We start from the raw sequence: 56600 nt of genomic DNA, 5'->3' as shown, positions 1-56600 counted from the left end.
TCTCGACCGACGGCCGCACCCCGGATTCGCGCCACAAGTATCACGCCACGCCTTCCGAGTACGCTCGTGGCGAAGGCAACTACCTGGCCGATCTGCCTGCCTGGACCAAGACCGTGCCGATGGTGGTGCTGGTCAACGTCGGTTCGGCTTCGGCCTCCGAGATCGTGGCCGGCGCGCTGCAGGATCACAAGCGCGCCAAGGTCATGGGCAACCGCACGTTCGGCAAGGGCTCGGTGCAGGTGATTCTGCCGCTGTCCGAAACCACCGCGGTCAAGCTCACCACCTCGCGCTATTTCACGCCGAGCGGCCGTTCGATCCAGGCAACCGGCATCGAGCCCGACTACGTCGTGGCCGACACCGCCGACGGCGATCTGTTCCGCCTGCCGCGCGAAGCCGATCTGCAGCGTCACCTGTCGAACAAGCAAGACCCGGCCTCCGAGGTCAAGTCCGACCCCAACGCGGCCGAGCCGCCGCTGGGCAAGATCTTCGAATTCGGCGGCAAAGACGACTTCCAGCTCCAGCAGGCGCTCAACCTGCTGGCCGGCAAGCCGGTGCAGAAGGGTTCGGCGCGTGCGCAGGCCAAGGCCGATATCAAGCCCAACGCCAGCGGCACGGCCACCCAGCGCATGACGATCACGCCGTCCGGAGTCGAGCCCGCCAAGAGCAAATGAACGACCAGCAGTTATTGCGTTACGCCCGCCACATCCTGCTCGACGATCTCGGTATCGAAGGGCAGGAGCAACTCCTGGGGGCGCGTGTGTTGATCGTGGGGGCGGGCGGCCTGGGCTGTCCCGCCGCGCTCTACCTCGCCACGGCCGGCACCGGCCACATCACGCTGGCCGACGACGACGTCGTCGAGCTGAGCAACCTCCAGCGCCAGATCCTGCACACCACCGCCAGCGTCGGCCAGCCCAAGGCCGAGTCCGGGCGGGACATGCTCGCGCGCTTCAATCCCGAGGTTCAAGTCGTGCCGCTGGTCGCGCGGCTCGAAGGCGATGCGCTGCTCGAGGCCGTGCGCGCCGCCGATGTGGTGCTCGACTGCTGCGACAACTTCGCCACCCGTCACGCCATCAACCGCGCCTGTGTCGCCGCGCGCAAGCCGCTGGTTTCGGGCGCCGCGATCCGCTACGACGGGCAGATCGGCGTTTACGATCTGCGCCGCGACGACGCGCCCTGCTACCACTGCCTGTTTCCCGAGGCGGACGAAGCCGAAGAACTCAGCTGTGCCACCACGGGCGTGTTCGCGCCGCTGGTGGGCATCATCGGCGCCATGCAGGCGGCCGAAGCCATGAAACTCATCACCGGTCTGGGCCAGCCCCTGGTGGGCCGTCTGCTGCAGCTCGACGTCCGCACCATGCAGTGGCATAGCGTCAACGTCGGCCGCGACCCCGGCTGCGAGGTCTGCGGCCAGCGGCACTGAGATGCGCGTTCCTGTCGCCATCTCGCACGGCCAAAGTTATCAGATAACCTGAACAATGATGCTATGATCGCCGCATGCTGACCCATTCCCTCACGCTGACCGACCGCGTCGCCGGCCGCATCGCCGAGCAGATCGCCCACGGCACCTATGCCGTCGGCGCGAAGCTGCCCGCCGGGCGCGACCTGGCGCGCGAGTTCGGCGTGAGCGCCGCCGTGATACGCGAGGCCACCGAGCGCCTGCGGGCGCAGGGCCTGGTGCGCAGCCGTCAGGGCTCGGGCTGCGTGGTGCTGTCGCGCACCGGCAGCCAGGGCTTTCGGGTGCCGGCCGAGGCCGGCATGGATCGCACGCAACTGGCCGAGGTCATCGAGCTGCGCATGGAAGTAGAGGGTGGGGCGGCCGCGCTGGCCGCACGCCGCCGCACCGATGCCGACCTGGCCGCGCTGCGTGGCGCGCTGGCCGAATTGGGCCGGCACCTGGACGACCCCGAGCGCGGCGTCGAGCACGATCTGGCGTTTCATCGTGCGATCGGCCAGGCCACGCACAACCCGTCGTACCAGCAGCTGCTGCAATACCTCAATCTGCAGCTGCGGCAGGCGGTGCACACGGCGCGCAGCAACACGCAGCGTCAGCCCGGCCTGTCGGCGCTGGTGCACCAGGAGCACGAGGCCATTCTGGCCGCCATCGAGGCCGCCGACGAGGCCGGCGCACGGGAGGCGGTGCATCGCCATCTGCGCAACGCCGCGGCGCGGCTGCAGTTGCAAGAGGCCGGCGGCTGAGCGCCGCGGCCCGTTTTCGAATTCCACTTCACCGAACCTGATCATGAGCGACACCGACTTTTCCCTGCAGTTGCGCAACGCCCTCGGGCCCGACGTCGTGCTCACCGAGGCCGCCGCCATCGAACCCTGGCTGTCCGACTGGCGTGGCCTGTACCGCGGCCACGCCCAGGCCGTGCTGCGTCCGCGCACCACCGCCGAGGTGGCGCAGGCGCTCGCGCTGTGCCAGGCCGCCGGCGTGCCGGTGGTGCCGCGTGGCGGCAACACGGGGCTGTGTGGTGGCGCCACGCCCGACGGCGGCGCGGCCAACGTCGTGCTGAGTCTGGACCGCATGACGGCCGTGCGCTCGATCGACACCATCGCCAACACCATGGTGGCCGAGGCCGGCTGCATTCTGGGCAATCTGCGCCGCGCCGCGCAGGAGGCCGGACGGCTGCTGCCGCTCAGCCTCGCGGCCGAAGACTCGAGCCAGATCGGTGGCAACCTCGCCACCAATGCCGGCGGCGTCAACGTGGTCCGCTACGGCATGGCGCGGGAGCTCGTGCTGGGCATCGAGGCCGTGCTGCCGACCGGCGAAATCTTCAACGGCCTGCGCACGCTGCGCAAGGACAACACCGGCTACGACCTGAAGCAGCTGCTGATCGGCTCGGAAGGCACGCTGGGCGTGATCACGGCGGTGGCGCTGCGCCTGTATCCGCGCACCGACGTGCGCTCGGTCGTGCTCGCGGCCGTCGAGTCGCCCAAGCAGGCGCTCGAGCTGTACGAGCTGCTGTTCCAGCGCTGCGGCGCCCGCCTGCAGGCGTACGAGTTCTTCACCGGCGATTGCGTCGATCTGGTGCTGGCCCACGCGCAGGGCGTGCAGGAGCCGTTCGCGCAGCGCTATCCGGCCTACGTGCTGATGGAGCTTGCCGATACCAGCGACGAGGCCGCGCTCAACCAGCTGCTCGAAACGGTCGTGGGCGAGGCGCTCGAGCGCGAGCTCTGCCTCGACGCCGCGGTGTCGGCGTCGCTGGCGCAGCTGCAGGCGCTCTGGAAGCTGCGCGAGGAAATCTCCGAGGCGCAGCGCGCCGATGGGCCGCACCTCAAGCACGACGTGTCGCTGCCGATCGAACGCATCCCCGAATTCATGGTGACGGCCGAGGCGCGCCTGCGCGAGCTCGATCCCTCGGTGCGCCCGTTCATCTTCGGCCATTTCGGTGACGGCAACCTGCACTACAACCTGTCGCGCCCCGCCGGCGCGCCGCGCGAATGGGCCGCCGAGAAGGGCGCGGCCGTCACCGATATCGTGCTCGACGAAGTGCACCGCTACGGCGGCAGCATCAGCGCCGAGCACGGCATCGGCCAGCTCAAGCGCGAGCATTTCCTGCATACCAAAGACCCGCTCGAGCTGCGCCTGATGCGTGACATCAAGCGGGTGTTCGACCCCGCGGGGATCATGAATCCCGGAAAGTTGCTATAACAGCGGGCAAGCAAGGGAAGACCGCGGCCGCGCCCAGCGTGGCCAGCACATGCACCGCTCCACAGAAAGAGCGGAAGTGAACGTCAGTCCGCCGCGCGGATTTCCCGCGTGGCTCTTGCACATGGAATTGAGACAATGCACGCGAACTTTATCGGGGGCGCCTGGGTCGACGGCGTCGACGCTCGTCCCAACATCAACCCCTCCAACCTTGCCGATGTGATCGGTCAGTACGCCCAGGCCGACGCGGCCCAGGCGCAGCAAGCGATCGCGGCCGCCGTGTCGGCGTCGCACGAATGGGCGCATTCGACCGGCCAGCGCCGCTTCGACGTGCTCGACGCCGTCGGCACCGAGCTGCTGGCGCGCAAGGAAGAGCTCGGCCGCCTGCTGTCGCGCGAAGAGGGCAAGACGCTACCCGAGGGTATCGGCGAGGTGACCCGCGCCGGCTACATCTTCAAGTTCTTCGCTGGCGAGGCGCTGCGTATCCAGGGCGAAAAGCTGCCCATGACGCGTCCCAACATCGAAGCCGACATCACGCGCGAACCCGTCGGCGTGGTCGGCATCATCGCGCCCTGGAACTTCCCGATCGCGATTCCGGCCTGGAAGATCGCCCCGGCCCTGGCTTATGGCAACACCGTGGTGTTCAAGCCGGCCGATCTGGTGCCGGGCAGCGCCTGGGCGCTGTCCGAGATCCTGAGCCGCGCGGGCCTGCCGGCCGGTGCGTTCAATCTGGTGATGGGCCGTGGCACCGTCGTGGGCCAGGCCTTCCTGTCCGACAAGCGCGTCAACGCCATCAGCTTCACGGGTTCGGTCGGCACCGGCCGCCGCGTGCTCGAGGCCGCGATGGGCCGCATGGCCAAGGTGCAGCTCGAGATGGGCGGCAAGAATCCCCTGGTCGTGCTCGACGACGCCGACCTCAAGACGGCCGTCGAATGCGCGGTCAACGGCGCATTCTTCTCGACCGGTCAGCGTTGCACGGCGTCGAGCCGCCTGATCGTCCAGAAGGGCATCTATCCGAAGTTCCTCGAGGCCGTGCAGGCTCGCCTCGAAGGCCTGAAGATCGACGACGCGCTGCTGGCCGGCACCGACATCGGCCCCGTGGTCGACCAGAGCCAGCTCGAGCAGGACCTGAGCTATGTGGCGATCGGCCGCGACGAAGGCGCCCGCCTGGTCACCGGCGGCGAACAGGTCAAGCGCGCCACCGAAGGCTTCTACCTGACGCCCGCGCTGTTCGCCGATTGCGACAACAACATGCGCATCAGCCGCGAAGAAATCTTCGGGCCGGTGGCGTCCGTGATTCCGGTCGACAGCTACGAGCAGGCGCTGGAGCTCGCCAACGACACCGAGTTCGGTCTGTCGTCGGGGATCTGCACCACCTCGCTCAAGCATGCCACGCACTTCAAGCGCGAAGCGCAGGCCGGCATGGTGATGGTCAACTGCCCGACGGCGGGTGTCGACTATCACGTGCCGTTCGGCGGCCGCAAGGGCTCGAGCTACGGTCCGCGCGAGCAGGGCCGTCATGCCGCCGAGTTCTACACCACCGTCAAGACCTCGTACACCGCATCCTGATGCGGCAGGCACGATAAAAATCCCCGGCCATCGGCCGGGGATTTTTCGTTGCGCGCGCAACCGATGGGACGGATGGCGCGTCAGGTGCGGTGATACACCTCGGCGCCCTTCTTGACGAACTCGACCGCCTTCTCCTGCATGCCTTGCTGCAGCGCCTGCTGGTCCGACACGCCCTGCGACGCGGCATAGTCGCGCACGTCCTGGGTGATCTTCATGCTGCAGAAGTGCGGGCCGCACATCGAGCAGAAGTGGGCCACCTTCATCGAGTCTTTCGGCAGCGTCTCATCGTGGAACTCCTTGGCCGTGTCGGGGTCGAGTCCAAGGTTGAACTGGTCATCCCAGCGGAACTCGAAGCGGGCCTTAGAGAGCGCGTTGTCGCGGATGGCGGCGCCCGGATGGCCCTTGGCCAGATCGGCGGCGTGGGCCGCGATCTTGTACGTGATGATGCCGTCCTTCACGTCCTTCTTGTTGGGCAGGCCCAGGTGTTCCTTCGGCGTGACGTAGCACAGCATCGCGGTGCCGTACCAGCCGATCAGCGCGGCGCCGATGCCCGAGGTGATGTGGTCGTAGCCCGGCGCGATGTCGGTCGTCAGCGGTCCCAGCGTGTAGAACGGCGCTTCCTGGCAATGCTCGAGCTGCAGCTCCATGTTTTCTTTGATCATCTGCATCGGCACGTGGCCGGGGCCTTCGATCATGACCTGCACGTCGTGCTTCCAGGCCACCTGCGTGAGCTCGCCCAGCGTCTTCAGCTCGGCGAACTGCGCCTCGTCGTTGGCATCGTAGCCCGAGCCGGGACGCAGGCCGTCGCCGAGCGAGAAGCTCACGTCGTAGGCCTTCATGATCTCGCAGATGTCTTCGAAGCGTTCGTACAGGAAGCTCTCTTTGTGATGCGCCAGACACCACTTGGCCATGATCGAGCCGCCGCGCGACACGATGCCGGTCATGCGATCGGCGGTCATGGGAATGAAGGGCAGGCGCACGCCGGCATGGATGGTGAAGTAATCGACGCCCTGTTCGGCCTGTTCGATGAGCGTGTCGCGGAAGATCTCCCAGGTGAGGTCTTCGGCCTTGCCATCGACCTTCTCGAGCGCCTGGTAGATCGGCACCGTGCCGATGGGCACGGGCGAATTGCGGATGATCCATTCGCGCGTTTCGTGGATGTGCTTGCCGGTGGACAGGTCCATCACGGTGTCGCCGCCCCAGCGGATCGCCCAGGTCATCTTCTCGACTTCCTCCCCGATCCCGGAGCTCACGGCCGAGTTGCCGATGTTGGCGTTGATCTTCACCAGGAAGTTGCGGCCGATGATCATCGGTTCGATTTCGGGGTGATTGATGTTGGCCGGAATGATGGCGCGGCCGCGCGCGATTTCGTCGCGCACGAACTCGGGCGTGATCGCGCTGGGCAGCGCGGCGCCGAACGACTGGCCGGGATGCTGGCGCAGCAGGCGGCGCGCCAGCTTCTCGCCATCGGGCCCACTGGCACGCAAGGTCTCGATGTACTGCTCGCGGCGCAGGTTCTCGCGTATGGCCACGAATTCCATCTCGGGTGTCACGAGGCCGCGGCGCGCATAGTGCATCTGCGTGACATTGGCGCCGGCGCGGGCCCGGCGCGGCGGACGGCGCAGGTCGAAGCGCATGGCGGTCAGCTTGGGATCGGCGAGGCGCGCCTGGCCGTATTCGCTGGTCGGGCCGTCGAGCACCTCGACGTCGCCCCGCTCATCGATCCAGGCGCGGCGCAGTTCGGGCAGGCCGGCGCGGATGTCGATGCGTGCCGCCGGATCGGTGTAGGGCCCGCTGGTGTCGTACACCGTGAGCGGCGGGTTCTGCTCGCCGCCGAACATCGTGGGTGTATCGGCCTGGCTGATCTCGCGAAAGGGCACGCGCAGATCGGGGCGGCTGCCGGTCTGGTAGACCTTGCGCGATTGCGGCAAGGGGGCCACGGCCGCGGCGTCGACTTCGGCGGTGGCGGCCAGAAACTTGGGATTGGCGTTCATTGAAAAGCTCCAAGAGAAAATGTTGGAGCCGAATCGGGAGATTCCGCGTGCGCGCGCGAGCCGGCCTGAGCCGGTGGGCATTGCGGAAATCGCTCCCAGCATCGGCATTATCCGTACTGGTACGAAGGGACTCTCTCAACACGTGTGCCGTTGCCGGACACGAGTACCCCTGCGAGCCCGCAGTATAGGCGGTATTGGCTATTTACATCTGGAAGCAGTCGGCACTAACAGGTGGCGGATTGCCCCTGTACACTTTTTTCAATGCCAGGATGCGACCCGCCCTCCTGGCTCGTCATCACTGTCTGCAACCTAAGAAGGAAATCCATCATGCAACTGACTGTGCGTAAATTGGCACCCGCCGTGGCGCTCATGGCTCTGGTGCTGGCGGGTTGTACAACTCCCTCCAAGACGGGCGACAAGAGCGCCGCTACGCCCGCCACGACGCAGCCGGCACAGCCCGCGACCGCGTCCTCCGTCGAGTTCTACATCGCCCAGACGCAACCGGGCGCCGGCCTGGCCGAGGTCAAGGTGCCGGACGGCTCGCTGTACATGCAGCGCCAGCCGGTTCTGACGCGCGCCGATCTCACCGAAGCCGCCGCGCTGGTCGATCGCCAGGGCCAGAACTTCGTGGGCCTGCGTTTCACCGAAGCCGGTGCACGCAAGCTCAACGACGTGAGCTCGCAGAACGTCGGCAAGATGCTGGCGCTGGTGCTCGACCGTGAACTGGTCGCCGCCCCGAAGATCGCCGAGCCGCTGAACCGCGGCGTGCTGGCCTTCGGCGTGCCGTCCGAGCAGGCCGCCGCCGCCATCGCCGCCAAGATCCGTGGAGATGCGCCGGGAGCCGCTGCTCCGGGAGCCGCCGCTCCGGGAGCCGCTGCTCCGGGCGCCGCTGCTCCGAACGGTCGTACGCCGGCTCAACAGGCCGAGCCGTCGAACTCGCCCAACCAGCCCGCGCGCCCCTGATCGCGCAGGCCAAGGTGCAAACCCCCGGCTGCTTCGGCATCCGGGGGTTTTTTTATTGGGGTGTCATGTTCGGCGCGATGCGCACGCGATCCGCACGGGCGGGTCGCCAGGACACGAGCGCGCGCGACGAGGGTGCGCGTACCCGCGCGCGGCGGTACCGCCATCCATCAGGCGGGCGTTGGGGATACGCAGGAGGGATTCAGCGCCCGCGCCGGGGCGCGGGCGGTGCCGGGGAAGCGGGCAGACTCGCGGACTGAAACTCACGCAGCATCGTGCGCAACACCGAGTCGATCAGGCGCTGCTGTTCGGCGCTCAGGGCGTGATACTCGGCGGCGGTCATGCCACTGAACGGCCAGGGGTGGATGTCGGAGGCAACGTCGGACGAGGGCTCTCGCAGCGTCGTCGTGGTTTGCGGCACCACGGGCGTCATCGAGCCCGTCCCGGTGTCGAGCCAGACCGGATCGATCTTCAGGGCATGCGCGAGTTGTTGCGCCGAGCGACTGAATCGGCGCTGACCGCTTTCGTAGCTGGCGATGGCGCTTTGCGACACGCCGCTGACCCGCGAAAGCTGGTGCTGGGTGTAGCCGCGCACACGTCGTGCATGCTTCAGTCGGTCTGAGAAAGTGTTCACCCCGGAATTGAAGCTTGGTTCAGTATTACAGTGGTGATACCGACTATCACATTGTGATAATGTGCGACGCCCCGGGGTGTCGCGTTGGTTCATCCGGCAGTGGTCGTCTGCCCTGGCAAGGCAGCGGGTCTCCGGTCCTCGGCCCTTTGGTTGCGCGGTGTCCCCATGAACATATCCGAACCACTCCCGTCCGGCTCCGAACCTTTCTCATACGGCCAGCCGGCCCCGCTCCCCGGCACGACGCCGCTGTCTCCGGACATCGCGGCATCGGCGCAGGGCGGTGGCGTCATTCTGCACGTCCAGTGCCGGCCCCCCGGCTTCTTCCCGGACGCCCTCGAAGACAACCTGCGGCGTTCCGGGTGGCGCGTGCACGGGCTGCTCGCGCACGCGCTGACCGACGCGGCCGTGAGCGAGCAGGCGCCCGATGTGGTGCTGCTCAGTGGCGACGCGGAACACGCGGACAGCGTGATCGCATTGCTGCGCCATCTGCAGGCCCATCACTGGCCGGCCTTGCGCGTCGCGCTGTTGGGCGGCGCGTCGGCGTTTCTGCGGATTCAGGCCTTGCAGGCCGGCGCCGACCTCTGCTGCTCCCCCGAGGGTTCGGACGACTGGACGGCGGCCGAGCTGATCGCGATCTTCGAACGTTGGCGCAGCGCTTCAGCGGCGCGGGCGAGGCCGTCGCGCTGGCGGATCTGCGCATCGAGCCGTTATCTGTACGGGCCCGGCGCGGTGCGGGTGCCGCTCACGGCGGCCGAGGGGCTGTTCATGAGCCGGTTGCTGGCTGCGCCCAATCAACGCCTGGCGCGCACCGGCGGCGCCGAAGGGTCGCGAGGCGACGACGTCACCGTGGCGCGTCTGCGCAACAAGGCCCGGCAGCTCGGCGTCGATCTGCCGGTCTGCGCGGTGCGTAACTGGGGTTATCTGTTTCTCGACGAGGCATGAGGCGCGCGGCGATGCCGCGCGTCATGGTCGGATGTGTTTCGCGGGCCCGGGTCGCCCCTGATGCCCGCTGCCCCGCGATCAGGTGATCACGAGGTTGTCGCGGTGCACGAGCTCGGGGTCGGTCATGCTGCCCAGGATGAACGCGATCTGCGATGAGGGCTGGCGCATGATGCGGCGCGTGTCGGCCGCTGAGTAATTCACCAAGCCGCGCGCGCATTCGCGCCCCTGCGCATCGACGCAGGCGACCACATCGCCACGCTCGAACTCGCCCTCGACCGCCGTGACGCCGATCGGCAGCAGGCTCTTGCCCTCGTGCAGCAGGGCGCGCACGGCGCCTTCGTCGAGTTGCACCCGGCCGCGCAGGCGCAGGTGGTCGGCCAGCCATTGCTTGCGCGCCGACCACACCGGCAGCACGGCTTGCAGCTCGGTGCCGATGCACTCGCCTTCCGAGAGGCGGATCAGTACGTTGCGCTCGCGGCCCGAGGCGATCACGGTGTGCGCGCCGCTGTGAGCCGCGCGCTTGGCAGCCAGAATCTTGGTCAGCATGCCGCCGGTACCCACGCCGCTGCCGGCGCCGCCCGCCATGGCTTCGAGCGTGGCGTCGCCCGCCTGCGCGTGCTGCACGAATTTCGCATCGGGCTGCTTGCGCGGGTCGGCTTCGTAGAGGCCGCGTTGGTCCGTGAGGATGATGAGCGTGTCGGCTTCGATCAGATTGGTGACCAGCGCACCGAGCGTGTCGTTGTCGCCGAAGCGGATCTCGTCGGTCACGACGGTGTCGTTTTCGTTCACGATCGGCACCACGCCCATGCGCAGCAGCGCAAACAGCGTGGAGCGGGCGTTGAGATAGCGATGGCGATCGGCCAGATCCTCGTGCGTGAGCAGGATCTGCGCGGTGCGCAGGCCGAACTCCGCGAACGCCGCTTCGTAAGCCTGGCACAGGCCCATCTGACCCACGGCGGCGGCGGCCTGCAGCTCGTGCATGACCGACGGCCGCTTGCGCCATCCCAGACGCGCCATGCCTTCGGCGATGGCGCCACTGGATACCAGCACGACCTGCTTGCCCTGCTTGTGCAGGGCGGCGATCTGCGCGGCCCAGTGAGCGACCGCGGCGCGATCGAGGCCACGGCCTTCGTTGGTGACGAGCGAGGATCCGACCTTGGCGACCAGGCGCTGAGCCTGCGCGACGACGGAAACGGTTTCAGTGTGGGCAGTCATGGCGATGACCGGGCGAGACGTTGACGAAAGACCGCCCGGACGAACCGGGCGGCGCGGTGACGGACTGCGATTATGGCTTATTCGTCACCGTCACGCGGCTCGGTCTGCGCCGCGCCGGTCTGCACCGCGCCCGGCGCCGCACTGGCCTGCACTGAACCGCGCGTCGTATCGAAACGCGGGTCGTCGTGCACATACGTGCCTTCGGCCTGGTCCTGGGCGATCAGGTCTTTTTGCTTCTCGGCGTCGAGGTAGTCTTGCAGCGCCCAGATCAGATCCTGCGTGCCCTCGCCGCTGATGGCGGCGATCGCGAACACCGGGCCGTTCCATTCGAAGGCTTCGCAGAAGCGCTTGCGGGCGGATTCGGGGTCCTGGACCATGTCGAGCTTGTTGAGCACGAGCCAGCGCGGCTTGGCGGCGAGCTCGGGATCGTAGCGGCGCAGCTCTTCGACGATCGCGCGCGCACCGTCCACGGCGGCGTCGATGGGATCCGTGTCGGGATCCTGGCTCGAGACATCCACGAGATGCAGCAGCACGCGCGTGCGCGCCAGATGGCGCAGGAACAGATGGCCCAGGCCGGCGCCTTCGGAGGCGCCTTCGATGAGGCCGGGGATGTCGGCGACCACGAAGCTGCGTGCGGCGGAGGTGCGCACCACGCCCAGATTGGGATGCAGCGTGGTGAAGGGGTAATCGGCGATCTTGGGGCGCGCATTCGAAATACGGCTGATCAGCGTGGACTTGCCCGCGTTGGGCAGGCCCAGCAGGCCGACGTCGGCCAGCACCTTGAGCTCGAGGCGCAGGCGGCGTTGTTCGCCTTCTTTGCCCGGCGTCCATTGGCGCGGCGCGCGGTTGGTGCTGGACTTGAAATGCAGGTTGCCCAGGCCGCCCGAGCCGCCGGCGGCGAGCGTGACCTGTTCTTCGTGGCGGTCGAGGTCGAACAGCACTTCGCCGGTGTCGGCGTCGTGCACGACGGTGCCGACCGGCACGCGCAGCGTGATGTCGGGCGCGGCCGCGCCGTATTGGTCGGAGCCGCGGCCGTTTTCGCCGTTTTTGGCGCGGTGCAGGCGAGCGTAGCGGAAATCGATCAGCGTGTTGATGTTGCGATCGGCCACGGCATAGATGCTGCCGCCGCGACCGCCATCACCGCCATCAGGGCCACCCCTGGGGATGAATTTCTCGCGGCGAAAGCTCGCCACGCCATTGCCGCCTTTGCCGGCGATGACCTCGATGGTGGCTTCGTCTACGAATTTCATGTGCGTGTCTGGTCAGTGAGCGGGGCCGTGTCGCTCGCGCGCCCGAAGGCGCCGCGGTGGCGGCCGGTGATGCCGTGCGTGGCGTTGCGAGGTCGTATGCGAGGCCATGGCGGGCCGTGTTGCCCTGTGTCATGTGCCGCGTCGCTGATCGCGCATCTCGCCCGCGTGCTTGCCCGCAGGGGTATATGAAGTCCGGGATTCCTCGGCAGACGCGCTGCCGGGCAGGGATCCTGTGCCGGATATTTTGCCTTAAAACAAAAAGCCCCGCCGCGTGCGGCAGGGCTTTTTGCCGTGCGTGTGACGCGACCGATTACTCGGCGGCGACGACCGACACGATGGCCTTGTTCAGAGCACCCTTGGTGCCGAACTGGACCTTGCCGTCGGTCAGTGCGAACAGGGTGTGATCCTTGCCCACGCCGACGTTCACGCCCGGGTGAAAGCGGGTACCGCGCTGACGCACGATGATGCCGCCTGCCGAGATTTGTTGGCCGCCATAAACCTTGACGCCCAGTCGCTTCGATTCGGAATCGCGACCGTTACGCGTAGAGCCGCCGCCCTTTTTCTGTGCCATGTTTTAGCTCCTGAATACCGGGATCAAGCCGTGATGGCTTCGATGCGGATCTCGGTGTAGTTCTGACGGTGGCCCTGACGCTTCTGATAGTGCTTGCGACGGCGCATCTTGAAGATCTTGACCTTGTCGTGCCGGCCATGCGCAAGAACCGTAGCCTTGATCACGGCGCCAGCGACGAGGGGCGTACCAACTTTGAGTTGGTCGCCTTCGCCCACGGACAGCACTTGATCCAGGGTGATTTCTTGCCCGATGTCAGCAGGTATCTGTTCTACCTTGAGTTTTTCGCCAGCGGCAACGCGATACTGCTTGCCACCGGTTTTTACGACCGCGTACATGGGATATATCCTTGGAAAGATGTGGGGCTCGTGGTGCAGGGACGATCCGTGATCGGGTGGACGTTCAGGGCGCGGCTTCCGAAGAAGTGCGCCGGGGGTCTGTGCCTGATAGGTTCGATCCACCGGGGTGGAGTATCCGGACGTGAAGATCGTAGCGGTAACCGCGCGATGCTTCTTGCCGTGGATAGCCGGGGTCGTGGTCTCCAGATCCGTGGATTGGCTACTGCGGTTACTGCTGCAGGTTACTACTGCGGATCCGGCACGACGAGGCATTCCTGCGCCACGTGCTTTTTTCGGCCAATAAGCCGAATCGAGGATTCTAGCCGGGGGCTGTGGAAAAGTCAAAAAGGCGTTGCGCTAGAAGGGCTTAGCGTGTGGCGTGGGCGTCACGGTCGGCTGCCCCTGACATTCAGCCACCCTGACGTTCAGCCGCCCGGACGGTCGCCCACCGTCACCCGCGCCGCGATCTGGCGGGCGGCGTCCAGCAGCCCGGCGCGCACGGCGTCCGCATGGCGCGGGTCGAGGCGGTCCGCCGGCAGCGAGGTGCTGATCGCCACCCGGCGCCCCAGCGCCGTCTGGCCCACGTAGGCGGCATAGCAGCTCAGGCCGGCGCTCACTTCCTCGAGGTCCAGGGCCACGCCGGTGCGCCGCGCGGTGGCGAGCTCGGCGAGCAGTGCCGCGGGGTCGGTGACCGTGCGCTCGGTCAGGGCGGGCAGGGGCGAGGGCAGACGCGCGAGCACGTCGGCATCGCTGAAGCTGGCCAGCAGGGCCTTGCCCAGGGCGCAGGCATGAGCCGGCAGCCGCGAGCCCGGGTCGGTCACGAGCCGCACGGGGCGGCGTGCGTCTTCACGGGCGAGGTAGGCCACGTCGGTGCCGTCCAGCATGGCGAGCTGCATGACCTCGTTGTGACGCGCCACGAACGCGGCCGCCGCGTCGCGAAACGCGGGTTCGAGGCTGTCGTGACGTAGATAGGCGGACCCCAGCGAGAGCAGGGCCAGGCCGATCACATAGCCTTCGCCCGTCCGCTCGATCCAGCGCCGCGCCTCCAGCGTCTCGAGCAGCAGGTACAGCGAGCTGCGCGGCATGCCGCAGTCCCGCGCCAGGTCGGCTGGACGCACCGGCGACCCGCGTTCGGCGAGACGCCGCAGGATCTCGTCGGCCCGCGCGATGGCGGGGACTTCGTAGGACGCGACGCGCTCGCTCATGATCTGTCCAATATATTGGATAAGGCGCCATTATATTGGACGAGTGGCGCGCTCGCCTCCTAGACTGATTCCAGGCTTTCCCACCCCGATCGTCATTCAGAACGCCGCCGCGCGCGGCGCACGCCAGGAGACTCGCCATGACTTCCCCCGCTTCGGCCTACGCCGACTTCGCGCTCGACGCCGCCCACGACCTGCCCGAAGACCTGGACCAGGCGCTCCTGATCGGGCGCGTCTGGCTGGGCGCCCCGGCCAACGGGCCGGCCGTGGTGGTGGTGCGCCGCGGCGAGGTGTTCGACATCACGGCGGCCGTGCCGACCGTGTCGGATCTGCTGGAGCGGCCCGATCGTGTCGCGCTGGCGCGTCAGGCGGACGGCCCCTCGCTGGGCCCGGTCGCGGACCTGCTCGCGCGCTCGGGCCAGGCCGGCCAGCCGCGCCTGCTGGCGCCGTGCGATCTGCAGCCGGTCAAGGCCGCGGGCGTGACGTTCGCGGTAAGCCTGCTCGAGCGCCTGATCGAGGAGCAGGCGGGTGGCGACGCGAGCCAGGCCGAGACGATCCGCGCGCGGCTGCACGAACTGATCGGCACGGACCTGTCGCAACTGGTGCCCGGCTCGGAGCAGGCCATGCGCCTGAAGGCCGAGCTGCAGGCCCGCGGACAGTGGTCGCAATATCTCGAAGTGGGAATCGGGCCCGACGCGGAGGTGTTTTCCAAGACGCCGCCGATGGCGTCGGTGGGATCCGGGGCCTGGATCGGGCTGCATCCGGTGTCGGAGTGGAATAACCCGGAGCCCGAGATCGTGCTGGCCGTGACCTCGCGCGGCGAGATCGCCGGCGCGGCGTTGGGCAACGACGTGAACCTGCGCGACATCGAGGGCCGCAGCGCGCTGCTGCTGACCAAGGCCAAGGACAACAACGGCTCGTGCGCGATCGGCCCGTTCATCCGCCTGATCGACGAACACTACACGCTGGACGACGTGCGCCATGCCGACGTGTCGCTGCGCATCGACGGAACCGATGGCTTCGTGATCGACGGCGTGAGCCACATGGCCGAGATCAGCCGCGACCCCGCCGACCTGGTGCGCCAGACCTGCGGCACGCACCATCAGTATCCCGATGGCTTCATGCTGTTTCTCGGCACGATGTTCTCGCCGACCCAGGACCGCGCGGGTCCGGGCACCGGCTTTACTCATCGCGAGGGGGATGTGGTCAGGATCGGTTCGCCGCGCCTGGGCGCCCTGGTCAATCGCGTGGCCCGCTCCGACCAGATTGCGCCCTGGACCTTCGGTGTCCGCGCCCTTTACGCCAACTTGCGCGAACGCGGGCTGTAACAACCCGGCGTCCATCCGGAGGGGGCGGGGCGCAGCACGTATAATTCCGCCGACCCCGGCCTGGCGGCGCAGTCCGCCGGCCCCAAGCAACGAGCCGTGGGTCGGCTCGCATCATCTCCCCCGGAAACGCTTTGAATCTCTCCGAGCTGATCGCCCCCATTGCCGACGACATGAAGGCCGTCGACGCGGTTATCCGCGAGCGCCTGAACTCCGAGGTCGTGCTCATTCGAACCATCGGTGACTACATCATCGGCGCGGGCGGCAAGCGCATGCGGCCGGCCATGGTGCTGATGGTGGCGCGGGCGCTGGGCTATCAAGGCACGCATCATCAGCTGCTGGCCGCGGTGGTGGAATTCATCCACACCGCCACGCTGTTGCACGACGATGTGGTCGATGAGTCCGACAAGCGCCGTGGCCGCGACACCGCGAACGCGGTGTTCGGCAATGCCGCCAGCGTGCTGGTCGGCGACTACCTGTATTCGCGCTCGTTCGAGATGATGGTCGAGGCCGACTCGATGCGCATCATGCAGATCCTCTCGCAGGCCACCACGGTGATCGCCGAGGGTGAGGTGCTGCAATTGCTGAACGTGCATGATCCCGAGGTGTCGCAAGAGCGCTACCTCCAGGTCGTGCGCTACAAGACCGCCAAGCTGTTCGAAGCCGCGGCCCAGGTGGGCGCGGTGCTGGCCGGCGCCACTCCCGAACAGGAAGAAGCCGCCGCGGCCTATGGCCGCCACGTCGGCACGGCGTTCCAGTTGATCGACGACGTGCTGGACTACAGCGGCGACGCGCTCGCGCTGGGCAAGAACGTCGGCGACGATCTGCGCGAGGGCAAGCCCACGCTGCCGCTCATCCGCGTGATGGAAGTCGGCACGCCCGAGCAGCAGCAATTGATCCGTGACGCCATCACCACCGGTGACGCCGACTTCGCCGCGGTGGCCCAGGCCATCCAGCAGACCGACGCGCTCCAGCACGCCCGCGAGGCCGCCGAAGCCGAGGCACAACGGGCTCGCGATGCCCTCGCGAACTACCCCGTTTCCACTTTTAAAAATTCTCTGGTAGAATTCTGCGCTTTCGCGGTGAACAGAGATCGCTAACGTTTTTCGGCGGTTTTTGGTCAGGCTGAATGTGGCTGAAAAGCGAAAAGCGTGTGGCTGCAAAGCCAAAAGCAAGTGGCTGAAAAGCCAAAGCAGTTGTAGAGAATCGGGGCGTAGCTCAGTCTGGTAGAGTACTGCGTTCGGGACGCAGGAGTCGGAGGTTCGAATCCTCTCGCCCCGACCACTTACACTGTGGTTGAATTTTTGACGATGTTCCCGAAGCATCGTCAGTGGTGTTGAAAAACACCGTCGGCAAGAGCCGGTAGCGCGCAAGCACTGCCGGCTTTTTTGCGTCTGCCTTATCTGTGTAGTCAAGATGCGTCGCCCACGATGGCGCCAGGCAGTGATCGCGCGCTCGCGTCACGACTACGATCGGGTCGACGCTTCGATTGCCCTGCGGGCGCCCTTTGCCGTCATAAAGAGCTTCAGCGGGCTGACGTCCGGCAGTGAGACAAACCCATACTTGCGATAGAAGGCTGCCGCGCCCTCATCCTTGGCGTCGACCAGTGCAACCGTCACAGCAAGCGGGCCCGCGACGGCCATGCCCAGTGCCTCGGCTAACAGTAGTCCGCCCAAGCCCTGACCCTTGAACCGTTGGTCCACCGCGAGCCGACCGATAACGGCGGCGGGCAGTTGGGCGTACCGAGCTACTTGCTTCAGCAACGTTGGGGGCAAACGTGTCAATTCCACGGCGCCTGCCGAAAGAGTGAAGAAGCCCGCTACCGCATGGTTGCTCAAAAGCAGATACGCGCGAGTGGCATCTCTCCCTTCGTCCTGCCCCAACTGCTCGACAAAGTACTTATCGAGTTCCGGCGTGCCACAGCAAAAGTCCTTACGATCAATGGACTTCGAGAAAGACATCAATGTGAACGGCATTCCGCATCATTCCTTCTCTGGCTTGGTGCCGCGCAATATCCGGTCTCGAAGTGCAACCGCGCGTTTGAACGCGGCGGTGGGTTCGGCGGGCTCGGTTTCGAGGGCGGCGGCGAGCGTGTCCGAGTCGCGCCCGGACAGCTGCAAAATCACCTGCTGCTCGATTTCTTGCAGGGCGGCCTGGTGGGCCGCGTGTACCACGAAGTCGGATAAGGATCGTCCGGAAATATCGGCGGCGCGCTGAATGACAGCGCGCTCTTTTGCCGTCAATCTGGCATCCAGCCGCGCAGTGCGCGGTTCGTCGATGCGTTTGAGCTCTTGAGCGATGAGCTTGCGCAGTTGACCAACGATGTTGCTCGATGCGCGTTCGAGCTCGGTTGCGCGCGCTTGCCTGACTCGCGCTCGCGCCGGGGTGGCGGCTTGCAGGGGGCGGTCTTCAAGCAGGGCGGACCCCGGAGATTCGTTCACCAGCGAGCGATGCTTGCTTGCGTGAGACGGGTGTGCGGCCTGCCGTTGGCTGGCAGCGCCATAGCTCACATCAGGCTCGGCCAGCACCAAGCCCGTGGAAGAGCTCTTTGGATCGCGAGCCGGACGCTTGCGCTTCTCGACAGCTTTGGGCGGTGGCGTCGGATCGCTGCGGCGAGCTGCCATGGCAGTCACTCCTTGTACTGACAAATACGTACCCGATGATTGTACGGACTCGGCCGTACAGGGGCGACGATTCCTCTCGGCGTTTCGGACGGAGTCAATGGACTGACGGCAACAGGGGCCCGGCCAGCCGCGGGCAGCGCGGCAAGCGAGGTTGCCTTATCGTTTGCCGCCGTTGTTGTCGGCCGGCATGCGGGCGCAGTATTCCCTGAGGATGTCTTCGAGCGCCGCCTCGGCGGCCGGGGTGCGTTCGTCGCTGCGGACGCGGCGGATCAGGTTGATGGGGGGCAGGTTCCAGCCCCAGTCCCAGTCGATGCGGCCGATGCGGCCGCGGGCGGCGAGTTCCTGGGCGATCTCCTCGGGCACCACCGATATCAGCGTGTCGTCGTTGCCGAGCAGGCCTTCGATCACATCCGTGGAATACGCCTCCACGATCGGGGTGGGCGGCGGCAGGCCTTGTCGGATGAAGTGTTCGGCGATGAGGTGGCGGGTGGGCGTTTTCACTTCCGGCAAAACCCAGCACATGGCGGCGACCCCGGCCCAGTCGGGCGCGCGCGCCTGCAGGCGGCGCGCGAGTTGCGCATGGGCGATCAGGCAGGGGCGCTGGTGATACAGCACCTCGTGCGCGAGGCCGTCGAGTTCGGTGAAGGCGGAGACGCGCCCGATCATGCAGTCGAGCTCGTGCCGGCGCAGCATCGGCAGCAGGTGGTCGGTGGTGGCGCGGTGCAGGGTGAGGGTGACGCCGTGGCGCGCGTGCAGGGTGGCGATGGCCGCCGACAGCAGGGCGCTCGAGACGTAGGGCACCGCGCCCACATGCAGGTGCGCCGCGTGGCCCTGTTGCAAAGCCTGCACCTCACGCGCCCAGAGCGAGAGGTCGTTGTGCATGCGGCGCGCGCGGGCGATGGCCAGTTCGCCCAGCGGCGTGGCCTGCAGGCCGCGGCCGGTGCGCAGGAACAGCGGCGCCTCGAAGATGTCTTCGATCTCGAGCAGGGCCTTGGTGGCCGCCGGCTGGCTGATGCCTGCCTGCGCGGCCACGCGCGTGAGCGAGCCGTGATGGGCGATGGCGATCAGCAGCTCGAGGTGGCGATGCTTGAGGCGCCGGGCCAGGTTGGGCAGGGAGGGGCTCATGCCGTGATATTCCTGAATGGTTATGCAGCTATTCGAATATAGCCAAATTCAGTTATTTCAGGCTTCTATACTGAGCGCCATCAACCCGACCCAGGATCGCCGCTCCATGTCCGACTTCACCACCCGCCCTGAAATCCAAGGCACGTTCGGCGCGGTGTCGTCCACGCACTGGCTGGCCTCGCAGGTGGCGATGGGCGTGCTGGAGCGCGGCGGCAATGCCTACGACGCCGCCGTGGCGGGCGGCTTCACGCTGCAGATCGTCGAGCCGCATCTGAACGGGCCGGGGGGCGAGGTGCCCATCCTGTTCTGGAGCGAGCAGGAGGGCCGCATGCGCGCCCTGTGCGGGCAGGGGCCCGCGCCGGCGCTGGCGGATCCGGCCTACTTCCGCAACATGGGACTCGATCTGGTGCCCGGCATCGGGCTGCTGCCCGCGACGGTGCCGGGGGCGTTCGGCGCGTGGCTCACGATGTTGCGCGACTACGGCACGTGGGAGCTGGCGGATGTGCTGGCGCCCGCCATCGCTTATGCACGCGACGGCTTTCCGCTGGTGCCGCGTATTTCGCAGGCCATCCTGGCCGTGCAGGCACTGTTCCGTGCGGAATGGACGTCGTCGGCCGAGGTCTGGCTGCCGGACGGCAAGGTGCCCGCGCCCGGCACGCTCATGCGCACACCGGCCATCGCCGACACCTACGAACGCATTCTCGACGAGGCGCACGCGCGCGCCACGGATCGGCGTGGCCGTATCGATGCCGCGCTCGACATCTGGTATCGCGGCTTCGTGGCCGACGCCATCGACGATTTCTACACCCACGCGCAGATCCGCGACACGACGGGCGAGCGCAACCGCGGCCTGCTGCGCAAGGCCGATCTGGCCGATTGGCAGGCGAGCTACGACGAGCCGGTGACGCTGGACTACGGGCGCTACACGGTGGCCAAGTGCGGCGCATGGTCGCAAGGGCCCGTGCATCTGCAGCAGCTTGCCATCCTGCGCGAACTCGATATGTCCGGCCTGGCGCCGGATTCGTTCGAGTTCGTGCACCGCGTGGCGGAGGCCGCGAAGCTCGCCTTCGCCGACCGCTGCGCCTGGTATGGCGACCCCGACTTCGTCGACGTGCCGGTGCAGGAGCTGCTCTCCACCGAATACGCGCGCAGCCGCGCCGCGCAGATCGGCCGGCAGGCGAGCACGATGCTGCGGCCTGGCAATCCGGGTGGGCGGGTACCCCGCCTGCCGGACCTGCAGGCCGCCACGCGCACGCTGGCGCAGGCGGACACGCGCTACGGCGTCGGTGAGCCGACCTTCGCGGCGCTGCCGCCCGTGACCGAGTGGGCCGCGCGCGAGATCTTCGTCGGCGATACCTGCCAGATCGACGTGGTGGATCGCCACGGCAACATGGTGGCCGCCACGCCGTCGGGCGGCTGGCTGTCGTCGAGTCCGGTGGTGCCGGGCCTGGGTTTCTCGCTGACCACGCGCCTGCAGATGACCTGGCTGGACCACGGACTGCCGGGCACTCTGGCGCCCGGCAAGCGCCCCTCGACCACGCTGTCGCCGGGTCTGGCGCTGCGTGACGGCCAGCCCTACATGGCGTTCGGCACGCCGGGCGGCGATCAGCAGGATCAATGGACGGTGTCGTTCCTGCTGCGTCACGCCGCGGGGCTCAATCTGCAGGCGGCGATCGATGCGCCGTCGTGGCACATCGATCATTTTCCGGGATCGTTCTGGCCGCGTGCCATCACGCTCAATCGCCTCACCGTCGAATCGCGCCTGCCTGCGGCCACGCAGGAGGCGTTGCGCGCGGCGGGTCACGAGCTGGTGGTGGGGGCGCCCTGGTCCGAAGGCCGCATCAGCGCGTGCACGCGCGAAACGCGCGCCGGCGGCGGCTGGCTGCTCAAGGCTGGCGCGAATCCGCGCGGCATGCAGGGGTACGCGGTAGGCCGCTGAGATCGGCGGGTCGGCCGGCACATCAGGCCGGCGCCACCGCGTCTTCAGCATCACCGATTCACGATTTCAATTCAGCCGGCGCGACGACCGGTCCACACACAAGGGGTAAACACCATGCCATTGCCGTTCAAGAAACTTTTCGCCGGAGCCGTGCTGGGCTTCGCGCTCGCCGCACCCGCCGCTCAGGCCGCCTGGCCCGAGAAGCCCATCACCATCATCGTGCCGTGGGCCGCGGGCGGGTCCACCGACATCCTGGCGCGCATGCTGTCCGAAGGCCTGACCCAATCGCTCGGGCAGCCGGTGGTGGTGGAAAACCGCTCGGGCGCCTCGGGCAATATCGGTTCGGCCTATGTGGCCCGCGCCAAGCCGGACGGCTACACCCTGCTGGTGGGCTCGATGAGCACCCACACCATGAACCAGGCGCTCTATAACAACATGCCGTTCGATGGCGTGAAGGATTTCACGCCGATCGCGGAGCTGGCGCTGGTGACCAACACGATGGTGGTGCACCCCGACGTGCCCGCCAAGACGGTCAAGGAGCTCGTGGCCTACGCCAAGGCCAATCCCGACGCCATCGCGTACGCCTCCGCGGGTCAGGGCTCGACCAATCACCTGAGCGCGGTGCTGTTCGAGAAGGCCGCTGGCGTGAAGATGATGCACGTGCCGTATCGCGGCGGCGCACCGGCCGTGCTAGATACCGTGGCGGGCCGCACGCAGCTGCTCTTCAGCGCCGGCACCCAGACCCTGCCTCACGTGCAGAGCGGCAAGCTGAGGCTGCTGGCCGTGACCGAAGGCGAGCGCTCGCCGCTGCTGCCCGAGGTGCCGACCGTCGCCGAGACGCTGCCGGGTTACGAGCTCGCGGTCTGGTACGGCGCGTTCGGTCCGGCCGGCATGCCCGCCGAGCTCACGCAGCGCCTGAACCAGGAGATCAACCGCATCCTGAAGCGCCCGGACGTGATCAAGAAGATGAACGACATGGGCGTCGTGCTCACGGACACCACGCCGGAGCAATTCGGCAAGCTGCTCGCGGCCGATGCCGACAAGTACGGCAAGCTCATCAAAGAACTCGGGATCACCGCGGAATGAGCCAGGTCGCGCTGCTCGACTCGCCGGCGGCGCTCGCCGCGCTGGACCGCCTCACCGCGGCCCACGCGGCGGCCGACATGGCGGCCGTGTTCGCCGCCGTGGACGCCTACGCCGGCACGGTGCTCGCGCACCGGCTGTGCACGGCGAACCGCGTGGACGTGGACGCCATGCGGGTGGTGCGCCTGTACAGCTCCAACCCGCAGGCGTATCCGCCGGGCGGCAGCAAAGAGAAGGCCGGCACGCCGTGGGGGCAGCGCGTGCTGCGGGATCACGAGATCTTCGTGGGGGAGGGCGTGGACGCCATCCGTGCCTTCTTCGACGACCACGACGCCATCGCCCGGCTCGGACTGCAATCGGTGATCAATGTGCCGGTCGTCCAGGGCGGGCGCTGCGTGGGCACGCTCAATTTCCTGATGGCGCACGAGACCGTGCAGGCATCGCACGTACACATGGCGCGGCTCGCCGCCGCCATGTGCGTGCCCGCCTATCTCGCGGCACAGGGCTGATCCCATGTCGTTGCGTGCGCAACGACATGGGGTCGTCGTGGATCAGGCCGGCACGTGGCCGTGCAGCAGATAGTCCATCAGCTCGCGTACCGAGCGCACCGCGTTACCGAACGGCAGGCGCGAGGCGCCGCGGAAAAATAACCCCTTGCTGACCTCGCCGCGCAGGGCTGCGGCCAGCTTCAGGTCGATGCAGAACTGGCCGAAGCGCGCGATGCCGTCGCGCAGCCCGCATTGCGTCAGGCAGTCCATGCGCTGGCTGCAGCGGCGCGGATCGTTGCGCGTGTTGGCCTGCAGCGTTTCCTCCTGCTTGAGGTAGCGGGTGAGCCACGGTGTGCCGACGGCGCGCGCGGGCAGGCCGGCCACGCTGGTGAACTCCAGCAGCTGCTCGGGCTCCGCGTCGATCAGCACGCGCTTGAAATTCTCGTGCGCATCGCACTCTTCGGTGACGGCGAATGCCGTGCCGACCTGAATGCCGTCGGCGCCCTCGCCGAGCCAGTGGCGCACCTGCTCATGGCTGCCCACGCCGCCGGCCAGGATGATCTTGGGCGCGTCGCGGCCCAGTTGCAGGTCGGCGAACACCTGCCGGCAGCCGACGAGCACCTTGCCGAAATCGAAGCGTTCGTCATGCAGATCATCGATCCGTGCCGCGCCCAGGTGGCCGCCGGCGTGGCCCGGATGTTCGATCACCACGGCGGCTGCCATGCGGCCTTTCTTCATCCATTTTTTGAGCACGGCCGAGACCCCGCGCGCTTCGGACAGGATCGGAACGAGCGCCACGTCGGGGTGGTCGGCCGTCATTTCGGGCAGGTCCATCGGCAAGCCCGCGCCCATCACGATCGCGTGGGCGCCGCTTTCGCAGGCCTGGCGCACCAGGCCGGGATGGTCGCGCACGGCTTTCATGACGTTCACGGCGATCAGTCCACGGCCTTGCGCGAGCGCGAGCGCGGCGCGCACCTCACGGTCGAGCGCTTCGCGGTTGGCGGCGTCGATGAGCTCGCGATCGCGGCTGCGTTCGGTGCGCTCGACGAGATCGGGGTGATGGTGGCGCAGGTCGACGCTGGCGATCGTGCCCACGCCGTTCTGGCCGGCCACGGCGCCGGCGAGGCGATGCGCCGAGATGCCCACCCCCATGCCTCCCTGGACGATGGGCAGCAGGTCGCGGCCTGCAAGGACGAGCGGTTTCAACCAAGTCATGATGTGCCTTCCCTGGAAAGGGGTAGCGGACGCGAGGCGTCCGGAAAGGAAACGAGCGAGGCGTGCCGATGCGGTGTCATCGCACGCTGAAAGAATCGAACAATGGATGCAGGGCCGCTTCGGTGGCGCTGCTCAGGCGCGACACGGGCCGATGCTGGGCATCGCGGCGCGCGTTCTGGACGGCGAACCGGCGCACGCCACGCTGCGAAAGCGAGGCAGCCAGGGCCAGCAGCCGGATTTCGGGCAGCCAGTCCGGATGCCAGGTGATGCGGCATTCGAATGCCGTGTCGGAAGCGAGGAGCCGGTCCAGGCAGTCCCGCGCGGGCCGGGCGGAGCCGCGCCGGCCGGTGATGCTGTCGTATCCGGCGTCGTCGGCCTTGATGTCGAACCCGACCCAGTCGAGCCGCGGCAGCAGTTCGGCGAAACGGCGCGGGTAGATGCCTGCCGTGTGCAGCCCCAGGCGAAAGCCCAGCGCGCGGGTCTCGTCCGCCAGCTCGCCCAGGCGGGGCTCGGAGAGCGGCTCGCCGCCGCTGAACACCACCCCGTCGAGCAGGCCGCGCCGCGTGCCCAGAAAGGCCCTCACGTCGTCCCACGCATAGGGGGCGGCGCGCCGTTGCAGCTCGGCGTTGTGGCAGTAGTGGCAGCGCCAGGGGCAGCCGGAAATGAAGACGACGGCCGCGAGCGTGCCGGGCCAGTCGACCGTGGAGAAGCGCGTGAGCCCGCCCACGGCGGGCGGATCAGCCGCGCTGTTCGGTGAAGAAGCGGCGCTCATTGAACTCGCCTTGCTTGCCGGTGTTGAACGACGTGACGGGGCGGTGATAGCCCATGACGCGGGTCCAGACTTCGCAGCGCACGCGCTGGCTGTCGTCGAGCACGGGCGCATTGCCGGTGCCGGCCGGGATGAGGGTGGTGAGGGTCTGCATGTCATGACTCCTTGCGGATGAAGGCGGGCGGCCTGCCCGCGCGGGGGTGTCGCTCAGGCGGCGCAGCACGCCGATTGGCGGGCCAGCAGTTCGCCGTCGCACTTGGGGCAGAACTCGTGATGGCCCGGCAGATAGCCGTGCACCGGGCAGATCGAGAAGGTCGGCGTGACGGTGATGTAGGGCAGGCGGAAGTTGGTGAGCGCCCGCCGCACCAGCTCGCGGCAGGCGTCGGCGGAAGAAACGGCTTCGTTCATGTAGAGGTGCAGCACCGTGCCGCCGGTGTACTTGCCTTGCAGCTCTTCCTGCAACGCCAGCGCTTCGAACGGATCGTCGGTATGCCCGACCGGAAGCTGGCTGGAGTTGGTGTAGTAGGGCTGCGCGGGCGTGCCGGCCTGCAGGATGGCCGGATAGCGCTTGCGGTCTTCGCGTGCGAAACGGTAGGTCGTGCCTTCGGCGGGCGTGGCCTCGAGGTTGTACAAATGCCCCGTCTCTTCCTGGAACTCGGTCATGCGCAGGCGCACGTGGTCGAGCAGCCGTACTGCGAGGGCGTGACCCGCGGGCGTGGTGAGGTCGTCGGCGTCGCTCGTGAAGTTGCGCACCATTTCGTTGATGCCGTTCACGCCGAGGGTGCTGAAGTGATTGCGCAGCGTGCCGAGATAGCGGCGGGTATAGGGATACAAGCCCTGATCGATGTAGCGCTGCACGACTTTGCGCTTGGTCTCGAGCACGTCGCGGCCCAGCATCATCAGGTGGTCGAGACGCGCCAGCAGGCCGGGTTCGTCGCCACGATGCAGATAGCCGAGCCGCGCGCAGTTGATGGTGACCACACCGACCGAGCCGGTCTGCTCGGCCGAGCCGAACAGGCCGTTGCCGCGCTTGAGCAGCTCGCGCAGATCGAGCTGCAGACGGCAGCACATCGAGCGCACCATGTGCGGCTCGAGATCCGAGTTCAAGAAGTTCTGGAAGTACGGCAGACCGTAGCGCGCCGTCATTTCGAATAGCAGCGTGGTGTTGGGATGGTCCCAGTCGAAATCCGGCGTGATGTTGTAGGTCGGGATCGGGAAGGTGAACACGCGGCCCTTGGCGTCGCCCTGCATCATGACCTCGATGTAGGCGCGATTGATCATGTCCATCTCGGCCTGCAGATCGCCGTAGGCGAACGGCATCTCCTCGCCGCCCACGTACGGAATCTGCTCGCGCAGGTCGGCCGGGCAGGTCCAGTCGAAGGTCAGGTTGGTGAAGGGCGTCTGGGTGCCCCAGCGGCTCGGCACGTTGAGGTTGTAGATGAGCTCCTGCATGCACTGGCGCACCGCCTCGTAGCTCATCGCATCGCGTCGCACGAACGGGGCCATGTAAGTATCGAAGGAGCTGAACGCCTGCGCGCCGGCCCATTCGTTCTGCAGGGTGCCCAGGAAATTCACGATCTGCCCGATCGCGGCCGACATATGGCGCGCGGGGCGTGACTCGACCTTGCCCGGTATGCCGTTGAAGCCCTCGACCAGCAGCTGACGCAGCGACCAGCCGGCGCAATAGCCGCTCAGCATGTCGAGGTCGTGAATGTGCAGATCGCCGTCGCGATGCGCCTGGCCGGCTTCCGGGGCATACACGCTCGAGAGCCAGTAGTTGGCCGTGACCTTGCCCGCGACATTGAGGATCAGACCGCCCAGGCTGTAGCCCTGGTTGGCATTGGCGTTGACGCGCCAGTCGCGCTGATCGAGATATTCCTCCATCGCGCTCTCGACATCGACCAGCGTGTGCCGCAGCGAACGCAGCCTCGCGTGTTGCTCGCGATACACGATGTAGGCGCGCGCCGTGCGCCAGTGGCCCGCGTGCACGAGTGCTTCTTCGACGTGATTCTGGATGGTTTCGACATCGGGCAGCGGCGTGTCCGCCAGCCGGGCCACCACGTGCTCGGCCAGTCGCTGCGCGGTGTCCTGATCGAACTCATCGGTGCTGCGGCCGGCGGCGGCAATGGCGGCGGCGATCTTGCCGGGTTCGAACGCGGCATTGCGGCCATCGCGCTTGCGGATATGCTCGATCTTCATTGCGCCACCAGATGTAGTTGATTCGAAGAACTCTATCACTACATATGGTGATCAAAACCCCTACCGACGCGCCGTTGCACGCGCCAGGTTGACCTGCATCAAAGGGCGTCGATACGGTCATCGCGAACGCGGCAGGCCGGTGTGCTGGTCCGCCGGTGCGCCGGTCCGCCGGTGCGCCGCGGCGTCAGCCCTCGCCGTTCAGCCCGTGCTCCACGGCATACACCGCGACCTGCACGCGGCTGGTGAGGTTGAGCTTCTTGAGCACGTTCTGCACGTGAATCTTGACGGTGCTTTCGCTCACATCGAGTTCGCGAGCGATGGTCTTGTTGCTGTCGCCCCGAGCCAGGTACTGGATGATCTGCATCTCGCGAGCGGTGAGGCGATGCCGGCCCACGGGCGCGGCGGCCGTGCCGGCCGGTGCATGAGCGCCGGCGGCGCTCGCCTGCACGCGGAACTGATCGACGAGCTTGCCGGTCATGCTCGGTGCGATGACCGATTCGCCGGCCGCCGCACGCCGGATCGCGGTGGTGAGCGCCTCCGCGTCGATGTTTTTCACGAGAAAGCCGCGAGCGCCGTCGCGCAAGGCCTGGGCCAGCTCTTCGCCTTCTTCCGACACCGTGAGAATGATCACCGCACAGGTGGGAAGATCCTGAGCCAGCAACTGCAGGGTTTCGAGACCCGACAGGCCGGGCAGATTCAGATCGAGCAGAATGACATCGGGCTGCAGCTCCTTGGCGCGTTTGAGGCCTTCGACGCCATCGCCGGCCTCGGCCACCACCACGAAATCGGGCTGGCGCTGCAGCAGCAGGCGCACGCCGGAGCGGAACAGGGTGTGGTCGTCGACGAGGAGAATGCGGATCGGCATAAACGGGATCAGAGAGGAGCGCGCTCGCTGCCGGGCAGCGTTACGGTGATACGGGTGCCCTGGCCGGGCCGGGAATCGAGTTTTATCACGGCGTTCATGCGCGCCGAGCGCTCATGCATGATGTGCAGCCCGATGTGCGCGTCGCCGCGGCCGGCCACGTCGCCGGTGTCGAAGCCGATGCCGTCGTCCGCGATCTCGAGCGTGAAGTCGCGATCGTTCACCACGGTAACCGAGACGCGGCTCGCCTCGGCGTGTTTGCGCACGTTCGACAGGGCCTCCTGCAGGATGAACAGAATCTGCAGCTGCGAATCGGGTGAGAGCGGCGCGCTGCGTGCCGGGCCGATGTCGAGCGTCGTCTCGATGCCCGTCTGGCGGCGAAAGCGCGCCACGGTGTCCTTGATCGCCGCCTGCAGGTCGCCACCCGTGAGGCGCGTGCGAAAGTTGCTGAGCAACTCGCGCACGTCTTTGTAGCTTTCGTCCAGACCGGTGCGCAGCAGTGGCAGGATCTCGTCCACTTCGGCGGTGTCGCCGCGCCGCACGGCGTCGTCGAGCATCTGCAACTGCAGATTCATGAAGTTCAGGCCCTGGGCCAGGCTGTCATGCAGGCCCTGCGCCATGAGCCCGCGCTCCTGCACCACGGCGAGCTGGCTGGCCTGCGCGCCAAGCCGCCGGTTTTCCAGTGCGACGCCGAGATGCTGCCCGAGCGTTTCGAGCAAGCGGCGCTCGGAGTCGGCCAGCGTGCGTGGCGTGTCGAAGTGCAGCGAGTAAGAGCCGAACACGGTGGCGCCCGCTTCGATGCGGAAGACGGCCACGCTGGCAAAGCCCGCCTGCCGGCAGTCGGGGCCGCTGGCGGGCGGCGCGTAGCGGAAGTCGTGTACGACGCTGGCCTGAGGCATCAGGGTGGCCTGGCCGCAGTGGCAGTCGTCCACGGGCATGCAGTGTTCTGCCGCGGCGAGGTCGGCGCCCAGTCCGATGGCGTGCATCAGATTGACCTGACCATTGTCGGGGTCCAGGCTGCGCACGCTGGCGCCGGTCGCGCCGACCTGCTGCATCACGCGCCGCAGAAAGCCGTCGCACAGGGTCTCGACATCATTGGGCTGGTTCAGGAATGCCGCCACGTCGTAGAGCGTGCTGATGTCGCGATGCTGCGCGGCGAGTTGGCGCGTCTTCTCGTCGACGCGCTTCTCGAGATCGCTGTAGAGGTCTTGAATCTCGCCCGCCATGCGGTTGAAGCCGTGCGCCACGACGCCGAATTCATCGTTGGTTTCGATCGGCAGCCGCACGCTGAAGTCGCGCGACGCCATGCGCCGCAGGCCACTGTGCAGGCGCAGCAGCGGCGAGATGATCCACAGGTAGAGCAAGTAGACCATCGCCAGCGTGCCGGCGATGCTGATGGCGGCGAGCACCCCCTGCGACAGGCGCAGCAGGGTGGTCTTGCGTGCGTTGTCCTGTTCGATCATGCGCACGAGCGTATCGGCCTTGCTCACGAAGCCCTGCAGCGTGGCGAGATAGGGGTCGGCTTCGCGCGCACGGATCGCCTCGAACGCGGCCGGCCGCATGACGTCGTGCCAATAGTGCTCCACGTCGGCCCAATGGCGGCGGATGTCCGGATCGTTGGGGATGAAGATGGGCCGCGCCGGGTTGCCCCGGGCCAGCAGCGCAATGGTCTGGTCCATCAGCTCGACCCGGGCCGCCGGGTCGGCGGGCCGGCCGTCCTGCGTGTGCACCAGCTCTAGGCCCACGCGGTTGGCGTGCATGCGCAGGCTGCCGGTGTCGTTGATTGCGGCCCCCGCGCCTTCGAGCTGCCACGACAGCCACAGCGTCCATCCCACCATCGCCAGCACGACCACGAGCGCGATGATCGAGCTGGCCACGATGCGCGTGGACAGGCGATGACGCGGCAAGGGCAGGGCGCGCGGTTCGGACTTGGAAAGCGGATTCATGAATATGCCGTCCCGCCCCGCGGGATGCGGAGCGCACGGGACTCAGGCAGGGCTCAGGCTTTCCAGTGTAGTCGCTGCGGCGCTGCGATCGTGACGCAACAGACCCAGCGAGGCGCAGACGAAGAGCGCGATGCGCGCCGGATCGCTCAACGGCAGCACCGGCAGGGTGGTGGGCAGCATGGTGTCGCTCGCCACGGCGATGAAGCCGGCGTCGTGCGGGTACAGCGGCGGCAGGCCCAGCGCCGGCCGATGCACCTCGATGCGCGGAATGTCGGCGTTCTTGAAGCCCTCGACCAGCACCAGATCGACCGGCGCCAGCCGCGCCAGCTGGTCTTCCAGGGCGGGCTCGCCCTGGCCGCGCAGTTCATGCACCAGCGCGATGCGATAGGGCGAGGCGACCATCACCTCCTCGGCCCCCGCCGCGCGAAAGCGTGCGCTGTCCTTGCCGGCGGGCTCGATGGGGAAGTCGTGGTGGCTGTGCTTGATCACACTGGTGCGTATACCCCAGCCCTGCAGAAGCGGCAGCATGGCCTCGATCAAGGTGGTCTTGCCGCTGCCGGAGCGGCCGGCAATGCCCAGTACGTGTTGCATGGATGACTCCGAAATTCGGATGAAGGAAGCCGTGCGCAGGTCGCGGCGCGCTGGCCGCGCCTGCGCCAGGCCATCAGCGCGGCCGCACCAGCTGCCACGCGCGGCCCAGGTAAGTCACGGAAGCGAAGCCGCTCCAGACATGCACCAGGCGGGTGAACGGAAAGATCACGAACAGCGACAGGCCCATGAAGAGGTGCGCCTTGAACAGGAAGGGCGCCTCGGCCACGTGGCTGGCGGCGTCGCCGCGGAACGTGACGATGTGCTGGGCCCAGGTCATCAGGCTCACCATCATTTCGCCGTCCATGTGGCCCGCCGACACCACGATGGTCGACAGACCCAGGAGCAGCGTGACGAGCAGCCAGGCCAGCAGCAGCTTGTCGCCGAAGCGCGTGGTGCGTGCAATGCGAGGGTGCGTCAGGCGACGATGAATGAGGATCAGCAGGCCCGCCAGACACAGGACGCCCATGATGCCGCCGGCCACCATGGCCACGCCCTGCTTGAAGCTGTGGCTCACGCCCAGAAAGTCCCATACGGCCACCGGCGTCAACAGGCCCACGAGGTGACCGAAGAAGAGCCCGAGGATGCCGACGTGGAACAGGATGCTGCCGAGCCGCAGCTGGCCGCGCTGCAGCATCTGCGAGCTGTCGCTCTTCCAGGTGTACTGCTCGCGCTCGAAGCGCACCAGGCTGCCCAGCAGAAACACGGTGAGGGCGATGTAGGGGTAGATGCCGAAAAGGAATTGGTTCAGGTTGCTCATTGCGTGCTCCCGTGCGTCAGCGGCGCGCCGCGCCGCGCGGATGGAACTGGATTGGGTGGACGCCGCCGCCCATGGCGTGCTGGCGCAGCAGCGGCTCGATGCCGTCGGGACCGGCGCCGAAGGTTTCCATGGCCTCGTCCATGTCGCGCACGGGCGGTTCGGTCTGCTCGCGCGGCGTGACGGTGGCGCGCTCGCGCAGCACCCCGAACACGACGGCGTAGGCGCTGCCGTCGCGCGCCAGCCGCGCGCCGATCGCGGCGAGCACATGGATGGCATCGTCGAGCAGCGACTGCGCGAGCGCGGGCTCGATCACGCCGAGAAACTCGAGAAACAGCGGCACGTGGTCGGGCAGCTCGGCCGCGGCCGGCTCATAGCCGTGCTGCTGGTAGGTTTGCAGCAGGTCGACCATGGCCTGGCCACGGTCGCGGCTTTCGCCGTGCACATGCTCGAACAGGTGCAGCGAATGCGAGCGATTGCGGTCGAACGTGGCGACGTAGTTTTCCTGCAGCTCGATCAGGCTGGCGCTGGCCAGGTAGTCGGTCAGCGGTGTCAGCATGTCGGCGGCCAGCGGCTCACCGGCGAGCGCGGCGGGAAACTCGGGCAGCGCGTCCAGCAAGTCCTGCTCGGGATAGCACAGCAGGGCGGAGAGAATGCGATAAAGGCTCATGATGCGGCTCCGGGATCAGGCAGTGGCTTTCTTGCGGGACTTGGGCATCTCGATGAAGATCTCGCTGCCCTGCGGCTTGCGCCCGAACAGCGTGCCCTCGGAGGTGCCGCCCGAGCAGCCGTTGCCGAACGTGAAGCCGCAGCTGCCCTTTTCGTTGAAGCTGTCTTCGGCCAGTTCCTTGTGGCTGGACGGCACGACGAAGCGATCCTCGTAATTGGCCAGCGCGAGGATGCGGTACATGTCCTGCACCAGCGCGTCGGTGAGGCCCACCTGTTCGAGCAGCGCGGTGTCCTTGCGGCCGAACACGGTTTCCGAGCGCTTGTAGGCACGCATGGCGAGCATGCGTTCGAGCGCCTGGACGACGGGCTCTTCCTTGCCTGCGGTGAGCAGGTTGGCCAGGTAGCGAACCGGAATGCGCAGGCTCGACACATCGGGAATCATCGCGCTCTCGCCGAGCGTGCGCACCGGCATCTGGCCCGATTCGGCCGCGGTCTGGATCGGCGACAGCGGCGGGATGTACCAGACCATCGGCAGGGTGCGGTACTCGGGGTGCAGCGGGAACGCGACGCGCCATTCCATCGCCATCTTGTAGACCGGCGAGTTGCGCGCGGCCTCCAGCCACGACTCGGGGATGCCCTGCTCACGCGCGGCGGCGATCACGTCGGGCGAGCTCGGGTCGAGAAAAATGTCGAGCTGCGACTGGTAGAGATCCTGTACATCCTCGACGGCCGCGGCCTGTTCGATGCGGTCGGCGTCGTACAGCATCACGCCCAGATAACGGATGCGGCCCACGCAGGTCTCCGAGCACACGGTGGGTTGGCCCGCCTCGATGCGCGGATAGCAGAACGTGCATTTCTCGGCCTTGCCGGTCTGCCAGTTGTAATAGATCTTCTTGTAGGGGCAGCCCGAGACGCACATGCGCCAGCCCCGGCACTTGTCCTGATCCACGAGCACGATCCCGTCTTCCTCGCGCTTGTAGACCGAGCCCGATGGGCAACTGGCCACACAGGCGGGGTTGAGACAGTGCTCGCACAGACGAGGCAGGTACATCATGAAGGTGTTCTCGAAGGTCGAGTACATCTCCTTCTGCACGCCCTCGAAGAGCTGGTCGCGGCTGCGCGCGCTGAACTCGCCGCCGAGGTCGTCTTCCCAGTTGGGACCCCACTCGATCTTGTCCATCTTCTTGCCGGTCAGGACGGAGACGGGGCGCGCGGTGGGCGGCGTCTGCGACAGCGGCGCGTTTTTCAGGTGCTCGTAGTCGTAGGTGAACGGCTCGTAGTAGTCGTCGATCTGCGGCAGGTTGGGGTTGGCGAAAATGTTGGCCAGGATGCGCAGCTTGCCACCCTGACGCGGTTCGAGCTTGCCGGCCTTGGTGCGCTTCCAGCCGCCCTGCCACTTCTCCTGGTTTTCCCATTCGCGCGGGTAGCCCACGCCGGGCTTGGTCTCGACGTTGTTGAACCAGGCGTACTCGACGCCGTCGCGGCTGGTCCAGACGTTCTTGCAGGTGACCGAGCAGGTGTGGCAACCGATGCATTTGTCGAGATTCAGCACCATGCCGATTTGTGCGCGTACTTTCATGATTGCTTCTCTTCCAGGGATTCGGTGGGCAGCGGGCCTTCGAGCCAGTCGACCTTGTTCATCTTGCGCAGGACCACGAACTCGTCGCGGTTGCTGCCCACGGTGCCGTAGTAGTTGAAGCCGTAAGCGAGCTGGGCATAGCCGCCGATCATGTGCGTGGGCTTGAGCACCGTGCGCGTGACGGAGTTGTGAATGCCGCCGCGCTTGCCGCTAACTTCCGCGCCCGGCACGTTCACGATCTTTTCCTGGGCGTGGTACATCAGGCACATGCCCACCGGCACGCGCTGGCTGACGACGACGCGCGCGGTCAGGGTGCCGTTGACGTTGAAGACTTCGACCCAATCGTTGTCGACCAGGCCGGCTTCGCGGGCTTCGGCCTCGGACACCCACACGTGGGGGCCGCCGCGGCTCAGCGTGAGCATGCGCAGGTTGTCGGAGTAGGTGCTGTGGATGCCCCATTTCTGGTGCGGCGTGATCCAGTTCAGCACCAGCTCTTTCTGCCCATTCGGATGGCGGCCGAGCATCGGCGCCACCGACTTGGTGTCGATCGCGGGCTTGTAGACGCAGAAGCCTTCCCCGAAATCCAGCATCCAGCGATGGTCTTGATAGAACTGCTGGCGGCCGGTCAGCGTGCGCCACGGGATGAGCTCGTGCACGTTGGTATAGCCGGCGTTGTAGCTGACCTCTTCGCTCTCCAGCCCCGACCAGGTGGGCGCGGAGATGATCTTGCGCGGCTGCGCCTGCACATCGCGGAAGCGGATCTTGTCGTGCTCGCGGCCCACGGCCAGATGCGTGTGGTCGCGCCCGGTGATCTTGCCCAGCGCGTCCCAGGCCTTGACCGACACATGGCCATTGGTCTCGGGTGCGAAGGTGAGAATCATCTCGGCGCAGTCGATCGCGGTGTTCAGCCGCGGCCGGCCCTGGCTCACGCCGGCTTCGGCGACGTTGCCGTTGATGCCGCCGAGCTCGTGCACCTCGTGTTCGGTGTTCCAGTTGATGCCCTTGCCGCCATTGCCGAGCTTGTCGAGCAGCGGCCCCACTGACGTGAACTTGCGGTAGATGTCGCGGTAGTCGCGTTCGACGATGGTCATGGACGGCGCGGTCTTGCCGGGCAGCAGATCGCACTCGCCCTGTTTCCAGTCGCGCGGCTCGAAGGCCTGGCCCAGTTCACCCGGGGTGTCGTGCATCAGCGGGGTCAGCACCAGGTCGCGGCGGGTGCCGAGATAGGGGCCGCCGATGTCGCTGAAGCGTTTGGCCAGCAGCTTGTAGATCTCCCAATCCGTCTTGCTCTCCCACAGCGGCTGTACCGCTTCGCTCAAGGGATGAATGAACGGATGCATGTCGGAGGTGTTGAGGTCGTCCTTCTCGTACCAGGTCGCGGTGGGCAACACGATATCGCCGTAAAGGCAGGTGGTGCTCATGCGGAAGTCGAGCACGGTCAGCAGGTCGAGCTTGCCTTCGGCCGCGTCTTCGCGATAGTTGACCTCGGCCGGGCGGATGGCGTCGGTCTCGTCGCCCAGCACCGCGCTTTGCGTGCCCAGCAGATACTTGAGGAAGTACTCGTGGCCTTTGCCGCTGGAACCGAGAATGTTGGAGCGCCACACGAACATGTTGCGCGGGAAGTTGGCCGGATCGTCGGGGTCTTCGCACGACATGCGCAGCGCGCCCGATTTGAGCTGTTCGACGGCGTGTGCGATGGGGTCGCGGCCTTCGGCCTCGGCCTGCGCCACCACATCCAGCGGATTGGTGCGCAGTTGCGGTGCCGAGGGCAGCCAGCCCATGCGTTCGGCACGGGCGTTCAGGTCGATCATGCTGAGGCCGTCGTAGCGCTCGCGCTGCGCCGTGGGGCCGAGCACCTCACCGACACTGACCTTCTCGTGGCGCCACTGGCTCGTGTGCGCGTAGAAGAACGAGGTGCCGTTCATCTGCCGCGGCGGCCGCGACCAGTCGGCGCCGAAGGCGAGCGGCGCCCAGCCGAATTGCGGGCGCAGCTTCTCCTGGCCCACATAGTGCGCCCAGCCGCCGCCGCTCTTGCCGATGCAGCCGCACATCATCAGCATGTTGATGATGCCGCGATAGGTCATGTCCATGTGATACCAGTGATTCAGGCCGGCGCCGATGATGACCATCGACTTGCCTTCGGTATCGTGGGCGTTCTGGGCAAACTCGCGCGCCACCTGGATCACCTGCGCACGGGGCACCGAGGTGTGCTTTTCCTGCCAGGCGGGCGTGTAGGGCACGTCGTCGTCGTAGCTGGTGGCGACATTGCCGCCGCCCAGGCCGCGATCGACACCGTAGTTGGCCATCTGCAGATCGTGCACGGTGGCGACGCGGGCGAGGCTGCCGTCGGCCAGGCGCAGATGACGCACCGGCACGTTGCGGACCAGCATCTCGTCGTGCTCCGCGCCGAAGTAGGGGAAGCCCACGCCCACGACTTCGTCGGCCTGTTCGAGCAGGCTCAGCTCGGGTTCGATCTCGCGGCCGCTGCCGCCGTCGCGCGATTCGAGGTTCCAGCGGCCCACGCGGGCGCCGTCGTCCGCGCCCGCTTCGCCCCAGCGAAAACCGATGCTGCCATTGGGCGCGGCCAGCGTGCCGGTGGTGGCGTCGAACACGAGGGTTTTCCAGTCGGGGTTGTTCTGCCCGCCGAGCGTGTCGTCGAGTTGCGAGGCGCGCAGGAAGTGATCGGGCAGGTAGCGTTCGCCGTCATGACGCAGCAGCACCAGCATCGGCATGTCGGTGTAGCGCCGCACGTAATCGCGGAAGTAGGGCGAAGGCTTTTCGAGGTGGAATTCCTTCAGGATCACGTGGCCCATGGCCATCGCCATCGCGGCGTCCGTGCCCTGGCGCGGTGCCAGCCAGATGTCGCCGAACTTCACCATCTCGCCGAAGTCGCTCGAGACGGCCACGGTCTTGGTGCCCTTGTAGCGAACCTCGGTGTAGAAGTGCGCGTCGGGCGTGCGCGTCTGCGGCACGTTCGAGCCCCACACCATCAGGTAGGTCGAGTTGTACCAGTCGGCCGATTCCGGCACGTCGGTCTGTTCGCCCCAGATCTGCGGGCTGGCGGGCGGCAGGTCGCAGTACCAGTCGTAGAAGCTCAGACAGGTACCGCCCAACAAGCTCAGGTAGCGGGCGCCGGCGGCGTAGCTCACCATGGACATGGCCGGGATCGGCGAGAAGCCGATCAGGCGGTCGGGGCCGAACTTCTTGATGGTGTAGGCGTTGGCCGCGGCGATGATCTCGCTGGCGGTGTCCCAGTCGGCGCGCACGAAGCCGCCCAACCCGCGCACCGACTTGTAGCGACGCGCCCGTTCGGGATCCTGGCTGATCCATTCCCAGGCGTCGATGGGGTCGCGGGTCTTGCGTGCCTCGCGCCACATCTCCATGAGGCGGCCGCGGATCATCGGATACTTCACGCGCTGGGCGGAATAGACGTACCAGCTGTACGAGGCCCCGCGCGGGCAGCCGCGCGGCTCGTGGTTGGGCAGATCCGGACGGGTGCGGGGGTAATCCGTCTGCTGCGTTTCCCAGGTGATCAGGCCGTTCTTTACGTAGACCTTCCAGGAACACGAGCCCGTGCAGTTCACGCCGTGCGTGGAGCGGACGATCTTGTCGTGCTGCCAGCGGGCGCGATAGGCGTTCTCCCAGCGGCGATCTTCCGCCACCGTGGCGCCATGGCCTTCGGAGAACGTGGACTGGGTCTTGGACAAAAACTTAAGACGGTCGAGGAAGTGACTCATCGTGCATCTCCAAAGGCGCCGGCACTGCGGCGCGTACTGCGATTCGTGGGGTGGGCGGAGTGGCTCATGGCTCGGCCTCAGCAGGGCATGGCCGCGCGGCGGCGCGCGTAGTTCCACCAGGTGACCAGCAGGCAGCTCACGTAAAAGCCGATGAAGCAATACAGGGCGGCGTGCACGCTGCCGGTGAGCTCCAGCGAGGTGCCGAAGCTGCGCGGGATGAAGAAGCCGCCGTAGGCACCGATCGCACCGGCGAAGCCAAGCACCGCGGCCGATTCGGTGGCGGCTTCGGCGGCGGCGCGCTTTTCGGCCTCCGGGCCCTTGCCGGCGGCGGCCTGCGCGCGCTCGGTCTGGAAGATCACCGGAATCATGCGGAAGATCGAGCCGCAGCCCAGGCCGCTGAGCGCGAACAGCACCACGAAGCTGGCGAGAAAGCCGGCAAAGGTGTCGTCGGCGGGGCCGTTGGGAATGAACTGCAGCAACACGCCCACCGTGACGATCATCGCCGCGAAGGTGGCGAGCGTGACGCGCGCGCCGCCCACCTTGTCGGCCACCCAGCCACCGAGCGTGCGTGTCAGCGAGCCGACCAGCGGACCGAGAAACGCATAGGTCATCGGGTCGACCTGCGGAAAGAGGCCCTTGGTGAGCAGCGCGAAGCCCGCCGAGAAGCCGATGAAGGAGCCGAAGGCGCCGACATACAGCCAGCACACCAGCCAGTTGTGCTTGCGGCGAAAGATCACGGCCTGATCGGCGAACGAGGCGCGCGCGCTGGCGATGTCGTTCATGCCGAACCACGCGGCCAGCGACGTGGCCACGATCGGGAACACCCAGATGAAGCCGGCGTTCTGCAGCCAGAGCGGTTGCGCGTCGGCGGTGACCTGCGGCGAGCCCGAGCCCATCAGGCTGAAGGTGATCACGACCGGCACCACGAACTGCACCAGGGACACGCCGAGATTGCCGATGCCGGCGTTCAGTCCCGTGGCCAGGCCCTTGCGCGACTTCGGGAAGAAGAAGCTGATGTTGGCCATGCTGGAGCTGAAGTTGGCGCCGCCCAGGCCGCACAGCAGCGCCAGGATGAGCAGCGTGGGAAACGAGGTGGTCGGGTCACGCAGCGCGAAGCCCATGCCCAGCGCGGGAATCAGCAGCGACGCGGTGGAGAGTGCCGTCCACTTGCGGCCGCCGAAGATCGGGACCAGGAACGAGTAGAAAATCCGCAGCGTGGCGCCCGAGAGCGCGGGCACGGCGGTGAGCCAGAACATCTGGTTCTCCGACAGCCGGAACCCGGCGCGGTCGAGGTTGACCACGACCACGCTCCACAGCATCCAGATGCTGAATGCGAGCACCAGCGCGGGGATCGAAATCCACAGGTTGCGGTTGGCCACGCGCGCGCCGGTCTGCTTCCAGAAGCCTGGGTTTTCGGGTTCCCAGTGATGTAGCACTTGAGTCGACATGATGTTCCGTAGAGGGAAGGATCTTGTCGCCAGACTAGGGATCGCGCGCCTGTCGGGCCATCCGCTGCCAGGGCAAATCCCATCGGCTGAAGTGACTAGTCACCGGCTTCTTTGCGGCGGGTTTGCGCAAGATCAAGCTTCCGGCCGGTCTGTCGATGGGCCGAGGAACATGTACTTAGAATGAATATTCATTCCTTCCCCCTTCAGCTCAGGCGCCGCAACGCGGTGAAGCGCATGCAAGTTCTTCTTCCGATACGTGAAGCGACCCCGCCCGGCGCGCCGTCCAAGCCGAGCTGGCGCGCTTTTACCGAAATGGGTTTTCGGCCGCTATACCTGCTGGGCTGCGCGTGGGCCCTGGTGTCGGTGTTGCTCTGGATTCATGCGCCCGGACTGCTGCGCGGCGATCTGGGCGGGGTCTTCTGGCATGGCCACGAAATGCTGTGGGCCTTTGTCGGTACGATCGCCGTGGGCTTCCTGCTGACGGCGGGCGGCAACTGGACCGGCCACAACCCGTTGCGCGGCAATGCGCTCGCCGCGTTGTGCGCACTGTGGCTGGTGGCGCGCGTGGGGTATCTGGCGCCGGGCCGGCCCGCCTTCTGGGTGGCGACCGCCGCCGATCTGGCGTTCTTCCTGTGGGCCGCCGCCGCGTTGGGCCGTTCGGTCTGGCGCTCGCGCAACAAGCGCAACTACGGCGTGCCCTTGATGCTGCTGGCGCTCGCGCTCACGCATCTGATGTACGCGCTAGGCGTGGTGCGTGGCGACTACCCCGGTCTCATGCGGGGGCTCAATGCCGGGCTGCTGAGCATGGCGGTCCTCACGCTGCTCATCGCGCGGCGCATCATTCCGTTCTTCGCGGGCCGCGCGGTGGCGGGCCTCACGATCCCGCCCCACACGCGCAGTGGTCATCTGCAGATCGCGGCGGGGGTGATCGCGATCGCGATGTTGCTGGCGGGCATGAACACCCTGGCCGCGCTGGCCCTGGCGGCGAGTGGCGCGATCGCGATCGTGCAGTGGGTGGCATGGAAGCCGTGGGCGGTGCGGCGTGTGCCGCTGCTGTGGATTCTGTATGCCGGCTATCTCGGGCTGGGCGTGGGCCTGCTGGTGGGCGCGGCCCATCTGGCGGGCGCTGTGGCGTGGGGCGCGTGGCATGTGCACACCATCGGCGTGGCCGGCTTCTCGGTGCTCATCATCGGCATGGTGACGCGCACCGCGCTGGGTCACCTGGGCCGGCCTTTGCGCACCGACAAGAGCATGGTCGTGAGCTACGTCTTGATGCTGATGGCGGCGCTGCTGCGGCTGGCGGCGCTGTGGCCGCAGGCGCCCGCCGTACCGCTGCTGCACGCGTCGGCAACGGCGTGGGTGCTGGCGCTCGGCCTGTATCTGTGGCGCTTCACGCCGTGGATGATCCGGCCCAGAGCTTGAATCGCGCAGGACAGCCCGCCGGCGGGCCGGGCATCTCGCAATGCCCGGCGGCCAGATAGCCCTTACTGCTTCGCCATCAACCCTAGGTGCTCGATGAGCGTCTTTTCCTTGGCGAATGTGGATTCGGCCCAGGCCTTGTAGTCGGCGCTGTTGCGATACGCCGGCTGCTGGTTGAGCTGTTGCATCACGTCCATGCTGGGCTTGCTGTAGAGCGCTTTCTTGAACGCATCATGCAGCTTGGCGACGACCTTCGGGTCCATGCCCTTGGGGCCGGCCAGGCCGTAGGGCGAGACCGACACGACCTTGTAGCCCAGCTCCTGAGCGGTGGGCACATCGGGCCAGCGGGTGGTGCGCTTTTCCCCGAAGGTCACGAGCAACCGCATCTTGCCGGAGTCCACGAACGTGTCCCAGCCGGTGGCGTCGCTCTGCGCCATCACGTGGCCGCCGAGCAGCGCCTGCTGCATGTCGGCATTGCCCTTGAACGGCACGTGGTTGAGCTTCACGTCGGCGTTGATGGCAAGCTCTTCGATGAGCAGGTGCGGCGACGAGCCCACGCCGGTCGAGCCATAGTCGATCTTGCCCGGCGCCTTGCGGGCCGCTTCGATGTACTCGTTGAACGTCTTGTACGGCGAGTCGGAGCGCACCGTGAAGCCGAAGGTGTAGCCCGAGAGGCCGGTGATGAACGTGAAGTCGTTGATGGGATGCCAGCTCGTCTTCTGCATATACGGCATGCGCAGCATGCCGAGTGTGTAGAGCGCGATCGTGTAGCCGTCGGGCTTGGCGGTCATGGCCATCGTGGCCGTGCCGAGCGTGCCGCCCGCACCGGGGCGGTTCTCGACCACGACGGGCTGGCCCAGGACCTTGCCGGCTTCCTGCGCCACGATGCGCAAGTGGCGGTCGGTGGAGCCGCCGGCCGGGAAGGGCACGATCAGCGTGACAGGCTTCTCGGGGAAGTTGGTTTGCGCGGCGGCCGTGCCGGTGAAGGCGATGGCGCCGGCGGTGCTGGCGAGCAGTGCGGCGAGGCACTGCCGTCGGGTAAAGGTGATGGCCATGGTGGAATCTCCTGATCGTTGTGTTTTTGTATCTTTCCGGGCGTGGCGTGGCGGTTGCCCCGCTACTCGCGCAGATCGACCTTAAGCGGCAGGCGGGCGAGCGCCTGCCGCAGGTGCTGCCAGTGTTCCGGCGTGGCACGCCGGCCTTGCACGGCGATGTCCGGTTGGGCATCGGCCAGTACTTCGAAAGGGGCAGCGCCCTGTGTGCGGGCGATGCCATCGATGACGTCCTGGACCGCTCGCACCGCCGCGAGTCGGCGCAGGTCCGGCTTGAATATCTTGCCCACGTTGGTCATGGGCATCTGGTCGAGGATGGTGACGCGACGCGGCCGTGCGGGCGCCTCGTCGACGTGCCGCGCGGCGTGCGCGCACAACTCCTCCTCGGTCACGGTCGCGCCTTCGACCAGGGTGACGAACGCTACCGGCAGTTCGCCCGCATACGCGTCGGGCGCGCCCACGGCGGCGGCGATGCGCACGTCGGGGTGGCGGCCCAGGGCATCCTCGATCACCTTGGGATCGATGTTGTGGCCGGCGCGGATGATGAGGTCTTTGGCGCGCCCCTGCAGATGCAGCCGGCCGAGCTCATCCACAAAGCCGACATCGCCACTGATGAGCCAGCCGTCGGCGGCGAAGGCCCGCGCGGTGTCTTCCGGGTCGACGAAGCCCGGGATCACGTTGGGCGCCTTGAACAGCACCATGCCGGGCTGGCCGGGCGCCATGTCGTGCGCCGGCAGGCCCGGGGCCACATCCAGCGCCACGATGCGAACCTGCACATGGGGCAGCGGAAAGCCGACGCAGTTCACCGGCGCATGCACGCCGGGCGGCGTGATGGACGAAATGCCGGCCATCTCCGTCATGCCCAGACTTTCGTTCACACGCAGCCCGAACTGGCGCTCGAAGCGCGCCGCGAGCTCGGCAGGCAGGGGCGCGGCGCCGGTGCGGCAATACTGCAGCGAGGAGATGTCCGCGCCGTCGAGCGGCACGTCGGTCAGCGCCGCGAGTACGGTGGGCACGCCCAGCAGCGAGGTGGCGCGATAGCGCTCCACCAGCTTCCAGTAGTTGCGCACCACCTCCCGATTGCGCAGCAGTTGCGTGGTCGGGATCACGGTTTCGGCGCCGGCCGACAGCCCCGCCAGCGAAGCGGGCAACACACCCGCGACGTGAAACAGCGGGTAGCCATTGATCATCACGTCGCCGGGCTTGGCGTTCTGCGCCTGCACCGCGGCCCAGGCCGTGAAGACCTGATTGCCGTGGGTGTGGATCGCGAGCTTGGGCGAGCCGGTCGTGCCCCCCGTGTGGAAGTAGGCCGCCACGTCGCTGGCGCGGATACGGCGCCCGCTGACGAGCCTGTCGTCGGGCTGGCGCGCGCGGGCACTGTCGAAATCGTAGGCGCCGGGCGGCAGGTCCGGACGGTCGGCAGGCGCTTCGTCCAGCGGCGCCACGCGCAGCAGCGTCTGCAGGCTGGGCACCAGCGCGCGCAGCGCCAGGGCTTTGGTCCAGGACTCGCACTCGGCGTTCGCGCCGTAGGCGATCAGCACGCGCGCACGGACCTTGTTCATCAGCGCGGCCAGCTTGTCGGGCGCCTGCAGCGGATTGAGCGGTTGCACGATGCCCGCGGCCTCGCCGCCCCACAGCGCGAGGTGATACTCGAGGCAGCCGGGCAGCAGGATGGCCACGGTGTCGGTCGGGCCGACACCGAGCTCGTGTAGCAGGTTGGCCGTCTGGTGTATGCGCGCGAGTAGCTCACGATACGTCCATCGCACGGGCTCGTCGGCCGGGTCGGCGGTGCGCAGGAACGTCAGTGCGGGGCTGTCGCCGAACGCGGCGGCCGCATTGCGAAAGATCTCGTAGGTGCTCTGCGCGGTCAGGCTCTCGGAGAGCGGTGTCGCTTCGATGCGGCGGATATCCTCGATCGATCGGACCGGAAAGGGCGCGCGGAAGGGCTGCCCCGGCGCGCCCAGCACCTCGGTGTCGGCGGGGCGGGAGGCGACGTTCATGCGCTCGCCTCCGCTTCCTGCCCGAGCGCGATGTAGCGGCGCAGATGATGGTCTTCGTCGCCGAGCTGGTGGTCGATCATGACGAGCCGTTTGGCGTGATGCGCCAGCGGCAGTTCCCATGTCATGCCTATGCCGCCATGCAGCTGGATGCTCTCTTCGGCCACGCGTGTGCCGACCCGGCCGATCGTGACCTTGGCGGCCGAGAGGGCGCGTTCGCGCGCGGCGCGCTCGGGCTTGTCGAGCGCCGCAGCGGCGTTGATCACCGCCGAGCGGGCCTGCTCGATCTCGATCAGCAGATCGGCCATGCGGTGCTGCAGGGCCTGGAAGCTGCCCAGGGGCGCGCCGAACTGGCGGCGCGTGCCGAGATACTCGAGCGTGGCCTCGCGCGCGGCGTCCATCGCGCCCAGCGCCTCGGCGCACAGCGCAAGCACGCCCCGGCCCGCGGCGTGTTCGATGAGCGCGGCGCCTTCCGACGGTGCGCCGACGGCGTGATCGGTCGGCACGCGTACGCCGGACAAGGTGATTTCCGCGGCGCGGCCGCCGTCGATCAGGGGATAGCCCTGGCGGGCCACGCCCGCCGCGTCGGCGGGCACGAGGAACAGACCGATGTCGGCCTCCGACACGCGCGCCGACACCAGCAGCCAAGACACCTGGTCACCCAGCGTGACGACGGCCTTGGCGCCGTCCAGCACCCAGTGATCGCCATCGCGCCGCGCGGTGGTCTCGACCTCGTCGAGCGCGTAGCCGTTGCCCGGCTCCGCGTGCGCCCATGCCACCGTCGCGCTGCCTTCGATCAGCGCAGCGAGCCGCTCGCGCTGCGCGGACGTGCCTGCGCGGGCGAGCACGCTGCCGACCATCAGCGTATCGAGGAAGGGCTCGAGCACCAAGCCGCGGCCCAGCGCTTCGAACACCACCATGATGTCGAAGCCGGCGCCGCCCAGGCCGCCATCGGCCTCGGTGAACAGGGCGCCGATGGCCCCGAGTTCGGCGTAGCGCTGCCACATGGTCTGGCTCCAGCCGGCCTCGGAGCGCGCGATGGCGTCGCGGGCCGGGAAGTCGTATTGCTCGGAGACAAAGCGGCGCAGCATGTCGGCGAGCATGCGGCGGTCTTCGGTATGTTCAAAATTCATGGCACGGCGTCCTACAGGCCGAGCATCATCTTGGTGATGATGTTCTTCTGGATTTCGTTGGAGCCGCCGAAGATCGACAGCTTGCGATTGTTGAAGTACTGCGCGGCGGCGCTGTCGGCGCCGTCCGGGCCGATCCGCGGGCCCTCGTATCCGGCCTCCAGCGCCTCGGGAATGTAGGGCCTTGCATACGGGCCCATGGCGCGGCGCTGCAGCGCATTGATCTCCTGGCGGATCTCGGTGCCGCGGATCTTCAGCATCGAACTTTCCGCGCCCGGCACGCCGCCGTTGGCGGCCGCCGCGATGACGCGCAGATTCGTGGTGCGCATGTTCTCGAGCTCGATCTCCACGCGCGCGACGCGGGCGGCGAAATCGGGATCGTCGGCCAGCGGCTTGCCGTGACGGCGTTCGCGCCTTGCCACGGCCTTCAGGCGCGCGAGCGCGGCGGTCGACTGGCCGACGCCGGCGATGTTGGTGCGCTCGTAGGTCAGCAGATACTTGGCGCAGGTCCAGCCGCGGTTTTCGCCACCCACCAGATTCTCGACGGGCACGCGCACATCCGAGAAAAACACCTCGTTGACCTCATGCTCGCCATCGAGGGTGATGATGGGCCGCACCTCGATGCCGGGGCTGTTCATGTCGATCAGCAGAAAGCTGATGCCCTCTTGCTGGCGGCCTTCGTTGGAGGTGCGCACGAGGCAGAAGATCATGTTGGCGTACTGGCCCAGCGTGGTCCAGGTCTTCTGGCCGTTGACGATGTAGCTGTCGCCCTCGCGCACGGCCGAGGTCTTGAGCGAGGCGAGGTCAGAGCCCGCGCCCGGCTCGGAGTAGCCCTGGCACCACCAGTCGTCGCCGTTGAGAATGCGCGGCAGCCAATAGCGCTTCTGGGCTTCGTCGCCATACTTGATCAGTACCGGTCCCAGCATGCTGAGACCGAACGGCACGATGCGCGGCGCGCCCGCGAGAGCGCATTCATTCTCGAAGATGAATTTCTGCACGGTGGTCCAGCCGGTGCCGCCATGCTCCACGGGCCAATGGCTCGCGAGCCAGCCGCGGGCGTTCAGAATGGCGTGCCACTCGACCATGTCTTCGCGCGTCAGGTGCTTGCCGCCATGCACCTTCTCGGACAGCCGTGCCGGCAGATGCTCGCGCAGAAAGCTGCGCACGCTGTCGCGGAAGGCGCGTTCCTCGGGGGTGAATTCCAGATCCATCTCGTTCCTTCAGTAAATGTCGAACAGGCCGGCCGCGCCCATGCCGCCGCCCACGCACATCGTCACGACGGCGCGGCGCGCGCCACGGCGGCGGCCTTCGAGCAGGACGTGGCCCACGAGGCGCGCGCCGGTCACCCCGAATGGATGGCCCAGCGCGATCGCGCCGCCGTTCACGTTCAGGCGTTCCATCGGGATGCCGAGCTTGCGCTGGCAGTAAAGCGCCTGCGAGGCGAACGCCTCATTGAGTTCCCACAGATCGATGTCGTCGACGGTGAGACCGTGGCGCGCCAGCAGGCGCGGCACGGCGTAGACCGGGCCGATGCCCATTTCATCGGGCTCGCAGCCCGCGACCGCGAAGCCGCGGAACGCGCCCAGCGCCTGTAGCCCCGCGCGCTCGGCCTCGCCGGCTTCCATCAGCACGAGCGCCGCGGCGCCGTCGGAAAGTTGCGAGGCGTTGCCGGCGGTGATGCTGTTGCCGGCGCCACGCACGGGCTCGAGCTTGGCCAGCGACTCATAGCGCGTGCCGGGCCGGTTGCAGGTGTCGGCGTCGACGGTGACCTCGCGCTCCTCGGTGGCGCCGGTCGCCTTGTCGGTGACGCGCATGCGCGTCGTCACCGCGATGATTTCTTCCGCGTAGCGGCCCGCGGCCTGGGCGGCTTCGGTACGGTCCTGGCTCTGCGCGGCGAACCTGTCCTGATCTTCGCGGCTGATGCCGTAGCGCGCAGCCACGATGTCGGCCGTCTCGATCATGGGCAGGTACAGCTCGGGCTTGTGCGCGAGAATCCACGCGTCCATGCCGCTCTGGCCGTCGTCGCGCGTGCGGATCTGCGACACGCTCTCGACGCCGCCCGCGATCATGGCCGGGGCGCCGTCGACAATGATGCGCGAGGCGGCGGACGCCACAGCCTGCAGGCCCGAGGCGCAATAGCGATTGATGGTCGCGCCGCCCACGCTCACCGGGAGCTGCGCGCGGATCACGGCCTGGCGCGCCACGTTGCGGCCGGTCGTGCCTTCCGGATAGCCGCAGCCGATGAGCGCGTCTTCGATCAGGTCGGGGTCCACGCCGGCGCGGTCGACGGCCGCCCGTACCGCATGCGCGGCCAGGGTCGGGCCATCGATCAGGTTGAACTCACCGCGATGGGCCTTGGTGATGGGGGTGCGCGCGGTGGCGACGATGACGGCTTCACGCATGGGTTTTTCCGGTGGCAGACGAGTTGAGACTGGCAAAGTCCTGGCCGCGTTCGACCAGGGCGACGAGCAACGGCGCGGGGCGCCAGAAGTGCGGGTCGTCCTGCGCGAAGGCCTGGATATCGGCGAGCACGTTGGGCAGGCCCATCCGATCGGCGTGGAACAGCGGACCGCCAAGGTGTCGCGGAAAGCCATAGCCGCGCAGGAACACCACGTCGACATCGGACGGGCGCTGCGCGATGCCTTCGTCGAGCACGCGCGCGGCTTCGTTGATCATCGCGGCGAGGTAGCGCCGCATAATGTCCTCCTGCGTGAAGGCGCGCGGCGTGATGCCGGCGCGTTCGCGTTCGGCGTCGATGATCGCGAGCACTTCCGGATCGGGCGTGCCCTGGCGCGCCCCGTCCGCGTAGCGATAGAAGCCGCGCCCGGTTTTCTGGCCGAACCAGCCGCGTTCGCACAGGCGGTCGGGAATCTGCACGTAGCGCAACGCCGGGTCGCGGGTGGGTGCGCGGCGCTTGCGCGTGGCCCAGCCGATATCGCCGCCGGCCAGGTCGGCCATCTGGTACGGTCCCATCGGGTACCCGAACTCGCGTACCGCGGCATCGATGTCGTAGGGCGATGCGCCGTCCTCGAGCATGAGGTCGGCCGCCTGGCGATAGACTGCGAGCACGCGGTTGCCGATGAACCCGTCGCATACGCCCGCCCGCACGGCCGTCTTGCCCAGGCGCTTGGCAAGCGCGAAGCCGGTCGCGATCGTGTCGGGCGCGGTGGCCTCACCCACGACCACCTCGACCAGCTTCATGATGTTGGCCGGTGAAAAGAAGTGCAGCCCCAGCACATCCTGCGGCCGGCCGGTGGCGGCCGCGATACGGTTCACGTCCAGATAGGAGGTGTTGGTGGCCAGCACGGCTCCCGGACGCGCCACGCGGTCGAGTTCACGGAACACCCCGCATTTCACGTCCATGTCTTCGAACACGGCTTCGATGATCAGATCGGCCTCGGCCAGCGCGTCGTAATGCGTGGCGCCGGTCAACCGGGCCATCCGCTCCGATTGCTGCGCCGCGCTCAGGCGCTGGCTCGCAACCAGTCTCGCGTAGACGTGCTCCACGCGTTCGCGACCGCGTGCGAGCGCCGCGTCGTCCTGTTCGAGCATGATGACGCGCAAGCCGGCATCGATCAGGCTGACGGCAATGCCGGCGCCCATGGTGCCGCCGCCGATCACGCCGCAGACCGAGACGGGGCGCGGCGAAGCGTCGCCGATCTCGGGCACGCGCGCCGCCTCGCGTTCGGCAAAGAACGCGTGCACGAGGCTGGCGCGTTGCGGACTGTCGACGCACTCCAGGAACAGCTTGCGTTCGAGGGCCTGTCCTTCGTCGAAGGGCAGATCGAGCGCCGCGCGCACCGCCTGCACGATGCGGGGCGGCGCGCTCAGGCCGCGGGCCTGCCGGGCATTGCGTGCCTCGGCGGCCTCCAGGGCCTCGAGGGCGGCGGCCCGGTCGGCCATGCCGCGCGCGTGTCGGGTCGGGCGCAGCGGCAGGCCGAGCGCGAGACGCGCTTCGATCCATGCGACGGCCGCGGCTTCGAGCGGCTCGTCGGTCAGCACCGCGTCGATCAGGCCGGCGTCGAGCGCGCGGGTCGCGGTGATCGGTTGGCCGCTCAGCATCAGGTCGAGGGCAGGCGCCGCGCCCATCAGGCGCGGCGCGCGCTGCGTGCCGCCGGCGCCCGGCAGCAGACCGAGCGTGACTTCAGGCAGGCCCAGGCGGGTGCCGGTGGCGGCCACGCGGTAGTGCGCGGCCAGCGCCAGTTCCAGCCCGCCGCCCAGCGCGTGGCCGTGCAATGCCGCGATCACCGGCTTGGCGCTCGCTTCGATGTGATTGCAGACCTCGGGCAACGAAGGGGATAGTGGCGGCTTGCCGAACTCGCGGATATCGGCGCCAGCGCTGAACTGGCGGCCGCTGCCCAGGAGCAGGATGGCGCGTACGGCGTCATCGTGTTGCGCGGCGGTGATCGCGTCGTGCAGCGCGCGGCGCACGGGCGCGCTCAGCGCATTCACGGGTGGATGGTCGAGCGTGAGAACGAGCAGGGTGTCCAACCGGCGCGTCTGTACGGCGCCGGTGGCGTGGGTGTCTGCCATCGGGCAATGTCTCCTTGCGCGCTGCCTGCGGTCTGGACCGGGAAACGCGTCGATGATGTTGTGCTTTTATTCTTTCTCAGCAAATCTTTCTTGACAATGGCATCGGTGATTGACATCGCGTCAAAGAAGATTTGACAATGCAGGCGATCGACCCGATCGACCCGATCGACCCGATCGACCCGATCGCCACGAGAGAGACAAGGCTTGGACACCAAATCCCTGACCCTGCTGGTCGAGATCCTCGACGCGGGCAACCTGAGCGAAGCGGCGCGCCGCCTCAAAATGACGCGCGCCAACGTGAGCTATCACCTCACGCAGCTCGAGCGCTCGGTGGGCATGCAACTGGTGCGGCGAACCACGCGGCATGTCGAGCCCACCGAGGTCGGCCTCAAGCTCTATCAGCACGGACGTGCCATCCGCGAAGAGCTGGTGGCCGCACGCGAGTCGATCGATACGCTGGGCAAGACGCCGCAGGGCCGCGTGCGCCTGAGCGTGCCGAGCGGCTACGGGCAGTTCGTGATGCAGCCGTGGTTGCTGGCGTTCAAGCAGCAGTACCCGGATATCGTGCTCGACGTGCTGTTCGATAACAGCGTCGAAGACCTGCTGCGCAACGAGGTCGATATCGCCGTGCGCATCATGTCCGAGCCGCCGCAGAATCTCGTGGCGCGCGAACTTGGGCAGGTGGGCTACGTGGCCTGTGCCTCGCCCGAGTACGTGGCCCGGGCGGGCGTGCCGCAGGAGCCCGCGGCGCTGTCGCACCTGCCGGTGATCTGCGCAGCGGTGATCGGGCGGCCACTGCGCCTGTCGGCCTATCGGGGCGGCACGCGCGAGCACGTCATCCTCGAGCCCACGCTGGTCTCGCGCAATTATCCTTTCCAGCGCGCAGCGGTGCAGGCTGGCATCGGTATCGGCGTGGTGCCCGATTACGTGGTCCACGAAGACATCGCACGGGGCGATCTGGTACAGCTCCTGCCGCAGTGGCGGCTCAGCATTTACGGGCGGGGCATGTACATGCTGTACATGCCCAACCGGCACCATCCCCGCGCGATCGCCATGATGATCGAGTACATCCTGGCGCGTGCCCAGGAGGCGCACGAGGGGCGGCCCGGCTTGCTCGCGCCGGCCGCGCGAGCCGCGATATAGTCGTTGCACGGAGCGCGCCGCCTGGCGCGCCATGCTGGAGGGCAAGGCCATGACGACCGTGCGTTTGCTGAGCGACGATGAAGTGCGCAGGATTCCCGAAGCCTGGGCGGTGTTCGAAGACATCCGTGCCACGCGCAAATCGGATTTCGTTAACAACTTCTGGCGCGCACTGGCCAATGATCCGCCCGCGCTGGCGCGCACCTGGGCGCAGCTCAAGGTGGTGATGATGAGCGAGGGCGAGCTCTCGCCGCTGGTGCGCGAGATGATCTACATCGCGGTGTCCACGGCGAACGGCTGCTCGTACTGCATTCATTCGCACACCGCCGCCGCCAAAGCCAAAGGCATGACCGATCGGGCGCATGCCGAGCTGCTGGCGGTGATCGGCATGGCCGCGCAGACCAATGCGCTCGTCACCGCGATGCAGGTGCCGGTGGACGAGGCGTTCCAGGTGAAGTGAGGGCCGAAGGCCGCCGGAGATGTGAAGTGAAGGGCCGACCGTCGCCGGCGCGGCCGGCTGCGCGGCGGCGCCACACGTGAAAAAGCCCGCGCGATCGCTCGCGCGGGCTTGTTGCCGGATGCCGCGCGGGCGCGGCAGCGGCGGTTACTTCAGCTCGCTGACGGCGCGCGCGATGCGCTCCATCGCGGTGCGCAGCTGCGCCTCGGACGTGGCATAGCTGATGCGGAAGTACGGCGCCAGGCCAAAGATGCTGCCCGGCACCACGGCCACGTCGTGGTCGTTGAGCAGGTAGGCGCAGAAGTCCGCGTCGGTCTCGAGCTTCTGGCCCTTGGGGGTCGTCTTGCCCAGCACGCCCTCGCAGTTGGCGTAGGTATAGAACGCGCCTTCGGGACGGCGGCAACGAATGCCGGGGATCTCGTTGAGCGCGTCCACCACCAGGTCGCGGCGCTTGCGGAACGACTCGCGGCGCTCGGCCAGGACATCTTGCGGACCATTGAGCGCTTCGATCGCGGCAGCCTGCGTGACCGAGCACGGGTTGGACGTGCTCTGGCTCTGCACCACGGCCATGGCCGCGATGAGTTCCTTGGGGCCGCCGGCATAGCCGAGGCGCCAGCCCGTCATGGCATAGGCCTTGGACAGACCATTCACGGTCAGCGTGCGATCCGCCAGACGCGGCTCCACTTGCACCATGGTCTTGAAGGCGAAGCCGTCATAGATCAGGTGTTCGTAGATGTCGTCGGCCAGCAGCCACACGTGCGGGTGGCGCAGCAGCACTTCGGCGATGGCGCGCAGACGCGCTTCGTCGTAGGCCGCGCCCGACGGGTTCGACGGCGAGTTCAGCATCAGCCAGCGCGTGCGCGGGGTGATGGCGCGCTCGAGGTCGGCCGGGTCCAGAAGGAAGCCGTTTTCTTCGCGGGCATCCACCTGCACCGTGACGCCGCCGGCGATGGTGATCATGTCGGCGTAGGACGTCCAGTAGGGCGTGACCACGATGACTTCGTCGCCGTCGTCCAGCGTGGCGAGCAGGGCGTTGTGAATGACCTGTTTGGCGCCGGCGCTGGCCGTGACCTGATCCAGACCGAATTCCAGACCGTTTTCACGCTTGAACTTGTTCACGATCGCGGTCTTGAGCGCGAGGGTGCCGTCGAGCAGCGTGTATTTGGTCTCGCCCGCCGCGATCGCCCGGACCGCGGCTTCTTTGACGTTGTCCGGCGTGTCGAAGTCGGGTTCGCCGGCGCCGAGCACGATCACGTCCCGGCCTTCGCGCTTGAGCTGGGCCGCGCGCGCGCCGATGCGCAGGATTTCGGAGACTTCGATCTTGGCGATGCGTCGGGCGCGGCGCAGTACCGGTTTGCCCGAGGAGGTAGCAGAAGTAGACATGGCTTGCTTTGCTTCAGGTGAGGTCGGCTAGACGGCGGCCGTGACCATGATTTCAACGAGGATGTCGGGAGCGGCGAGTTCGATGGCGCCGCAGCACCGCGCCGGCGCCTGGCCGGGCACGATCCACGCATCATAGACGGCATTCATGCCGGCGAAATCTTCCATGCTCTTGAGCCAGATCGTCACGTTCAGCGCGCGCGATTTGTCGGTGCCCGACGCGGCCAGCATCTCGTCGACCTTGGCCAGCACCTGACGGGTCTGGCCGCCGATGTCCTGCGAACGGTCGTCGGCGGTGTGGCCCGCCAGATACACGGTGTTGTTGTGGATCACCGCGCGCGAGCGGCGGGCGTTCTGGTCGAGGCGGGTGATAGGCTGGCGATCGCTCATTGCTGGGCTCCCTGGCCGCTCACACGGCGTGCGTGGTTCAGTGCGGCCTGGATCAGGTTGTCGCTGGCTTCCGGCGTGCGGAAGGCCGAGTGGGCCGACAGCACGACGTTGTCGAGTTCGTACAGCGGGTGCTGGGCGGGCATGGGTTCGACTTCGAACACGTCCAGGCCGGCGGCGCCCAGCTTGCCGCTCTTGAGGGCGGCAATCATGGCGGCTTCGTCGACGATGGCGCCACGGGCGGTGTTCACCAGGATCGCGCCGTCGCGCATCTGTTGCAGGCGCTGGGCCGACAGCAGGCCGCGGGTTTCGTCGTTGAGCAGCAGATGCACGGACACCACGTCGCTTTGCGCGAGCAGTTCGTCGAGGGTGACGAAGGTCACGCCGGCGTGGGTCTTGGGGCTGCGGTTCCAGGCCAGCACCTTCATGCCGGCGCCCTGCGCCAGGCGAGCCACTTCAGCGGCGATACCGCCGAAGCCGACCAGGCCGATGGTCTTGCCGGTGAGTTGCACGGCGTCGGTGCGCAGCCAGTTGCCGGCGCGCATGCCGCGGTCCATCTTGGCGAAACCCTTGGCGGCGGTCCACATCAGCGAGAACGCGCACTCGGCCACTGCCGTGTCGCCGTAGCCCTTGATGATGTGCACTTCGATGCCGATCTCGGCCAGCTCTTCGGGGTTCATGTACGAACGCGCGCCCGTGCCGAGAAACACGACATGCTTGAGCGCCTTGCACTGGCGCGCGATGTCGGTGGGCAGGTGGGTGTGATCGATGATCGCGATCTCGGCGTCGCCCAGCTTGGCGGGGATCTGGTCCGGCGTGATGTCGGGCTGGCGATTGATCTCCAGCTTGGGATCATCGGCGCGGTGCAGGCGTTCGGCCACGGCGGACAGCGTGGGGTTGGCATCGAGGAAGACAGCTTTCATGGGGATCCTTGAGAGAGTCGAGGGGTGAGTGTCAGGCAGGGGGCAACAGGCTGGTTTCGGCCAGCCTGGCTTCTGCGTAATCGGCGAGCGCATTGCCCATGTAGATCTCGGCGTAGCCGCGCCGCGTGAGCTCGATCAGGTGATCGAGGTGATGATCGATGTGGCGCGCCATGAGGGCCTCGACGCGAGCGAGGTCGCGGGCGATCAGGGCGCGCACGATGTCGGGATGGTCGTTGTGCGTGAGCGAGCGGCGCGAACGCAGATCCATCCAGCGCGCGAACCGGATGCGCTCGTTGATGGACCGGATCGAGCGCTGAAACTCGGCATTGCCGGTGAGCGCGGCCATGCGCTCGTGAAATTCTTCGTCGCGCCACAGCAGACGGATCGCCTGGCCGTCGGTCTCGGGCTCATCGCGATGCAACTCGGCCAGCTCGAGCAGGGCGGCGAGTTCGTCGTCGGTGGCGCGCTTGCACACGGCGCGCACGATGCCGAGCTCGACCGTGGCGCGGTACTCGTAGAGCGCCAGGATCTGCTGCGCATCGAGCGTGCGCACCGTGTAGCCCCGGCTGGGCGTGGCCACCAGAAAGCCCTCGGCGGCGACGCGATTGAGCGCCTCGCGCACGGGCGTGCGCGACACGCCCAGGCGTCGCGCGAGCTCGACCTCGTTGATGCGCTCGCCCGGACGCAGGCGAAACGTGGTCGCCATGACCTTGATGCGGTCATAGATGTTGCTGGCGTGGGGCGCGGGCGCGGCGGTCATGGTGGTGCCGGGGATCCTGGCGGTGGCGGCCCGCTGCGGGGCGGGCGGCATCAAGTCTTTGATAAGTCGGCGTAATTCTGACGACACAGCTTGCCCTGGGGCAAGAAAAAACTGCTGTATCCGTTGCTGCATACAGATGATGATGCTTGGACTGTATGCAGTCAAGTGCTATCATTTTTTCCACCCTTGCTCATTCCGAGACGCCCGCTATGACCTCTGCCAGTTCCGCTTCGCTTGCCGACCGCACCGGCGGCCAAATCCTCATCGATCAATTGCTCGCCCAGGGCGTGGAACGCGTGTCCTGCGTGCCCGGTGAGAGCTATCTCGCCGCGCTCGACGCGCTCTACGACAGCGGCGTCGAGGTAATCTCGTGCCGCAACGAAGGCGGCGCGGCCATCATGGCAGAGGCCTACGGCAAGCTGACCGGCCGTCCGGGCATCTGCTTCGTCACGCGCGGCCCCGGCGCCACCAACGCCAGCCATGGCGTGCACATCGCAATGCAGGACTCCACGCCGATGATTCTGTTCATCGGCCAGGTCGACCGCGCCATGAAAGAGCGCGAGGCGTTTCAGGAAATCGACTATCGCGGCATGTTCGGCGCCATCTCCAAGTGGACCGTCGAGATCGACAGCGCCGCCCGCGTGCCCGAAATCGTGGCGCGCGCCTTCCGCGTGGCGATGCAGGGTCGTCCGGGCCCGGTCGTGATCGCCTTGCCCGAGGACATGCTGGTCGAGGTGGCCAAGGTGGTCGATGCGCCGCGCGTCGAGCCCGCGCTCGCCTGGCCGGCGCCCGCCGATCTGCAGGCGCTGTCGGGTCTGCTGGCCAAGGCGCGCAAGCCCATCGCCGTGTTGGGCGGTTCGGGGTGGGACGAGCAGGCCTGCGCCGCGTTTGCCCGCTTTGCCGAGCGTGCGCAGCTGCCGGTGGCGACCTCGTTCCGTCGTGCCTCGCTGATCGACGCCGACCACCCGAATTACGCCGGCGATCTGGGCATCGGCCCGGACGCCAAGCTCAAGGCCCGCATCACCGATGCCGACCTGATCCTGCTGGTGGGCGGCCGCCTGTCGGAGATGCCGTCGTCCTCGTACACGCTGCTCGACGTGCCGGTGCCGCAGCAAACCCTGGTGCATGTGCATCCGGGCGCCGAGGAACTGGGCCGGGTGTACCAGCCCGACCTGGCCATTCTTGCCTCGCCGCGCGGCTTCGCCGCCGCGCTCGAGCAGGTGCAGGTGCCGGCCTCGCCCGCGTGGGCCGGCAGCGCCGCCCAGGCCCACGAGGAATACCTGGCCTGGACCGACGTGCCGCGCAAGCTGCCCGGCGACTTCCAATATGGCGAGGTGGTGGCCTGGCTGCGTGACCGCCTGCCCGCCGATGCCGTGATCTGCAACGGCGCGGGCAACTACGCCGGCTGGCTGCACCGTCATCACCGCTTCCACCGCTACGGCACCCAGCTGGCACCCACCAGTGGCTCGATGGGCTACGGCGTGCCGGCGGCCGTGATGGCCAAGCGCCAACTGCCCGACCGCGCGGTGGTGGCCTTCGCGGGCGACGGCTGCTTCCTGATGAACGGCCAGGAGTTCGCCACGGCGGTGCAGTACAACGCGCCGATCATCGTCGTCGTGCTCGATAACGGCCAGTACGGCACCATCCGCATGCACCAGGAGCGCGACTACCCTGGCCGTGTGGTGGCGACGCAGCTGTCGAACCCGGACTTCGCCGCGATGGCGGTGGCGTTCGGCGGCCACGGCGAACGCGTCGAAACCACCGAGCAGTTCGCGCCCGCCTTCGAGCGTGCGCTGGCCAGCGGCAAGCCGGCCATCCTGCACTGCACGCTGGATCCCCGTGCCCAATCGCACGCCCGCGACTTCACGCCCAAGGGCTGAGCCGTAAGGGGGCTGGCCGCGGAGGTGCGGCCGGCAAGGTGCGGCCGGCGAGGTGCGGCCGACCAGTGCCCCCGCCGCTGCGCACCGCGGCGGCCTCCCGCCGTCGCGTCCTGTCACTCCTCCCTCGACGAATCCCGGGCGCGCCGCGTTCGCACGGCCGGCGGATCGACTAATATCCCGCCGTGCGCCGCGGCGGCCGATCCTGATCCCGCCCGGACCGCACGGTCTGCCTTGAAACCCCCGGCTTCGCGCGCTGTGCGTCGTTTTGCCCGCGGCGGGTGAGGGGCCATCGCCCACCCCCTGGCCGGGTGCAAGGCTTACGTGTCATCGTCCGGAGAATTCATGAGCGCTACCAGTGACAGCGTCGTCGACAAGGTCTACGAGCAGATCCGCCATATGGCGATCGGCTACGTATTCAAGCCCGGCGAACGCCTGAACGAGGTGGCGCTGGCCAAGCAGCTCGGCGTGTCGCGCACGCCGCTGCGCGAGGCGCTGAACCGCCTGAGCATCGAAGGGCTGCTGCGCTTCCTGCCCGGCAAGGGTTTCTATTGCCGCGATCTCGATGTGCACGAGATCTTCTATCTCTACGAGTTGCGCAAGGCCATCGAAGTGTCGGCGATCAAGCTGGCGATCGAGCGCGCCGAAGAGGCCGACATCCGTGCGCTGATCGACTTTCTCGATGCCACCGGCCCGGACGCCGGTGAACGTGACATCGCCGAGCTGGTCGATCTCGACGAGATGTTCCACGAGCGCGTGCTCGGCATGTCGAACAACGTCGAGATGCTGCGCGTACTGAAGAACGTGAACGCGCGCATCCGCTTCGTGCGCTGGATCGACATGAAACGCGCCGACCGCCCCGCCTCGCAGG

At 67.5% G+C, this 56600-nt stretch carries 49 protein-coding genes and 1 tRNA gene (2 of these 50 cut by a window edge); 18 read left to right on the top strand and 32 right to left on the bottom strand.

Features of this window, described 5'->3' with window-relative positions:
- The 5 genes from CEK29_RS21460 to CEK29_RS21440 form a co-directional block, all read left to right on the top strand.
- A protein-coding gene (locus CEK29_RS21460; protein WP_094804581.1) for a S41 family peptidase crosses the window boundary here: on the top strand, window positions 1–671 show its end. It extends 781 nt beyond the left edge of the window; 671 of the gene's 1452 nt are visible here — the last part of the coding sequence; its start codon lies off the left edge, out of view; the stop codon is at window positions 669–671.
- Window positions 668–1420 (top strand): HesA/MoeB/ThiF family protein, encoded by a 753-nt coding sequence (locus tag CEK29_RS21455; protein ID WP_094804579.1) that lies wholly within the window; start codon window positions 668–670, stop codon window positions 1418–1420. Before CEK29_RS21460 ends, CEK29_RS21455 begins: the two co-directional genes overlap by 4 nt.
- 74 nt (window positions 1421–1494) lie before the next feature.
- Entirely contained in the window at window positions 1495–2196 is a 702-nt protein-coding gene (locus tag CEK29_RS21450; RefSeq protein WP_094804577.1) for a FadR/GntR family transcriptional regulator, read from the top strand.
- Window positions 2197–2239: 43 nt separating this feature from the next.
- Entirely contained in the window at window positions 2240–3652 is a 1413-nt protein-coding gene (locus CEK29_RS21445; protein ID WP_094804575.1) for an FAD-binding oxidoreductase, read from the top strand.
- Window positions 3653–3787: 135 nt separating this feature from the next.
- Window positions 3788–5218 (top strand): aldehyde dehydrogenase family protein, encoded by a 1431-nt coding sequence (locus CEK29_RS21440; RefSeq protein ID WP_094804573.1) that lies wholly within the window; start codon window positions 3788–3790, stop codon window positions 5216–5218.
- Window positions 5219–5298: 80 nt separating this feature from the next.
- Here CEK29_RS21440 and thiC read toward each other — a convergent pair whose 3' ends face one another.
- On the bottom strand, window positions 5299–7212 hold the full coding sequence (gene thiC, locus CEK29_RS21435; RefSeq protein ID WP_094859291.1) for a phosphomethylpyrimidine synthase ThiC: 1914 nt from the start codon (window positions 7210–7212) through the stop codon (window positions 5299–5301).
- A gap of 327 nt (window positions 7213–7539) precedes the next feature.
- Between thiC and CEK29_RS21430 the strand changes: the two genes are divergently transcribed.
- On the top strand, window positions 7540–8175 hold the full coding sequence (locus CEK29_RS21430) for a SecDF P1 head subdomain-containing protein (protein ID WP_255176229.1): 636 nt from the start codon (window positions 7540–7542) through the stop codon (window positions 8173–8175).
- 199 nt (window positions 8176–8374) lie between these two features.
- On the opposite strand, the gene CEK29_RS21425 is transcribed toward CEK29_RS21430, so the two are convergent.
- Complete coding sequence (locus CEK29_RS21425; RefSeq protein WP_094859290.1) at window positions 8375–8806, bottom strand: helix-turn-helix domain-containing protein; 432 nt, start codon at window positions 8804–8806, stop codon at window positions 8375–8377.
- Window positions 8807–8971: 165 nt separating this feature from the next.
- Between CEK29_RS21425 and CEK29_RS21420 the strand changes: the two genes are divergently transcribed.
- Window positions 8972–9748 (top strand): response regulator transcription factor, encoded by a 777-nt coding sequence (locus tag CEK29_RS21420; protein ID WP_094804567.1) that lies wholly within the window; start codon window positions 8972–8974, stop codon window positions 9746–9748.
- A gap of 78 nt (window positions 9749–9826) precedes the next feature.
- Here the strand turns inward: CEK29_RS21420 and proB are convergent, their stop codons facing one another.
- The 5 genes from proB to CEK29_RS21395 form a co-directional block, all read right to left on the bottom strand.
- A complete protein-coding gene (proB, locus tag CEK29_RS21415; RefSeq protein ID WP_094804565.1) occupies window positions 9827–10963 on the bottom strand; it encodes a glutamate 5-kinase in 1137 nt (378 codons plus the stop codon).
- A 77-nt stretch (window positions 10964–11040) separates the two neighbouring features.
- Window positions 11041–12213, bottom strand: coding sequence for a GTPase ObgE (gene obgE / locus CEK29_RS21410; protein WP_094859289.1), 1173 nt, complete (start codon window positions 12211–12213; stop codon window positions 11041–11043).
- Window positions 12214–12523: 310 nt separating this feature from the next.
- Window positions 12524–12784 (bottom strand): 50S ribosomal protein L27, encoded by a 261-nt coding sequence (rpmA, locus tag CEK29_RS21405; RefSeq protein WP_094804562.1) that lies wholly within the window; start codon window positions 12782–12784, stop codon window positions 12524–12526.
- A gap of 23 nt (window positions 12785–12807) precedes the next feature.
- Window positions 12808–13119, bottom strand: a complete 312-nt coding sequence (gene rplU / locus CEK29_RS21400; RefSeq protein WP_094804560.1) for a 50S ribosomal protein L21 — start codon at window positions 13117–13119, stop codon at window positions 12808–12810.
- Window positions 13120–13544: 425 nt separating this feature from the next.
- Complete coding sequence (locus tag CEK29_RS21395) at window positions 13545–14324, bottom strand: IclR family transcriptional regulator (RefSeq protein ID WP_094859288.1); 780 nt, start codon at window positions 14322–14324, stop codon at window positions 13545–13547.
- A gap of 137 nt (window positions 14325–14461) precedes the next feature.
- On the opposite strand from CEK29_RS21395, the gene CEK29_RS21390 reads away from it, so the two are divergent.
- From CEK29_RS21390 to CEK29_RS21380, 3 genes are all read left to right on the top strand, one after another.
- Window positions 14462–15649, top strand: a complete 1188-nt coding sequence (locus CEK29_RS21390) for a fumarylacetoacetate hydrolase family protein (RefSeq protein ID WP_094859287.1) — start codon at window positions 14462–14464, stop codon at window positions 15647–15649.
- Between the two features lie 131 nt (window positions 15650–15780).
- Complete coding sequence (gene ispB / locus CEK29_RS21385) at window positions 15781–16746, top strand: octaprenyl diphosphate synthase (RefSeq protein WP_094804554.1); 966 nt, start codon at window positions 15781–15783, stop codon at window positions 16744–16746.
- A gap of 107 nt (window positions 16747–16853) precedes the next feature.
- Window positions 16854–16930, top strand: a tRNA-Pro gene (locus CEK29_RS21380).
- A 182-nt stretch (window positions 16931–17112) separates the two neighbouring features.
- Here the strand turns inward: CEK29_RS21380 and CEK29_RS21375 are convergent.
- From CEK29_RS21375 to CEK29_RS21365, 3 genes are all read right to left on the bottom strand, one after another.
- Window positions 17113–17622, bottom strand: coding sequence for a GNAT family N-acetyltransferase (locus tag CEK29_RS21375; RefSeq protein WP_094859286.1), 510 nt, complete (start codon window positions 17620–17622; stop codon window positions 17113–17115).
- 6 nt (window positions 17623–17628) lie between these two features.
- Entirely contained in the window at window positions 17629–18270 is a 642-nt protein-coding gene (locus tag CEK29_RS21370) for a type II toxin-antitoxin system TacA family antitoxin (protein ID WP_094859285.1), read from the bottom strand.
- A gap of 156 nt (window positions 18271–18426) precedes the next feature.
- Entirely contained in the window at window positions 18427–19395 is a 969-nt protein-coding gene (locus CEK29_RS21365; protein WP_094859284.1) for a LysR substrate-binding domain-containing protein, read from the bottom strand.
- Between the two features lie 106 nt (window positions 19396–19501).
- On the opposite strand from CEK29_RS21365, the gene CEK29_RS21360 reads away from it, so the two are divergent.
- From CEK29_RS21360 to CEK29_RS21350, 3 genes are all read left to right on the top strand, one after another.
- Entirely contained in the window at window positions 19502–21334 is a 1833-nt protein-coding gene (locus tag CEK29_RS21360) for a gamma-glutamyltransferase family protein (protein ID WP_094859283.1), read from the top strand.
- Between the two features lie 114 nt (window positions 21335–21448).
- Window positions 21449–22420 carry a Bug family tripartite tricarboxylate transporter substrate binding protein gene (locus CEK29_RS21355; RefSeq protein WP_094859282.1) on the top strand — a complete coding sequence of 324 codons (972 nt, stop codon included), beginning with the start codon at window positions 21449–21451 and terminating at the stop codon, window positions 22418–22420.
- A complete protein-coding gene (locus CEK29_RS21350) occupies window positions 22417–22926 on the top strand; it encodes a GAF domain-containing protein (protein ID WP_094804544.1) in 510 nt (169 codons plus the stop codon). Before CEK29_RS21355 ends, CEK29_RS21350 begins: the two co-directional genes overlap by 4 nt.
- A gap of 42 nt (window positions 22927–22968) precedes the next feature.
- On the opposite strand, the gene CEK29_RS21345 is transcribed toward CEK29_RS21350, so the two are convergent.
- From CEK29_RS21345 to CEK29_RS21290, 12 genes are all read right to left on the bottom strand, one after another.
- Window positions 22969–24120, bottom strand: a complete 1152-nt coding sequence (locus CEK29_RS21345; protein ID WP_094859281.1) for an NAD(P)H-dependent flavin oxidoreductase — start codon at window positions 24118–24120, stop codon at window positions 22969–22971.
- A gap of 76 nt (window positions 24121–24196) precedes the next feature.
- Window positions 24197–24892, bottom strand: coding sequence for an anaerobic ribonucleoside-triphosphate reductase activating protein (locus CEK29_RS21340; protein WP_094859280.1), 696 nt, complete (start codon window positions 24890–24892; stop codon window positions 24197–24199).
- Window positions 24858–25043, bottom strand: coding sequence for an anaerobic ribonucleoside-triphosphate reductase (gene nrdD, locus CEK29_RS21335; RefSeq protein ID WP_094804538.1), 186 nt, complete (start codon window positions 25041–25043; stop codon window positions 24858–24860). The genes CEK29_RS21340 and nrdD overlap by 35 nt, the downstream gene beginning before the upstream one ends.
- A gap of 53 nt (window positions 25044–25096) precedes the next feature.
- Window positions 25097–27088 (bottom strand): ribonucleoside triphosphate reductase, encoded by a 1992-nt coding sequence (locus CEK29_RS21330; protein ID WP_094859279.1) that lies wholly within the window; start codon window positions 27086–27088, stop codon window positions 25097–25099.
- 184 nt (window positions 27089–27272) lie between these two features.
- Complete coding sequence (locus CEK29_RS21325; RefSeq protein ID WP_094804534.1) at window positions 27273–27953, bottom strand: response regulator; 681 nt, start codon at window positions 27951–27953, stop codon at window positions 27273–27275.
- Window positions 27954–27961: 8 nt separating this feature from the next.
- Window positions 27962–29896, bottom strand: a complete 1935-nt coding sequence (locus CEK29_RS21320; RefSeq protein ID WP_094859278.1) for a type IV pili methyl-accepting chemotaxis transducer N-terminal domain-containing protein — start codon at window positions 29894–29896, stop codon at window positions 27962–27964.
- Between the two features lie 42 nt (window positions 29897–29938).
- Window positions 29939–30487: a molybdopterin-guanine dinucleotide biosynthesis protein B gene (gene mobB, locus CEK29_RS21315; RefSeq protein WP_094804530.1), complete on the bottom strand. Its 549-nt coding sequence runs from the start codon at window positions 30485–30487 to the stop codon at window positions 29939–29941.
- Window positions 30488–30560: 73 nt separating this feature from the next.
- A complete protein-coding gene (gene narI / locus CEK29_RS21310) occupies window positions 30561–31244 on the bottom strand; it encodes a respiratory nitrate reductase subunit gamma (protein ID WP_094804528.1) in 684 nt (227 codons plus the stop codon).
- 16 nt (window positions 31245–31260) lie between these two features.
- Window positions 31261–31911 carry a nitrate reductase molybdenum cofactor assembly chaperone gene (gene narJ, locus CEK29_RS21305; RefSeq protein ID WP_094804526.1) on the bottom strand — a complete coding sequence of 217 codons (651 nt, stop codon included), beginning with the start codon at window positions 31909–31911 and terminating at the stop codon, window positions 31261–31263.
- Window positions 31912–31926: 15 nt separating this feature from the next.
- Window positions 31927–33489 (bottom strand): nitrate reductase subunit beta, encoded by a 1563-nt coding sequence (gene narH / locus CEK29_RS21300; protein ID WP_094859277.1) that lies wholly within the window; start codon window positions 33487–33489, stop codon window positions 31927–31929.
- Window positions 33486–37226 (bottom strand): nitrate reductase subunit alpha, encoded by a 3741-nt coding sequence (locus CEK29_RS21295; RefSeq protein ID WP_094859276.1) that lies wholly within the window; start codon window positions 37224–37226, stop codon window positions 33486–33488. Before CEK29_RS21295 ends, narH begins: the two co-directional genes overlap by 4 nt.
- 77 nt (window positions 37227–37303) lie before the next feature.
- Window positions 37304–38674, bottom strand: a complete 1371-nt coding sequence (locus CEK29_RS21290; RefSeq protein WP_094859275.1) for a NarK family nitrate/nitrite MFS transporter — start codon at window positions 38672–38674, stop codon at window positions 37304–37306.
- Window positions 38675–38908: 234 nt separating this feature from the next.
- On the opposite strand from CEK29_RS21290, the gene CEK29_RS21285 reads away from it, so the two are divergent.
- Window positions 38909–40096 (top strand): NnrS family protein, encoded by a 1188-nt coding sequence (locus CEK29_RS21285; RefSeq protein WP_094859459.1) that lies wholly within the window; start codon window positions 38909–38911, stop codon window positions 40094–40096.
- 62 nt (window positions 40097–40158) lie between these two features.
- Here the strand turns inward: CEK29_RS21285 and CEK29_RS21280 are convergent, their stop codons facing one another.
- The 6 genes from CEK29_RS21280 to CEK29_RS21255 all read right to left on the bottom strand — a co-directional run bounded on the left by CEK29_RS21280 (window position 40159) and on the right by CEK29_RS21255 (window position 48805).
- Window positions 40159–41148 (bottom strand): tripartite tricarboxylate transporter substrate binding protein, encoded by a 990-nt coding sequence (locus tag CEK29_RS21280; RefSeq protein ID WP_094859274.1) that lies wholly within the window; start codon window positions 41146–41148, stop codon window positions 40159–40161.
- A 62-nt stretch (window positions 41149–41210) separates the two neighbouring features.
- A complete protein-coding gene (locus CEK29_RS21275; protein WP_094859273.1) occupies window positions 41211–43145 on the bottom strand; it encodes an acyl-CoA synthetase in 1935 nt (644 codons plus the stop codon).
- Window positions 43142–44275 (bottom strand): acyl-CoA dehydrogenase family protein, encoded by a 1134-nt coding sequence (locus CEK29_RS21270; RefSeq protein ID WP_094859272.1) that lies wholly within the window; start codon window positions 44273–44275, stop codon window positions 43142–43144. The genes CEK29_RS21275 and CEK29_RS21270 overlap by 4 nt, the downstream gene beginning before the upstream one ends.
- A gap of 11 nt (window positions 44276–44286) precedes the next feature.
- Window positions 44287–45483, bottom strand: a complete 1197-nt coding sequence (locus CEK29_RS21265) for an acyl-CoA dehydrogenase family protein (RefSeq protein ID WP_094859271.1) — start codon at window positions 45481–45483, stop codon at window positions 44287–44289.
- 9 nt (window positions 45484–45492) lie between these two features.
- Entirely contained in the window at window positions 45493–46674 is a 1182-nt protein-coding gene (locus CEK29_RS21260) for an acetyl-CoA C-acyltransferase (RefSeq protein ID WP_094859270.1), read from the bottom strand.
- On the bottom strand, window positions 46667–48805 hold the full coding sequence (locus CEK29_RS21255; RefSeq protein WP_094859269.1) for a 3-hydroxyacyl-CoA dehydrogenase NAD-binding domain-containing protein: 2139 nt from the start codon (window positions 48803–48805) through the stop codon (window positions 46667–46669). The genes CEK29_RS21260 and CEK29_RS21255 overlap by 8 nt, the downstream gene beginning before the upstream one ends.
- A gap of 204 nt (window positions 48806–49009) precedes the next feature.
- On the opposite strand from CEK29_RS21255, the gene CEK29_RS21250 reads away from it, so the two are divergent.
- Both CEK29_RS21250 and CEK29_RS21245 read left to right on the top strand, forming a co-directional pair.
- On the top strand, window positions 49010–49948 hold the full coding sequence (locus CEK29_RS21250; RefSeq protein ID WP_094804506.1) for a LysR family transcriptional regulator: 939 nt from the start codon (window positions 49010–49012) through the stop codon (window positions 49946–49948).
- Window positions 49949–49997: 49 nt separating this feature from the next.
- Complete coding sequence (locus CEK29_RS21245; protein WP_094804754.1) at window positions 49998–50405, top strand: carboxymuconolactone decarboxylase family protein; 408 nt, start codon at window positions 49998–50000, stop codon at window positions 50403–50405.
- A gap of 144 nt (window positions 50406–50549) precedes the next feature.
- On the opposite strand, the gene CEK29_RS21240 is transcribed toward CEK29_RS21245, so the two are convergent.
- From CEK29_RS21240 to CEK29_RS21225, 4 genes are read right to left on the bottom strand one after another with little or no spacing between them, the layout of a single operon-like run.
- Window positions 50550–51785, bottom strand: coding sequence for a pyridoxal phosphate-dependent aminotransferase (locus tag CEK29_RS21240; protein WP_094859268.1), 1236 nt, complete (start codon window positions 51783–51785; stop codon window positions 50550–50552).
- Between the two features lie 27 nt (window positions 51786–51812).
- Window positions 51813–52172, bottom strand: a complete 360-nt coding sequence (locus CEK29_RS21235) for a RidA family protein (RefSeq protein WP_094804502.1) — start codon at window positions 52170–52172, stop codon at window positions 51813–51815.
- Window positions 52169–53092: an NAD(P)-dependent oxidoreductase gene (locus CEK29_RS21230; RefSeq protein ID WP_094804500.1), complete on the bottom strand. Its 924-nt coding sequence runs from the start codon at window positions 53090–53092 to the stop codon at window positions 52169–52171. The genes CEK29_RS21235 and CEK29_RS21230 overlap by 4 nt, the downstream gene beginning before the upstream one ends.
- A gap of 31 nt (window positions 53093–53123) precedes the next feature.
- Window positions 53124–53903, bottom strand: coding sequence for a GntR family transcriptional regulator (locus CEK29_RS21225; RefSeq protein WP_255176228.1), 780 nt, complete (start codon window positions 53901–53903; stop codon window positions 53124–53126).
- Between the two features lie 158 nt (window positions 53904–54061).
- On the opposite strand from CEK29_RS21225, the gene CEK29_RS21220 reads away from it, so the two are divergent.
- Entirely contained in the window at window positions 54062–55732 is a 1671-nt protein-coding gene (locus CEK29_RS21220) for a thiamine pyrophosphate-binding protein (RefSeq protein WP_094859267.1), read from the top strand.
- Between the two features lie 342 nt (window positions 55733–56074).
- Window positions 56075–56600 carry the 5' portion of a GntR family transcriptional regulator gene (locus CEK29_RS21215; RefSeq protein ID WP_094804496.1) on the top strand. It continues 155 nt past the right edge of the window, so only the first 526 of its 681 coding nucleotides appear in the window; it begins with the start codon at window positions 56075–56077; its stop codon lies beyond the right edge, outside the window.

This window comes from Bordetella genomosp. 5, from assembly GCF_002261475.1.
Lineage (GTDB): Bacteria > Pseudomonadota > Gammaproteobacteria > Burkholderiales > Burkholderiaceae_B > Bordetella.
Note: the sequence above shows the minus strand (reverse complement) of the source record. Positions and strands in the feature narration are given on the sequence as shown.

What these genes read in the sequence shown, in the direction of transcription:
- CEK29_RS21395 (WP_094859288.1), bottom strand. Translation starts at nt 14,324, where the DNA reads ATGAGCGAGCGCGTCGCGTCCTACGAAGTCCCCGCCATCGCGCGGGCC.
- CEK29_RS21455 (WP_094804579.1), top strand. Translation starts at nt 668, where the DNA reads ATGAACGACCAGCAGTTATTGCGTTACGCCCGCCACATCCTGCTCGAC.
- CEK29_RS21255 (WP_094859269.1), bottom strand. Translation starts at nt 48,805, where the DNA reads ATGGCAGACACCCACGCCACCGGCGCCGTACAGACGCGCCGGTTGGAC.
- CEK29_RS21290 (WP_094859275.1), bottom strand. Translation starts at nt 38,674, where the DNA reads ATGTCGACTCAAGTGCTACATCACTGGGAACCCGAAAACCCAGGCTTC.
- CEK29_RS21270 (WP_094859272.1), bottom strand. Translation starts at nt 44,275, where the DNA reads ATGAATTTTGAACATACCGAAGACCGCCGCATGCTCGCCGACATGCTG.
- CEK29_RS21240 (WP_094859268.1), bottom strand. Translation starts at nt 51,785, where the DNA reads ATGTCTACTTCTGCTACCTCCTCGGGCAAACCGGTACTGCGCCGCGCC.
- mobB (WP_094804530.1), bottom strand. Translation starts at nt 30,487, where the DNA reads ATGCAACACGTACTGGGCATTGCCGGCCGCTCCGGCAGCGGCAAGACC.
- CEK29_RS21275 (WP_094859273.1), bottom strand. Translation starts at nt 43,145, where the DNA reads ATGAACGTCGCCTCCCGCCCCGCCGACACCGAGGTGCTGGGCGCGCCG.
- CEK29_RS21220 (WP_094859267.1), top strand. Translation starts at nt 54,062, where the DNA reads ATGACCTCTGCCAGTTCCGCTTCGCTTGCCGACCGCACCGGCGGCCAA.
- narJ (WP_094804526.1), bottom strand. Translation starts at nt 31,911, where the DNA reads ATGAGCCTTTATCGCATTCTCTCCGCCCTGCTGTGCTATCCCGAGCAG.
- CEK29_RS21355 (WP_094859282.1), top strand. Translation starts at nt 21,449, where the DNA reads ATGCCATTGCCGTTCAAGAAACTTTTCGCCGGAGCCGTGCTGGGCTTC.
- CEK29_RS21350 (WP_094804544.1), top strand. Translation starts at nt 22,417, where the DNA reads ATGAGCCAGGTCGCGCTGCTCGACTCGCCGGCGGCGCTCGCCGCGCTG.
- rplU (WP_094804560.1), bottom strand. Translation starts at nt 13,119, where the DNA reads ATGTACGCGGTCGTAAAAACCGGTGGCAAGCAGTATCGCGTTGCCGCT.
- CEK29_RS21440 (WP_094804573.1), top strand. Translation starts at nt 3,788, where the DNA reads ATGCACGCGAACTTTATCGGGGGCGCCTGGGTCGACGGCGTCGACGCT.
- nrdD (WP_094804538.1), bottom strand. Translation starts at nt 25,043, where the DNA reads ATGCAGACCCTCACCACCCTCATCCCGGCCGGCACCGGCAATGCGCCC.
- thiC (WP_094859291.1), bottom strand. Translation starts at nt 7,212, where the DNA reads ATGAACGCCAATCCCAAGTTTCTGGCCGCCACCGCCGAAGTCGACGCC.
- CEK29_RS21235 (WP_094804502.1), bottom strand. Translation starts at nt 52,172, where the DNA reads ATGAGCGATCGCCAGCCTATCACCCGCCTCGACCAGAACGCCCGCCGC.
- CEK29_RS21280 (WP_094859274.1), bottom strand. Translation starts at nt 41,148, where the DNA reads ATGGCCATCACCTTTACCCGACGGCAGTGCCTCGCCGCACTGCTCGCC.
- CEK29_RS21285 (WP_094859459.1), top strand. Translation starts at nt 38,909, where the DNA reads ATGCAAGTTCTTCTTCCGATACGTGAAGCGACCCCGCCCGGCGCGCCG.
- CEK29_RS21375 (WP_094859286.1), bottom strand. Translation starts at nt 17,622, where the DNA reads ATGCCGTTCACATTGATGTCTTTCTCGAAGTCCATTGATCGTAAGGAC.
- CEK29_RS21445 (WP_094804575.1), top strand. Translation starts at nt 2,240, where the DNA reads ATGAGCGACACCGACTTTTCCCTGCAGTTGCGCAACGCCCTCGGGCCC.
- CEK29_RS21245 (WP_094804754.1), top strand. Translation starts at nt 49,998, where the DNA reads ATGACGACCGTGCGTTTGCTGAGCGACGATGAAGTGCGCAGGATTCCC.
- CEK29_RS21430 (WP_255176229.1), top strand. Translation starts at nt 7,540, where the DNA reads ATGCAACTGACTGTGCGTAAATTGGCACCCGCCGTGGCGCTCATGGCT.
- CEK29_RS21295 (WP_094859276.1), bottom strand. Translation starts at nt 37,226, where the DNA reads ATGAGTCACTTCCTCGACCGTCTTAAGTTTTTGTCCAAGACCCAGTCC.
- CEK29_RS21365 (WP_094859284.1), bottom strand. Translation starts at nt 19,395, where the DNA reads ATGAGCCCCTCCCTGCCCAACCTGGCCCGGCGCCTCAAGCATCGCCAC.
- obgE (WP_094859289.1), bottom strand. Translation starts at nt 12,213, where the DNA reads ATGAAATTCGTAGACGAAGCCACCATCGAGGTCATCGCCGGCAAAGGC.
- CEK29_RS21320 (WP_094859278.1), bottom strand. Translation starts at nt 29,896, where the DNA reads ATGAATCCGCTTTCCAAGTCCGAACCGCGCGCCCTGCCCTTGCCGCGT.
- CEK29_RS21260 (WP_094859270.1), bottom strand. Translation starts at nt 46,674, where the DNA reads ATGCGTGAAGCCGTCATCGTCGCCACCGCGCGCACCCCCATCACCAAG.
- rpmA (WP_094804562.1), bottom strand. Translation starts at nt 12,784, where the DNA reads ATGGCACAGAAAAAGGGCGGCGGCTCTACGCGTAACGGTCGCGATTCC.
- CEK29_RS21340 (WP_094859280.1), bottom strand. Translation starts at nt 24,892, where the DNA reads ATGAGCGCCGCTTCTTCACCGAACAGCGCGGCTGATCCGCCCGCCGTG.
- CEK29_RS21390 (WP_094859287.1), top strand. Translation starts at nt 14,462, where the DNA reads ATGACTTCCCCCGCTTCGGCCTACGCCGACTTCGCGCTCGACGCCGCC.
- CEK29_RS21450 (WP_094804577.1), top strand. Translation starts at nt 1,495, where the DNA reads ATGCTGACCCATTCCCTCACGCTGACCGACCGCGTCGCCGGCCGCATC.
- CEK29_RS21225 (WP_255176228.1), bottom strand. Translation starts at nt 53,903, where the DNA reads ATGCCGCCCGCCCCGCAGCGGGCCGCCACCGCCAGGATCCCCGGCACC.
- CEK29_RS21265 (WP_094859271.1), bottom strand. Translation starts at nt 45,483, where the DNA reads ATGGATCTGGAATTCACCCCCGAGGAACGCGCCTTCCGCGACAGCGTG.
- CEK29_RS21330 (WP_094859279.1), bottom strand. Translation starts at nt 27,088, where the DNA reads ATGAAGATCGAGCATATCCGCAAGCGCGATGGCCGCAATGCCGCGTTC.
- CEK29_RS21360 (WP_094859283.1), top strand. Translation starts at nt 19,502, where the DNA reads ATGTCCGACTTCACCACCCGCCCTGAAATCCAAGGCACGTTCGGCGCG.
- narI (WP_094804528.1), bottom strand. Translation starts at nt 31,244, where the DNA reads ATGAGCAACCTGAACCAATTCCTTTTCGGCATCTACCCCTACATCGCC.
- CEK29_RS21325 (WP_094804534.1), bottom strand. Translation starts at nt 27,953, where the DNA reads ATGCCGATCCGCATTCTCCTCGTCGACGACCACACCCTGTTCCGCTCC.
- CEK29_RS21345 (WP_094859281.1), bottom strand. Translation starts at nt 24,120, where the DNA reads ATGACTTGGTTGAAACCGCTCGTCCTTGCAGGCCGCGACCTGCTGCCC.
- CEK29_RS21230 (WP_094804500.1), bottom strand. Translation starts at nt 53,092, where the DNA reads ATGAAAGCTGTCTTCCTCGATGCCAACCCCACGCTGTCCGCCGTGGCC.
- CEK29_RS21420 (WP_094804567.1), top strand. Translation starts at nt 8,972, where the DNA reads ATGAACATATCCGAACCACTCCCGTCCGGCTCCGAACCTTTCTCATAC.
- narH (WP_094859277.1), bottom strand. Translation starts at nt 33,489, where the DNA reads ATGAAAGTACGCGCACAAATCGGCATGGTGCTGAATCTCGACAAATGC.
- proB (WP_094804565.1), bottom strand. Translation starts at nt 10,963, where the DNA reads ATGACTGCCCACACTGAAACCGTTTCCGTCGTCGCGCAGGCTCAGCGC.
- CEK29_RS21370 (WP_094859285.1), bottom strand. Translation starts at nt 18,270, where the DNA reads ATGGCAGCTCGCCGCAGCGATCCGACGCCACCGCCCAAAGCTGTCGAG.